The following is a 57,671-nucleotide window of genomic DNA, read 5'->3' as shown; positions in this document are numbered from 1 at the left end:
TACGCCAATCTGGGTGACGACATCGTGGTGATCGGCGTCGGCACTCGCGCCGAAATCTGGGATCGCAAGACTTGGGAGAACTACCTGGCCGACAAGGAACAGGGATATTCGGATATCGCCGACGACGTGTTGCCGGAGGTGGAATTCTGATGGACATCCGCGACCTTTCCTCCATCCATCAGCCGGTGCTGCTCGACGATTGCGTTCGGCTCGTCACCGGCGGGTTGGAAGGCAAAACCGAACCGGTGATCGTCGATTGCACGTTGGGTCTCGCCGGCCATGCCACTGCATTTCTCAAAGCCGCGCCCACTGCACGGCTTATCGGCATCGACCGCGACGCCGAGGCGTTGCAACTGGCGACGCAGCGCATGCGCGACGAAGGGCTTGAAAGCCGTTTCACGCCGGTGCATGCCGCATTCGACGAGTTCGACGCCGCGTTGGACGAGCGGGGAGTGGGTCGTATCGACGCCGCATTCATGGATCTGGGACTGTCCAGCCTGCAAATCGACGAAACCGAACGCGGGTTTTCCTACGCACATGACGCCCCGCTCGACATGCGCATGGACGTCAGTCAATCACTGAGCGCCGAACGGGTGCTTGCCGAATACGACGAACGGGATCTGAGCCGTATATTCGCGAGCTATGGCGAGGAGCGGTTCGCCCGCCCCATAGCTCGTCGCATCGTGGCGTACCGCACTCAGGAAGGGCCGCTGAAAACATCAGCCCAGCTCAACGCCTTGGTGGACGACGTGGTTCCCAAAGCCCACCGCCCGGCCGGCAACCCGGCCAAGCGCGTGTTCCAGGCGTTGCGCATCGAAGTCAACGGCGAACTGGACAAACTTGCCCGCACGCTGCCGCAGATCGCCTTGCGTCTCAGGCAAGGCGGCCGCTTGGTGGTGGAGTCCTATCACTCGTTGGAAGACAAAACAGTCAAGTCTTTCATGGCGCGGGGATTGAAGGCGGATGCGCCGGCGAACATGCCGGTCGTGCCGGACGAGGCGCAGCCGTTCTTCAAGGAGCTGACGCGAGGCGCGATCAAAGCGGACGAGGCGCAGATTGCGAACAACCCGCGATCCGCATCGGTGCGTCTGCGCGCGGTGGAACTCGTCAGGCCCCTGCCCGAGCGCGCGCGGCGTCGCTTTGAAGAACAAGTGGAGAGGGAAGTGAGATGACAGCACGAACGATACGTTCGTCGGCAATGCCGGCCACGAGACGACCCCAACCGGAGGTAAGGCCGGAGGCCCGTCCCCAGTTGCACGTCGTCGCGGGCGGCAAAAGCAGCGTTACGGACGGCTTCGGCCGCGTGCTTGAATGGGCGCGCGCCCGCAGCGCCCGCACCCTGCATATCGTCATCTCCGTCGTCTTCCTCGCAAGCACACTGATCGGCGCGCTGATGCTCAGAACCCAGATGGTGCAGAACTCGTTTGAGTCCTCCCAATTGGAAAGCTCAATCAGCAGCCTCACGCAGGACGTGCAGGACGATCAAGCGAAACTCGACCAACTTCAGGCTTCATTGCCGCAGAAGGCCAGCGATATGGGCATGATACCGCAACACGGTTCGGTGTCCATCGATCTCAACGGATATCAGGAAGGTGGGCAGCAATGATTCCGCGATTGAAGGCTTGGTGGCGCATGTTCGACACCTTTACGCAACGGTGCCTCGCGGTGAGCGTGGTGCTGGCAATCGTGGCTTCGGCATGCCTCGTTCAGCTGGTGAACGTGCAGTTGCTTGACGGGCGCACCACCGCCGAAGCAGCCACCAACTCGCGCACATCGAAGGTCACGCTCAGCGCCAAGCGAGGTCGAATCCTCGACACCAACGGCACCGTGCTCGCCCAAAGCGTGGAACGATACAACATCATCGGCGTGCCGGATGCGGCCACGTCGTTCACCCCAGTCACCTGCGGCAGCAAGCAGGCCAAGTCGCTGGGTTATTGCCACGCCATCGACGATAAGCCGGTGGGGGCCACCGGAGCGGCGGCCGTGGCGCGTCTGTTGGCCCCGCTGCTCGGCATGGACGCCATGGAATTGGGTGCCAAGCTGAACGGCACGAACCAGTACGTTGTCCTCAAGAAAGAGGTCACCCCGCAAGTCAAACGCGAGATCGACAAACTCAATCTGGGCGGCATCGTCTATGGCGAGTTGAGCAGCGAGCGCGTATATGCGGAAAACACATTGATAGGCGCGCTTCTCGGCGGTGTTGACGACGAGGGCAAAGGCGCGTCCGGCCTTGAAAGTTCGCTGGACGACGAGCTTGCCGGCACGGACGGATACACCGTCTACCAGCGCGGCAACGGCGGGGAAGTGATTCCCGGCACCGTCACCAAGACGCAGGAGGCCACGGATGGCAAGGACGTGAGCCTTACCATCGACGCGGACGTGGACTGGTATGTCAAAAAGGTGCTGAGCGAGGGAGTCTCCGCACAGCATGCCCAATGGGGCGTTGCGGTGGTTCAGGACGTGCAGACCGGCGAAATCATCGCCTTGGAGGACAGCGACTCCATCCAGGCGGGTTCCGACGAAGCCAAACTGGGCTCATCGCGGGCCGTCAGCCAAACCTTCGAACCCGGCTCGGTCGGCAAGATTCCCGCGTTGGCCGCAATCATGCAGAGCGGCGTCAAGATAACCGACCAATTCACCATCCCCTACGAGATGGAGAAGGACGGCCAGAAATTCCACGATGCCAGCTCCCATGGGGCTGAACACTGGACGTTGGCCGGCATCCTGCAGAATTCCTCGAACGTCGGCATGATCACCGCCGCCGCGAACGTGACGAATCAGCAGCGTTACGACATGCTCTGCAAATTCGGCATCGGCCAGTCCACCGGGCTGAACCTCCCCGGCGAATCGAACGGCGTGCTCACCAGCCCCGAATCATGGGATACCCGCTCGAAGGAAACCGTCCTGTTCGGCCAAGGGTATACGGTCAATGCCCTGCAGCTGACCCGTGCCGTATCCGTCATCGCGACGGGCGGCATCAATCGGCAGCAGTCGCTGATCAAGTCCGTCAGCACCTCGAACGGCAAGCAGACCAGCAAACTCAATACCTCCGCAACCCGGGTGATCGACGAGAACACCGCCAATGAAATCAAGAATGCCATGGAATCCGTGGCTGACAGGTGGAACAAGGTCATCAACGTCAGCGGCTATCGCATCGCCATGAAGACCGGCACCGCCGAAGTCGCGGGAGACAGCGGCGCCCTGACATCCATCGTCGCCGACACCGTGGGCTTCCTCCCCGCCGACAATCCCCGTTTCGTCGTGACGGTGGTGATGAAGGATCCCGCTGGAGTCCATGGCGGCACCACGGCAGGCAAGGTATTCGCACAAATCGGTGAATTCCTTATGCAGAAGTACGATGTGCCGAACTCCGCGGAGCGCACCGATGCTATTCCGGTGGAATGGTGAGCCCATGGCAAACCGAAAGGTGAGAAGGCGAATATGAGCGCGGTAAGCGAATCCATCACCCGCAGGACAACCCTCGGGGATCTGACTGAGCGGTATGGCTGGGAGCTGGTGCCCTCTTTTGCCACCGGAGTCACTGTCACCTCCTTGGCCGACAACCTCGATTCGATTGTCCCCGGCGCGCTGGTGGCGTTCGGTGATAAGGCGAATGCGCAAACGCTATATCGCGCACGCTGCCGAGGCGCCTATGCGGCCGTCGTGTCGCCCGCGGTGCGCGAAATGTTGCCTGCCGACTTCGATCTGCCGTTGCTCATCGGTGAAATGGGCGCGCGACAGCTTGGGCAACTCGCCTGTTTGATGGCGGGCGAGCCTTCAAGCTCCTTGGCTGTGTTTGCTGTGTGCGGCAACCAGAGCACCCAAGTGGCCGAGCAGCTTGCCCGTTGCCTGCATATGCTCGGCAATCCGGTGGGCTTGCTGAGTGTGGACGGTTCCTATTCGCTGGAACGCACCTTGAATCTTGCCTATCCTCTGAACGCGCTTGACATGCAGCAGTGCCTCGCCGTGTGTTGTGAGGATGGCGCGGCCGCGGCGGTGATTGCGCTTGACGGCCAGACCGTGGCTCTCGAAGGGTTGCAGGCGGTGAGCATCGATGTGCTCGGCTCCCTGCAGCCGGCGCCGCCGCGTGCGGATCAGGCGTACATCGAGCGGTTGCAGAACGAGTACGGTTTTCTGTTCGATGACAAAATGCGCTTGACCATATGCACGGAGGAATCCAACACGCTTGCCCGCGTTGCAGCCAAATCGCTGGATCCTCTCGACGAGAGGCACCTTTCACTCGCCATCTCCATGATGCTCGCGGCGGGCGTTCGGCGATCCAGCATCCGCAATGCGTTGCGGGTGTCGGATGATCTGCATTAGACGCGGGCGTATCGCGGATGTCGCGCACACGGCGAAATATTGGGGACGAAGGAAGATGAGGTGAGCAGTGACGGACACGATGATGCCGATGACCATCGATGAGATCGCCGAGGCGGTTGCGGGACGAGTGGTTCCCGCCGCGGGTGGCGCGCACGATGGCGGGGTCGCCCTGCACGTGGTCAGCGATTCACGTCAGATTCGGCGGGGCAGTGTGTTCGTCGCCATCAAGGGCGAGCGTGTGGATGGGCACGATTACGTGCAGGGTGCCGGTGCCGCCGGCGCACTCGCCGCAATCGTCGATCATGTGATGCCCGATGCCGATGTCGCCCAGATTGTCGTGGGCCATACCGTTGAAGCGCTCGGCAAGCTTGCCCAAGCCAATATCGTTCGGCGTCGCGCCACGGGCAAACCGTTCACCATCGTGGCGATCACCGGTTCGGTAGGCAAAACCACCACCAAGGATCTGCTCAAACAACTGCTCGGCCAATTGGGGCCCACCGTCGCTCCGGTGGGTTCGTTCAACAACGAAATCGGATTGCCGCTGACGGCGCTGAGCGTGGGGGAAGATACCCGCTATTTCGTGGCCGAGATGGGGGCGAGCCATATCGGCGAGATTGCGCATCTGACAGCCATCGCCCCACCTGATATGGCCGTGGTGCTCAAGGTGGGCGTGGCGCATCTGGGAGAATTCGGCTCCGTGGAACGTATTGCCCAGGCCAAATCCGAGATCGTGCGCGGGCTGGTTAGCGATGGGGTGGCTGTGCTGAACGCCGACGATCCGCATGTTGAGGCCATGGCCGACATCGCCCCGGGGTCGGTGCTCCGTTTCGGCGTCGATGGGGCGAATACCGATACACATGCACTGTTCGCGCGCGATGTGAGCGTCGATGAGAACGACAGGCCGTCATTCACCTTGGTAGCCGGTGCCGATGAGAAGGAGCGCGCGCAGGTTCGAATGGCCATCCCCGGCGCGCACAATGTGATGAATGCGCTGGCCGCCGCCACCGTGGCCCATTCGCTCGGCATGCCGCTGGACGAGATAGCCCGCGTGCTTGGCGAGCAGAGGCGCATCAGCCCGCACCGCATGGCCGTGTCCCAAGTCGCGCTGGGCGAAGCGCATTTCACACTGATCGATGACTCTTTCAACGCGAACCCCGATTCCATGCGCGCCGGTCTCGACGGGCTGGCCCGTTGGGCGGGCCGCCCCAAGCCGTATCGAGTGGCGGTGCTCGGCGCGATGCTTGAACTCGGCGGCGATGAGCGGGAACTGCACCGCTCCATCGGCGCATACGCGGCGGGACTCGGTGTTGATTACGTCATCGCCGTGGGCAGCCCCACGGATTCGTCGCTTGACGCATTGGCCGGCGCACTAGCCGAGGGGGCGCTCGGCGCGAGGGAACAGGTTTCTGTAGACTGGGTGCACGACACCGACCAAGCGAATGCGCTCGTCACCGACATTGCCCGTGAGCATGACGGCACCGTGGTGTTGCTCAAAGGCTCGCACGCTTCCGGACTGAGCGCACTTGCCGAACGCTGGTCGGCGGATGAAGGCAAGGCCATAAGAGAAAGAGACGTCAAGTGATCGCGCTCATCATCGGAATTCTGGTGTCGCTGATCGTCACGATCATCGGCACCCCTCTGTTGATTCGTCTGGTGCATCGATTGCATTACGGCCAGTACATCCGCCAGGATGGACCCCAATCACATCAGATCAAGCGCGGCACACCGACGCTGGGAGGCGTCGTCATCAACCTCGCCGTATTGCTCGGCTGGCTCGCTTCGGCGATATACCGCCATCTGCGCAGTGGCACCGCACCCTCTTCGTCGGCTCTTCTCGTGCTGTTCGCCATGCTGTCCATGGGCTTGCTTGGTTTCATCGACGACTTCGCCAAGGTGCGCAAGAAGCAAAGCGAAGGCCTGACGGTGCGCGGCAAGTTCCTCGGCCAGTTCCTGTTCGCCACGGTGTATGCGGTGCTCGCGCTGTTGCTGCCCACAAAATCGGGTTTCCCGAGCGCCCAAGCGGGCATGAGCTTCATCGAGGAGCCGTTCTTCGACTTCGCTTTCGCCGGTCGGCTCGTGTCCATCATCCTGTTCGTGATTTGGGTGAATTTCCTGATGGCCGCATGGACGAACGCGGTGAACCTGACGGACGGACTGGACGGCCTGGCGGCCGGTTCATCGATGATTGCCTTCACCGGGTATGGTCTCGTCGCATTTTGGGAAAGCTATCATCTGGTCGGTGTGCAACGAGTCGGTTTCTCCTACACCGTTTCGGATCCGCTTGACCTGACGATTATAGCGGTGTGCGCAGCCGTCGCCTGCTTCGGCTTCCTGTGGTACAACTCGAATCCCGCGACGATTTTCATGGGTGACACCGGTTCTCTCGCGCTCGGTGGCCTGTTCGCCGCGTTGTCCATCGCCACCCATACCGAGTTTCTGGCCATTATCATCGGCGGCCTGTATGTGGTCGAGGCGGTGAGCGATGTGATTCAGGTCGGCTATTTCAAGATGACACACAAGCGTGTGTTCAAAATGGCACCAATCCATCACCATTTCGAACTGCTCGGCTGGCAGGAATCCAAGGTCGTGGTGCGTTTCTGGATGGTGGAATTCATGTTCGTGCTCATCGGGCTGATGATTTTCTATGGCGACTGGATTGCCCAATCCGGCCCGCTGTTCATCTGAGTGCATTCTGAGTGCATACGGAAGGGAGACATTATGGACTTCGCCAATACGACGGTGCTTGTCGCCGGTCTCGGCGTTTCCGGCTCATCCCTGGCACGGGTGCTCAACCAACGTGGCGCCCATGTCATCACGGTGGACGAACACAAGAGCGAAGCGGATTTGCATTCCTTCGGTGACATCGATTGGCAGGGCATCGATTACGTGATGGCTTCTCCCGTGTTCAACCCGCGCACCCCATTCATTCTTGAGGCGCAACGTCGGGGCATTGCCGTGATGAGCGAGGTCGAGTTCGCCTGGCAGTTGCGGGTGAACAACGCCCGCACCGGCAAGCCGGCCCCTTGGATTGGCATCACCGGCACCAACGGCAAAACCTCCACCACCGAAATGACCTCCGCCATGCTTGGTGCTTGTGGCTTCGACGCGCCGACCGCGGGCAATATCGCCTCCGGCAATATGGACATGAGCTTGTCCGGCTGCGCCACGAACCCTGCGCATGACGCGCTGTGTGTGGAGCTGAGTTCCTTCCAGATGCACTTCACCGATTCGCTGGAACTTGACTGCGCGGCCATCACCAACATCGCCGACGATCATCTCGACTGGCATGGCGGGCGCGACAATTACGCCGCCGACAAAGCCAAGGTGTTCCATGGCGTCAAAAAAGCTCTGGTTTATAACGCCGACGATCCGGTGGTGAGCGACAAGGCCCGTCAGGCGCGGGTTGCGCCGGGTGGGCGCACCATCGGGTTCACGCTCGGTGAGCCGTCAACGGGGCAGATCGGCGTCGCGGACGGCTGGATCGTCGATATGAGCGGCGTGGTCTCGGGCAAGGCGGGGGAGGCGAACCGATTGGCCGCCGTCAGCGAGTTCTCGCACCTGTGCGAGCCGGATGGCACCATCTACCCGCATCTGCTGGCCGATGCCCTGACCGCGCTTGCGCTGGTGCTGGGGTTTGGCGCGAATCTTGAGCAAGCGCTTGAAGCGTTGCGCACCTTTGCCCCGGGAGGCCACCGCATCGCCACCGTAGCGGCCACCGCGCCGGATGCCCTCGGCAACACCATCCGATTCGTGGATGACTCCAAGGCCACTAACGCCCACGCGGTCAAGGCCTCCATCTCGAGTTTCGCACCCGGGTCCGTGGTGTGGATTGCGGGCGGATTGGCCAAGGGAAGCCGGTTCGAGAATCTCGTTGCCTCCCAGCGCGAGGCCATCAAATCCGCCGTCATCATCGGAGTGGATCAAGCCCCCATGCTTGAGGCTTTCGCCGCCGAAGCGCCGGATATTCCGGTTGTGCCCATCGACCCCGAGCCGAACGAAACGGTGATGACCCGTGCCGTCGAAGCCGCGGGCCGAATGAGCCAGCCCGGCGACGTGGTGCTGATGGCGCCCGCCTGTGCCTCGTTCGACCAATTCAAGTCCTATGCCGACCGGGGCGAGGCCTTCGCCAAGGCCGCCGAACAGTGGGTGGCGAATCATGACGCGCGATAAGCGACGCACAAGCGAAAGCCGGGTGCAACGCAAGTCCGAGAGCCAAACGCAACCCGAGCGCAAACAGGATCGCAAACAAAGTTCAGCCCAGCAAACCAGCGGCAAACCCAAAGGCACCCGTTTCGGCGCGGTCAGCCTGTTCAATCCGCTGTGGTGCTACCACGGTTTCCGCATGGCCGTGGTGGGCTTAAGCTGCTTCGGCCTGATCATGGTGTTCTCCAGTTCCGCCGTCAGCGCCGCCTCGGCCGGCAAATCGCCATTCCTTAACTCGATGAGCCAGGTGGTGTTTTGCATTATCGGTTTGGTGCTTGGGGTGATCTGCGCGCTCATGCCGGCGAAACTGTATCGCCGGTTCGGATTTTCCGTCGTGTGCCTGTCTGGGTTTTTGCAGCTGCTCACCTTCACACCGCTGGGTGTGGGTCAATACGGCAACAATGGCTGGATCGCCATCGGCTCTTTGACATTGCAGCCGGCCGAGTTCGTCAAGTTCGCGCTGTGCATCTGGCTGCCTTCGGCGCTCATCATCGCCCGCAAACGATACGCCAAGGAGGGGCTTAAGGCCTATGGCATCACCGGTGCCGTCTATGCCGTATTGCTGCTGCTGGTGTTGGGCGGCAAGGATTTGGGAACCGCAATGATCATTGTGATGATCGGCATCGTTGCCTTTTTGCTCGCCGGCTTTCCGGGCAAATGGATGGCCGTGCTGGTGGGCGTGATGGGCGTGATGGTCACGGTGCTCATCCTCTCCAGCCCGAACCGCCGTTCTCGTGTGCTTGCGGCGTATTCGGCGTGCAGCGCCTCCGACGCGCAGAGCATCTGCTATCAGTCCATGCATGCGCGATATGCCATGGCCTCCGGGGGGTTGCTCGGTGTTGGGCTCGGCAATTCGCGCGAAAAATGGAACTATCTGCCCGCAGCGCATAACGATTTCATCTTCGCCATCATCGGTGAGGAGACAGGTTTCGTCGGTGCCGCCATGGTAATCGCCGTCTTCGTGATTCTGGGCTGGTGCTTGGTATTCACCGCATTGCAGCTCAAGGATCGCTATTCCTCGATGGTGCTGATGTGCATCGCCACGTGGCTTGTCGGTCAGGCCTTGGTCAATATTGGCGTGGTCGTTGGGCTGTTTCCGGTGTTCGGTGTGCCCATGCCGTTCATTTCGGCGGGTGGCTCCTCGATGATCATGTGCTTGGTGGCTTCCGGAGTGGCTGTGGGTCTTATGCGCCAACAGCCTGAAATCAAAGCCGATTCCTCCCGTTTGTAGACTATGCTCGGTCAATATGAAGCATATCGTTCTCGCAGGCGGCGGCACCGCTGGGCATGTCAATCCGTTGCTTTCCGTCGCCGAGGCGATCAGGCGGCTTGACCCCCAAGCCCAAGTGAGCGTCATCGGCACGGCGGTCGGTTTGGAGCGTGACTTGGTGCCGGCCGCGGGGTACGAACTTGACGCGATAGAGAAGGTTCCCTTTCCTCGACGCCCGAATATGGCGGCATTGCGTTTTCCCGCGCAATGGAGGAGGGAGAGCGCGAAGGTGCGCCGCATTCTTGAATCCCGCCATGCGGATGTGGTCGCGGGGTTCGGTGGCTACGCTTCGGCACCGGCTTATGCGGTGGCGCATCGGATGGGATTGCCGCTGGTGATTCACGAACAGAACGCCCGCGCCGGCATGGCCAACAAGCTCGGTGCGCGTTGGGCCGATTTCATCGGCGTCGTCTATGAGGGCACCGGGTTGAAACCGCGCAAGGGCGGCGATCTTGCGCGCGTCGGGTTGCCGTTGAGGCCGGTGATCGCCGATTTGGCGGCTCGTTTTGAACACGATCGTGCGGATGTGCGCCGTCAGGCGGCAGTGCAACTGGGTGTGGATCCCGCCCGCCCGCTGGTGCTCGTCACCGGAGGTTCGCTGGGGGCGGTGAGCTTGAACCGCGCGGTTGCGGGGGCATCCGCCGAGCTGTTGCGCGTCGCCCAAGTGGTGCATTTGACAGGCAAAGGCAAGGCGGACGAGGTGCGCCGGCTCGTCGCGGCGAATGCGAGCGAGGATTGCATCACGGGTTTGGGTGCCGAAAGCGAGGGAACAGGCGACTATCATATCGCCGAATATCTGGAGCGTATCGACTTGGCTTTCGCCTGTGTGGATTTGGTCGTGTGCCGCTCGGGGGCCGGGACGGTCGCCGAACTCACGGCGTTGGGGTTGCCTGCCGTTTATGTGCCGTTGCCCATCGGCAACGGCGAACAGCGGTTCAACGCCCAGCCGGTGGTCGAGGCCGGCGGCGGCCTGATGGTCGCCGATGCCGAGTTCACGCCGTCCTGGGTGAGCGAGCATGTGCCCGCATTGCTGTCCGATGCGCCCGGGTTGCGCAGGATGGGCGGCAAAGCGTGGGAATACGGCATTCGTGACGCCGCCGACACCATGGCGCGTCATATTCTCGACCTTGCGAATCGCGCGGCGTGACGGTGCGGCATAATGGACAAGGTTCGATTCGGCATATCGGCATAAAGGAGCTTTCGTGACTGCAGGCATCAAACTCGACCCGACCCATGCGGCTTTCGGCGTTGACGAGCGGTGCGACGTGCTTGGCCGCACGCATTTCATCGGCATTGGTGGCGCCGGCATGAGCGTGTTGGCCGAAATGCTGGCCGAACGTGGCATCACGGTTGATGGTTCCGATCGGGAGCGCAGCGCCAAAACCGAGCGCCTGGCCGCGCTCGGCATCGACGTGCGGTTCGGCCAGTGCGCCGAGAACGTCTCCGATGCCGACACCGTTGTGTATTCCAGCGCCATCAAGTCCTCCAATCCCGAGATCGTCGCCGCAGCCTCGCAAGGCAAACGCATCGCGCACCGCAGTGACATCCTCGCCCTGCTGATGAACGGCAGTCGCGCGGTCACCGTGGCCGGCGCGCATGGCAAAACCACCACCAGTTCCATGCTCGCGCACATTCTTGAGCATTGCGGGGCGAACCCCAGCTATGCCATCGGGGGCTCCATTCAGGGCGCGAACGGCGCGGTGCTTGACGGCGGGCATATCGGCAATGGCGACATGCTGGTTGCCGAGGCGGACGAGTCCGACGGCAGTTTCGGCAAATACCACCCGTACATCGCCATCATCACCAATTGCGAAGCCGACCATCTTGACCATTACGGCGACGAGGAGCATTATCGCGCCGCATTCGTGAATCACGCGGGTCACGCGAAAGGGCATGTGGTGATTTGTGCCGACGACCCTGATGCCTTGGCTGTGCTGCAGGCACTCGACGGCGAAGCGGCCTCGCGGGCCATCGCATATGGCACCGGCGATCCCGCCTCGATTGCGTTGAAGGGTGCTTCATATGTGCATATCGCTTCCGAACGCGAAAGCGAGGGCAGTGGCAGTGAGCGATTCACGCTCGACATGCCTGCGGGCATCGCGGGCGAGTCGGCGTTCGAGTTGCCCGTCGAGTTGGCCGTTCCCGGTCTGCACAATGCGCGCAACGCCGCGGCAGCGCTCACCGCGGCCATGCTGCTCGGGGTTGAGCCCGGCAAGGCGGCCAAGGCGGCTTCGACATTTATTGGCGCAGCGCGCCGTTTCCAGGTGCGCGGCGTCGTCAAGCAGGTCACTGTGGTTGACGACTATGCGCATCATCCCACGGAAATCGCGGCTCTCTTGGATGCTGCCCGCCGTCGCTACACGCACGGCGCGATTCGCGTGCTGTTCCAACCCCATCTGTTCTCCCGCACCAAGTTCTTCGCGCGCCAGTTCGCCGAAGCGCTCGCCAAGGCCGACGATGTAATCGTCACCGGCGTGTTCCCCGCGCGCGAGCGTCAGGAGGATTTTCCGGGCGTGGGGCCACTAAGCATCGTGCATGAGGCGCAAGGCACCGATTCAGCCAAGTTCCAGGCGGTCGGCGACATGCGCCTCGCCGCGCAGATGATGGCAATGCGCGCCCACCATGGCGACGTGATTTTCACCGTCGGAGCCGGTGACATCACCGATATGGGGCCGGTGATCCTGCATGCGCTTGAAGCGCATCGGGAAGGGTGCGAGTGATGTCCGGTCGGGTGGTTAGTTCAGGCGGTGACAAGGGCGAGGAGCGCAAGTCGCGCACGCTGAGCGGCAAGGCGGGCCAAGGCGTGTCGTCTTCTCGATCGAACGCTTCCCCCGAAGCGGGCAAGACTGGCAAGACCGGCAAAACCGGTCGACTTGGCAAACTGGGTCGGTTCGGTGTCAAGCGCAGGGCGGCCAATAGGTCAGGCAATAAGGCCAATGAGCCGGAAAAGACGGGCATTCCCCGAGCCGTGGCATCTGGTCAATCCTCCGCGCACAGCGAACCGGGGGAGTTCGTCGACGCGCGCCAGCTGGTCAGCGAGGATCTCGTCACCAAAACCCTGCGGGAGAATGCCGGCACATTGGGAGTGTCTTCACGACCCAAGGTGGTGGATTTCACTGCGCGTGCCAAGGAGCGCAAGCGAGTTGGTGTCAGGGTGGCCGCGTTGCGTATGTCCATTGCGCTTCTGGCCGTCGCGGCGCTCGCGGCGCTGATATGGCTGCTGCTGTTTTCTCCCATGCTGCGGCTTGAGCCCTCGCAGATTCAGGTCGAAGGTGCCAACGAGTGGGTCAGCGAGGCCGATGTGCGCGCGATTGCGACCCGTCAGGCCGGCCGTTCGCTGTTGCTGGTCAACACCTCCCGAATGACATCCAGCCTGTCTGACATTCCAGGCGTCACCAGCGCCAAAGCCACGAAACGCTATCCACACGGCATCACCCTGACGATTCAGGCCCAGCGCCCCGCCGCTATGCTTAAGGCCTCGGGGGACAAACTCACCGCCGTCGACGCGAAGGCTCGGGCGCTTAATTCCGTCGATGGGACTTCCGCAAACGGCATTCCCGTCATCGAAGTCTCCAATGTCGAGGAAGGGCTGAAGAATCGGCCGATTCAAGAGGCGCTCAAGATTCTCGACGCTCTGCCCGAATCGTTGCGCACCCAAATCACCAAGGTGAGTGCCGAAACCCAGGATTCCGTCACCACCGAACTCAATGGGGGAGAACACGTGATCGTGTGGGGCGATTCGTCGAATATGAAACTGAAGAAAGCGGACGTCGATAAGATTCTTAGCGATCCGAACGTCATAGGAGACAAGAAACAAGTCGACGTCTCCGCGCCATATCGCCCGGTATTGCGCTGATTGCCCACAAGGTGTATTCTGAAAAGTCCGGCCAAAACGGTCGGGGCTTGATAATTGAACACATGGGGCTGATCGGTTTCGACGATGACCTGTTCGTCGCAGGGAAGCGTGCCGAGAACGCAGGGTCCGCTCGTGGATGTCCCCTGCAAAAGAATAAGTGCTAAATCTAACCGCACTGAGTTCGCTCTCGCTGCCTGATGCTTCGCGCTCGGGACTAAACAGTGAGCAGCCGCTCCGTTCACTCTTCCTCGTCCTTGGGAAGATGCTGAGCGTCGTTTAGAGGACTTGCTTTGCCGTCTGAGCCACAGGGTCGGCAAGGGACTTGTACTGCGGATATGCTCGCCAACAGTCGTCTGCGACAACAGTTGGGGGCAGAAAAACCGCCGCACGGCCAGCAGACTACGCACGTAGAAGACTGAGGGTACGGTCATCGGACCCGGGTTCGATTCCCGGCAGCTCCACCAAAAGCGGAAGCGCTGAACCCCATTTCACGAGAAATGGATTAACGCTTGTTTATAGATGGGGAAATGCCGTTTAGTGAACCGCACCCTGATTGTTGAACTAAATTTCTTCAGTTCAACAATCAGGGTGCGGTTCATTTCCAGGGAAGGATTCAGACCTATGGCCGATGATTTCAATCCGAGCCAGCGCACACAGGTCGTGCTGTACAGGGCCAACGGCGCGAATGTGCCCGTCGAAGTCACCTACTGGGGGCATACGTTCTGGATGCCACAAAAGAACATAGCGCAACTTTTCGGCGTCAATGTACCCGCGATCTCCAAGCATCTCACGAACATCTATGAAGAGGGGGAACTGGCCGAACCGGCAACTATGTCGGAAATGGAAACAGTTCGGAATGAAGGTGGCAGAACGGTTCGACGCACCCAATGTCAGTTACCATCTCAAGAAAATCTATGGCAGTGACGAACTTGCAGAAGCGCGAACTATTAAAGATCTTTTAACAGTTCGTGACGAAGGTGGCAGAACGGTAAAGCGCACCGTGTGCTTTGAAGCGCGCGGCCGCAAAGTATCAAATTTATTGCATTCGTTATATCCACCATTTAGGAGTAAGTTCTCCGAGCGTGGCGACTTCACCATTTTCGTAGTCCAGCAGTACTTCAATTGTTCCGTACTGCTCTGGCATAAGTTGCGTCATGAGTTCTCTGCAGGCGCCGCACGGCGGTAATACTTTGCCATCCCAATTCACCGCGACCACTCGTTTTATCGCATCTTCTCCATTTGTCAGCATGGTAAAAATAGCGTTTCGCTCGGCACATATTCCAAGTGTGCAGGCTCCGTCAACGCAAACTCCAACATAAATTTCCCCGGATATTGCCTCCACTGCAGCCCCGACGCCTGCTGTTTCAAGCATTTCAGATACCTTTCGCGGTTTCAGAATCCTGCTTGCCTCGTGATATAGAGTATTCCATATTTCACCCATTGATTGCCTCCATAAATTCCCATTTAGTAAATTGCTCTTTCCTGATAAAAGAATAGTGCGATTCGGGGTGAACGGTACATAATCTTGCGAAAACGGCTCGGAGACGCGACATGCAGTTCTAGGGGTGGTGGCACAATGGCTGAGGCGATTTTCGGGGGAGTCCCCGGGAACTAACTTCAAGTTCGACAGTATAGGTGAATAAACGTGGCACAGACTACCAATGACATCAAGAACGGTTCCGTTTTGAACCTCGACGGCCAGCTGTGGACCGTCCTGAAGTTCCAGCACGTCAAGCCGGGCAAGGGTCCCGCCTTCGTGCGCACCACCATCAAGAACGTGCTGAGCGGCAAGATCGTCGACAAGACCTTCAACGCGGGCATGAAGATGGAGTTCGAGACCGTCGACAACCGCACCTTGCAATACTCCTACGAGGACGGCGACAACTATGTGTTCATGGACATGACCACCTACGATCAGGTCATGGTGCCCAGGTCCCTCGTGGAGAGCAAGTTCCTGCTCGAAGGCACCGACTGCATCGTGTCCTTCCATGACGGCACCCCGCTGTCCGTCGAACTGCCGGCCTCCGTGGTGCTCACCGTTACCCACACCGAGCCGGGTCTGCAGGGCAACCGCTCCAACGCGGGCACCAAGCCGGCCACCGTCGAGACCGGTGCTGAGATTCAGGTGCCGCTGTTCATCGAAGAGGGCGAGCGCGTCAAGGTGAACACCACCGACGGCTCCTACCTCGGCCGCGAGAACTGATTTCCCAAGGTTTCGGCGACTTCATGGCACGTTCCACCGCCCGCAAAAGGGCTTTGAACACGTTGTATGAGGCGGACGAGAAGGGGCAGGACATCCTGTCCCTGCTCGATGAGCGCATCAAGGTTCCCGGCGCGCAGACGCCATTGCCCGAATACGCCGTTGATATCGTGCGCGGCGTGGCTGAGCATCTGAGCGATATTGACGCCGTGCTGGACGAATGTTCCACCGGCTGGAAGGTCGCGCGCATGGGCGTGGTCGACCGCAACATCCTGCGTATCGCGGCATGGGAGATCATGTACAACGACGAGGTGCCCGACAAGGTCGCCATCGACGAGGCGTTGGGATTGGCGAAGACATTGTGTGACGACGAGTCGCCCGCGTTTATTCACGGGCTGTTGTCCGCCGTGTGTGTGGCTCAAGACAAGTCGTCGGATTGATGTTGAACGCCTCCCGTGGTTTCACGGGGGGCGTTTTTGTAAGATGCCGGTTGCGAATGGCGCGCAAGTGCCGATAAGCACGGTGGAATAAATACAGATTGATAACAGATTGATAATGCCATCGGATGGCGCGCGCGTCTGCGCTGGCGGCTACTCTTGGCTTGAATACCCGAAAGAGAATAAGGGGGTTTGCGGTGAGCGATGCACCGACCTACGATCGCGATGATGCCGTTCTTGTATTGGAGGACGGTCAGGTATATGTAGGTAGCCCCTATGGGGCGCTCGGCGAGACGGTGGGGGAGATTGTCTTCGCCACGGCCATGACCGGCTATCAGGAGACGCTCACCGACCCGAGCTACGACCGCCAGATCGTCGTGCAGACGTTCCCCCACATCGGCGACACCGGCGTCAACAAGGAGGATCCGGAATCCTCACGCATCTGGGTGGCCGGCTATGTCGTGCGCGAACCCAGCCCGAACGTGAGCAACTGGCGCGCCGAAGGCAGCCTTGAAGACGATCTTCAATCGCAGCATATCGTCGGCATCAGTGGCATCGATACCCGCAAGCTGGTGCGCCACTTGCGTTCCGTCGGCGTGATGCGCGCGGGAATCTTCTCCGGCGAGGCGCTGGCCGGCGGTGACGGCAAACCCAAGAGCGTGGATGCGCTGATGGAGACGGTGAAGGCCGCCGCGCCGATGAAGGGCCTGAGCCTGTACGACGAGGTGAGCACCAAGGAGATGTACACCATCGAGCCGTGTGGCGAGTTCGAAGGCAAGGAGCCGCTGTTCACGGTGGTCGCCGTCGATCTGGGCATCAAGGCGATGACCCCGCACCGCATGGCCGAGCGCGGTTGCCGCGTGCATGTGGTGCCCTCATCCGTCACCTTCGAGCAATTGCAAGCGCTTGAACCCAACGGCGTGTTCTTCTCCAACGGCCCGGGCGACCCCGAGCAGGCCGACCCGGAAGTCGACCTGCTGCGCAAGGTACTCGACGCCGGCTATCCGTTCTTCGGCATCTGCTTCGGCAACCAGCTGCTCGGCCGCGCGCTCGGCTTCGGCACCTACAAGCTCAAGTTCGGCCATCGTGGCGTCAACCAGCCCGTCAAGGACATGACCACTGGCAAGATCGAGATCACCGCGCACAACCACGGGTTCGCCGTGGACGCACCCATCGGCGAGCAGGTGTCCGCCCCGTTCGACGGCGGCAAATACGGCAAGGTGTTCGTCTCCCATATCGATTTGAACGATAACGTGGTCGAAGGCTTGCAGTGTGTCGATATTCCGGCGTTCTCCGTGCAATACCACCCGGAGGCGGCAGCTGGCCCGCACGATGCGGCCTATCTGTTCGATCGTTTCGTCGATCTGATGAAGAGCGTCAAGGAAGGTAAGTGATATGCCGAAGCGTACCGACATCAAATCCGTGATGGTCATCGGCTCCGGCCCGATCGTGATCGGTCAGGCTGCGGAGTTCGACTATTCGGGCACCCAGGCATGTCGCGTGTTGCGCGAGGAGGGCATTCGCGTCATCCTCGTCAACTCCAACCCGGCCACCATCATGACCGACCCGGAAATGGCCGACGCCACCTACATCGAGCCGATCGCCACACCGATTCTCGAACGCATCATCGCAAAGGAACGCCCCGACGCCCTGCTGCCCACGCTGGGCGGACAAACGGCGCTGAACGCGGCCATGGCGCTGGGCGAAGCTGGGGTCTTGAAGAAATACAACGTCGAGCTGATCGGCGCCTCCCTTGACGCCATCGACCGTGGCGAGGACCGCGAACTGTTCAAGAAGGTCGTCGAACAGGCGGGGGCCGAATCGGCGCGTTCCAGCATCGCCCACTCCCTCGAGGAAGTCGACCGGATCGCCGACGAGTTCGGCTATCCGCTGGTGGTGCGCCCCAGCTTCACGATGGGCGGCCTTGGCTCCGGCATCGCGCACGACGAGGAGGAACTGCATCGCATCGCCGGCGCGGGCATCCACTATTCGCCCACCGACGAAGTGCTTATCGAAGAGGGTATCGAAGGCTGGAAGGAATTCGAGCTTGAATTGATGCGCGACCGCAACGACAATGTGGTGGTCGTCTGCCCCATCGAGAATGTCGATCCGGTTGGCGTGCACACCGGCGACTCCATCACCGTGGCTCCCTGTTTCACGCTGACCGACCGCGAATACCAGAAGCTGCGCGACATCGGCATCGCCATCATCCGCGGCGTGGGAGTGGACACCGGCGGTTGCAACATCCAGTTCGCCATCCACCCCGACACCGGGCGTATCATCGTCATCGAAATGAACCCGCGTGTGTCGCGTTCCTCCGCGCTTGCCTCCAAGGCCACCGGCTTCCCGATCGCCAAGATTGCCACGAAGCTGGCGTTGGGATATACGCTTGACGAAATCCAGAACGACATCACCCAGTCCACGCCGGCCTCCTTCGAGCCGACCATCGATTATGTGGTCACCAAGGTGCCGCGTTTCGCGTTCGAGAAGTTCCCGGGTGCCGACCCCACGCTGACCACGTCGATGAAATCCGTGGGCGAGGCGATGGCCTTGGCATCCAACTTCCAGGAATCGCTGGGCAAGGCCATGCGTTCCATCGACAAGCGTCACATGGGCTTCAACTGGGATGGCGACAAGCCCGAAGCCGCCGAGGTCGCCCAACTGCTCGAAGCCATCAAGGTGCCCACGGAAAGCCGCTATCTGCAGCTCATGCGCGCCATTTGGGGCGGTGCCACCATCGAGCAGCTGTTCGCCGCCACCAAGATCGACCCGTGGTTCCTAAAGCAGCTCACGCTCATCAACGACATGGCGCTTGAGGTGCGCGGGGCCGAAACGCTGACGGCCAAGTTGTTGAAGAAGGCGAAGCTCGCGGGCTTGTCCGATCTGCAGATCGCCCACTTAAGGAATCTCGGGGATTCCGGCGAGAACACCGTGCGCGAGCTGCGCTGGACATATGGCTTGCGTCCGGTGTACAAGACCGTCGACACCTGCGCCGCCGAGTTCGACGCGGCCACGCCGTATTACTACTCTTGCTATGCCGACGAAACTGAGGTCAAGCCGCGCGAGCGTGAGGCCGTCATCATCCTCGGTTCCGGTCCCAACCGCATCGGCCAGGGCATCGAGTTCGACTACACCTGCGTGCACGCGGTGCAGGAGCTCGGCAAGGATTACGACACCATCATGGTCAACTGCAATCCCGAGACGGTGTCCACCGATTACGACATTTCCGACCGCCTGTATTTCGAGCCGCTTACCTTCGAGGATGTGCTGGAAATCTACGAGGCCGAAAAGAAGATGGGGCCGGTCAAGGGCGTCATCGTGCAGCTCGGCGGCCAGACGCCGCTGTCTCTTGCCGCCCGTCTGAAGGCCGCGGGCGTGCCGATTCTGGGCACCACCCCCGAGTCCATCGACTTGGCGGAGAACCGCGAGTTGTTCGGCGAGGTGCTCAAAGCGGCCAAGATGAACGCGCCGCGTTACGGCACTGCGCTGAGCCTTGAGGAGGCACTTGAAGCCGCGCATTCCATCGGGTACCCGGTGCTGGTGCGCCCCAGCTACGTGCTGGGGGGGCGTGGCATGGAAATCGTCTACGACAATGCGCAGCTCGAAAAGTATGTCGATCGCGCGTTGGCCGAGGCTCAAGCCGATACGGTCGTCTCCGGCAGGCTTCCCAGCCCCCTGCTCATCGACAAGTTCCTGCAGGATGCCATCGAAATCGACGTGGACGCCTTGTTCGACGGCGAGGAGCTGTATATCGGCGGCATCATGGAACACATCGAGGAGGCCGGTGTGCACTCCGGTGACGCCGCTTGCACTCTGCCGCCCTCCACGCTGTCCGACGACCAGATTCGCCGTCTGCGCGAAGGCACCCTCGCCATCGCCAAGGGCTGCCATGTGCAGGGTCTGATCAACGTGCAATATGCCTTCATGGCCAACACGCTGTATGTCATCGAGGCCAACCCGCGCGCCTCGCGCACCGTGCCGTTCGCGTCCAAGGCCACCGGTGTGCCGCTGGCCAAGGCAGCCGCGCGCATCATGGCGGGTCAGACCATCGCCCAGCAGCGCGTTAACGGACTGCTGCTGCCCAAGGGCGACGGCGGCGACATCCATCGTGGCCAGCAGGTCGCCATCAAGGAGTCGGTGCTGCCGTTCAAGCGCTTCCGCACCCCCGTGGGCAAGACCGTCGACATTCTGCTCGGCCCCGAAATGCGTTCCACCGGCGAGGTGATGGGCTTCGACCGCGATTTCCCGCACGCTTTCGCCAAGAGCCAGCTCGCCGCCTACGAGGGTGGCCTGCCCGTCGACGGCAACGTGTTCATCTCCGTCAACGACACCGACAAGCGCCAGCTGCCGCTGATGGCCGTGCGCTTGGAAGAGCTCGGCTTCAAGATCTGGGCCACCGAGGGCACCGCTTCCGTGCTGCGCCGTTATGGCATCGACTCGAAGGTGGTGGACAAGATTTCCTCGCGCATCGATTCCGACCCCGATCAGCCGGTCGAGGTCAAACATGCCCAAGGCTCCGTCGGCAAGAACGTCGTTGAACTCATCGAGGAGGGGCAGATCGACATGATCCTCAACACCCCGAACTCGCGCGGCTCGCGTTCGGACGGCTATTCGATTCGCGCCGCGGCCATTGCGGCCGATCTGCCGCAGTTCACCACCATCACCGAGTTCTCCGCTGTGTTGTTGGCCATTGAAGCCGTCAAGCGCAACGATTACCAGGTGATGAGCATTCAGGAGCATGCCAAGCAGCTGTTCGCGCTGGAGAATGAGGAGCGCTGAGCCATGCCTGAGGTTATCGACACAGCCCAAGAAGACGGGCGGCAGAACGCGCAACGCTCCGATTTCGGATTGCGCCTGCGCAATTCGATGGACAAGTACGGCCCGCTGTGCGTCGGCATCGATCCCCACCGGGCGTTGCTGACCGATTGGGGTTATCAGGTCGACGCCGAAGGCGCGGAGATGTTCGCCATGCGCATGTTGCAGGCGGCGAATGGCCGCGCGGCCGCCGTCAAGTTCCAGATGTCGATGTTTGAACGCTATGGTTCCAAGGGCTTCGCGGCGCTGGAACGTCTGCTGTATGTGGCTCGGCAGATGGGCATCATCACGATTGTGGACTGCTTGCACGGGGGGCTGACCACCACAATTTCCGCGATTGCCGACGCCTATTTCAAGCCCGGTGCCCCGCTTCGTGCGGACGCCATCACCCTGCTACCCTATTACGGCGCGCGTTCGCTGAAGAACCTCATCAATGACGCACTCGACAATGGCCGCGGCGTGTTCGTCGCCTCCCTGACCTCGAACGAGGAGGGCAGGAGCTTGCAAAGCGCGATTCGTCAAGGCGGCGAATATGCAGGCAAAACCGTCGCCTACGGTATTGCCGCCACCGCGCAGAAGCACAATGTCGGCATCGACGGCATGGGCTCGGTCGGGCTGATCGTCGGCGCCACCGTCGGCCAGTGGATCGACCAGACAGGCATCGACCCGGCGCAGTTCACCGGCCCGATTCTCTCGCCCGGCTATGGCTGGCAGGGCGCTGAGGCAGAGGATTTGACCACGCTGTTCAAAGGCACGCATGGTAATGTGCTGGTTACCGTGTCCCGGTCCATCGCCTCGCATGGCCCTGATATCTCGGCTCTGAGCGAAGCCACCGAGGCGATAGCCTTGGATGTCAGGCAGGCCATCATGCAGGCCGAAGAGGAAACCACAAAGGAGCAGCAGTGACGAACGGGCGTCTTATCGTTTTGACAGGCCCCACAGCGGTTGGCAAGGGCACCGTCGAAGCGAAGTTGAGAGCCGACCATCCCGAAGTGTGGGTGTCGGTGTCCGCCACCACGCGCGAGCCGCGCCCCGGCGAGGTCAATGGCGTCAATTATTGGTTCATTTCCGAAGAGGAGTTCCTGGCCGGCGAGAAGGCAGGGGAATTCCTTGAGACCGCCGTCGTGCACGGCATGGCACATTATGGCACGCCGCTGAAGCCGGTTGAGGAGCATTTGGCGGCCAATATCCCGACGATTCTCGAAATCGATTTGCAGGGCGCACGCCGCGTGCGCGAGCGTGCTGCCGAGCTTGGGTTGGATGTGGTATACGTGTTCATCGCGCCGCCCTCGTTCGAGGAGTTGAAGCGCCGCCTGATTGGGCGTGGCACCGAAACCCCCGAACAGCAGGCCAAGCGCTTGGAAACCGCCAAAGTCGAACTCGCCGCCGAAAACGAGTTCGATGTCGTCATCGTCAACAACACCGTCGACAAAGCCGCCGCCGACCTCTGGCAGGTCATCGCCACCGAATACGGCTTATAAGCATCCGGCGAACGGCGGCTTCGTGCTCTTCGTCAGCTTTGCATGAGTTGTTGGGCCAGTGATTTGAACTCGGCGGCCAGGGGAGTGCCGGTCAGGGTGCCGTCTTGATTGAGCACGGCTGGGCGGCCGGATTCGCCCACTTCGCGGATTTCGGGGAGCAAGGGCAACTGTGCCATCAACGGCACGTCATAGCCCAACGCCGAGGTGAGCTGCTGGGCGACCCGCTGGCCGCCGCCCTGGCCGAAGATGCGCAATCGCTCGCCCTTGTGATCGTAATAGCTCATATTCTCCACCACACCGCGCACCCTCATCGGCACTTGCAGCGCCACCAAACCCGAACGCACGGCGATATCGGAAGCGGAGGGTTGCGGCGTGGTGACGACCACCAGCTCGGCATTTGGCAATGTCTGGGCAACGGAAATCGCCATATCCCCGGTGCCAGGAGCCAAGTCAAGCAGCAGCACATCTGGCTCGCCCCACCACACGTCCGACAGGAACTGTTCCAACGAGCGTTGCAGACGCGGCCCACGCCACAGAATCGCCCGATCCGCGCCGGCGAACATGCCGATGGACATGAGCTTGACACCCCACGCTGTCACCGGCATCAGCATACCGTTGAGGTTGGTGGGTTGCGCATGCACTCCAAACAAGCGAGGCAACGAGAAACCATAGATATCTGCGTCGATGGCGGCGGTGTCGTAGCCCATTGCCGCGAACGTGGCAGCAAGGTTGGCCGTCACCGAGGATTTGCCCACCCCGCCTTTGCCGGAGGCGATGGCGAAAATGCGTGTCTTGACGCCGGGGACGGTGAATGGGTTCTGCCGGCGTTCGGCCTTGAGATCGGCGACCAGACCGGCGAGTTTGTCTTGGCTCATCGAACTGACTTCGATATGGGGAACCAGCGTGGCATCGGAATAGGAAGCCACCGCGTCATCGATCTGCCTGATGATGGTTTCGCTTAGCGGGCAATCCTTGACGGTGAGTTCGACGTGAATGGTCACGTCGATGCCGTCGTCGGGTCGGGGCACGGCATCAACGCCGGAAATCATGCCCAAATCGGTGATGGAACGCCCCAGCTCCGGGTCGATCACCCGGCTCAGGCGGTTGAAGATCTCGGCTTCGATGTGTTGCAATGCGTCGCTCATGATCCTCCTTTCGCGTCTCCACCTTAGCCGGTGGCACCCGGACGCGCCAGAGGGCTACTCGCGGCTTTCGCGCCACATGTCCGGCCCGATGTCAATCTCCCGCTCATTGCCTAAGGCAAATGCGGCTCGAATGTTCTTCCTGACGCTTTTCGCAAAGCGGCGAACAAATGCTACACGCGGAAGAAGTCGCTGTGCGACTGGAACACATGCATATAGCCCTCGCGCGAGTGGGAGAGATGCGTGCGGATGGCGTCGATGGCACCTTCCTGATCACCGTTCAATGCGCAATCGATGATGGCGAGATGCTCGTTTGCCGAAGCCGTTACTCGGTCGGGAGACCATGGCAGGAAGATTCGCGTGCGCTGGCTTAAGGCCAACAGGGTGGACATCAGGCTTTCCAAATACTGGTTATTGGCTTTCTTTGCGAAATACATGTGGAAGGAGAAATCGAAATCGTCCTCGATGGAGTCCATGTCCGTGCCGCTGCCGGTGCCCCTCTCCTTGACCTTATTGCGGAATTCCTGCAGGGAATCGGTGTCGAGGCGGACGAACGTCTGTTGCAGAAGATATGGCTCGACCAGCAGACGGCTTTCAATCATGTCCTGAAGGTCGCGCAGGGAAATCTGGCTGACGGTGATGCCCTTGCGCGGGAAAATCGTCAAGAGGTTCTCTTCGGCGAGTTTGTTGATGGCTTCACGCACGGGGGTACGGCTGATGCCGAGCTGTTCCGTAATCTGTTTTTCGTCCAGCAAATCGCCCGGCTTGAGTTTGCAGAACACTATCTGCTTGCGTAAATAGTCGTAAGCGATATCCCGCTTGCTTAACCCCATGTTCTTACATCCTCTCCATGGCGCATGCTCACACTGCTCGATTATGTTTCAGCGAGATGAGCCTTTAGCGTTGTGAAATGGCCACTTCTGTCTCAAGATAGCACGCATTTGTTGCTATACCGGGGAATTTCGCTCCTGTATTCGTCGATGGTTGGTAAAAGGGCAGCATAAAACCGGCGACTCTTCGCATCATTGGGAACAAGGGTGCGACAAGCCGCCGGTTTCAGCCATTGCTTTAGACCTCATTGTTGATTGGACGTGAGAGATCTTGCAAAGGGTTGCGTCGGCCAGTGGAAGGGGCTGACCGGCGCAAGTCATTAAGTGGACGTTGCTCAGTCAGTCAGGCTCAGTACGTAGTCCTTGATTTCGCCTGGTTCGGCGTGTTCGGAGAAGAGTTCCTTGAAGTGTTGGCCGGCGAAGGCGCCTTTGACCAGTTCGGGGTCGAGGTCTTGGTAGATGTCGGTCAGGGGCCGGTAGGCGGCGGCGCGGACCTGGTCGAGGATCTTCTTGTTGCGCTGTTCGGGCACGACGCGTTCCTTGGGGTAGCCCGAGCCGGGCTCTTCGAGCCACATTTGCTCGAAGATGTATTTGAGTTGGAGTTCCTGTCCCCATCCGTTTTTCAGGGCGAAGGGGATGGCCATGGCGTTGCCGTCGTTGATCTGGGCGAAGGTGTACGCGTCGAGGGGGTCCTCGACATGCCCGCAGATCACGCCGGGGAAGCTGTTCAATGCGAGCATGGCGCCCTCGCCGGTGCCGCACCCGGTGACCACGAAGTCCGCGGCCCGGGTGTTGAGCAGGGCTGCGGCCAGGATGCCGGTCTGCACGTAGGTCAGCTGGGCGGTGTCGTCGGCCGCGTACATGCCGTAGTTGTCGACCTGGAAGCCCTTGGCGTCCGCCACCCCCTTCAACGCCCCGTAAATCAGATTGTTCTTGGCGGCCTGGGAGTTCTCGTTGATCAAAGCGATACGCATGATGTTCACTCGTTCCTTTCGATTATGGTTATGGGTTTGCCGTATTGGCTATTGGTTTTTCTAATTGGTGTGTATTTCGGCTGTCAGTTTCCCGTTTGCTCGCGTTTGGCCGCGATGACCGGCTCGAGCAGGGCGCGCGCCTTGCGGCACGCCTCGCTGACCGCATTCCAGTCGCCTTGCTTCTGGGCCTGGGAGGGCACGGGGAAGCTGCCGCCCACGGCGAACACGTTCGCAAGGCTCATGTAGTCGGCGGCGTTGTCCAGGCTCACGCCGCCGGTGGGCAGGAAGCCCATCTCCGCGAACGGGCCGGACAAGGCCTTCAGGGTTTTGACACCGCCGTACGCCTCGGCGGGGAAGAATTTCGCATAACGAAGCCCGCGGTCGTAGGCCTTCTCCACATCCGAGGGCACCGCCGTGCCCGGCAGGATCGCGATGTCGTGTTCCAGGGCCCAGTCGACGACGTCCTCGTCGAACGCGGGCGTGACCAGGCCGGTGCAACCCGCGTCCACCGCCGCGACGGCCTGTTCGGGCGTGTGGACCGTGCCCGCGATCAACGTCACCCCGGGCACCATGTCACGAATCCGTTTCATGCCCTCGATGGCATGGGGGCTGCGGAACGTGACCTCGGCCACCGGCACCCCGCCCGCCTCAAGCGCGCGAGCCAACGGCACCGCCTCCTCCACCGAATTCAGCGTCACCAAGGGCACCACGCCCACCTCGGCCAAACCTGTTATCAGATCGTCTGCCATGATCGTCCTATCTCCTTCACAAAACTTGTCTTGTCGATTGGCATGCCGTTCATGCGGCGCGCTGGTGCGAGGCGAGGAACGCGTCGAGTTCGCTTGGTGTGGGCAGGCCCTCGTTGTCGGACTCGTGCTGCGTCTGAATCGCACCCAACGCGCAACCACGCACCGCCGCCTGATCCAGATCCTGGCCTTCGAGCAGCGCGGAAAGCACGCCGGCGGCGAACCCGTCACCACAACCCACCGTATCCACCACACGCCCGACCACAAACCCCGGCACATACACGCTTCCGGCCCCGGTGGCGGCCAGCGCGCCGCGCGGCCCGTCCTTGACCACCACCGCCCTCGCACCATTGTCCAGGAACGCCTGCGCCACCGCTTCCGGGGTCTCGGCGCCGAACAATTCGCGTCCCTCGGCCAAACCCGGCAACACCAGGTCGGCTTGGGCGGCCAGCTCGCGCAACACCGTGCGCATCCTGTCCACGTCCGGCCACAATGCGGGACGCAGATTCGGGTCGAACGACACAAACACGCCACGCTCACGCGCCGCCCTGACCAGCGCATACGACGCCTCAAGCGCGGTTTCGCTCAACGGCGGCAGAATCCCGGTCAAATGCAACACCGAAACACCCCGCCAATCAAGCGCTTCCACGTCCGCCGGCGAGATCGCCGACGCGGCCGAACCCGCACGCCGATAAAACGTCGTCGGATCACCGTGAGACACCCTGGACTTGAGCATGAACCCCGTCGGACGCGACCCATCACGCACCACCAAAGAGGTATCCAGACCGTTGGCCCGCATGAAACCCAGGATCCGGTCGGCGAACGGGTCACAACCCAAACGGGTCATATACACCGGCTCCTGGCCCAGGCGCTTCAGGCCGACCGCCACGTTCAACTCCGCGCCAGCCGTCGACGCGGTAAACCCGCGCACCTCGCTCAGGTCGCCCTCCTCGCACGCGCCGAACAAGGCCATCGCCTCACCCACCAAGAGCACCCTGCCCGGGCGGATGCCGCTCACGGTCACGTCTGCCATCACAACCTCGCCCTTGTCCGGTCAGGCCGGCTGCTTGCCGATATACGCCAAAATCCCGCCATCGACATACAAAACATGACCGTTCACGAAATCAGACGCACCCGACGCCAAAAACACCGCCGGACCCATCAGATCCTCAGGAGACCCCCAGCGAGCCGCCGGAGTCTTCGCGATAATGAACTGATCAAACGGATGACGAGAACCATCAGCCTGACGCTCACGCAACGGCGCCGTCTGCGGAGTCGCGATATACCCCGGACCAATCGCATTGCACTGGATGTTCGCCTCGCCATACTCCGAACAAATATTGCGAGTCAGCATCTTCAAACCACCCTTGGCCGCCGCATACGCCGACACCGTCTCACGACCCAACTCACTCATCATCGAACAAATATTAATGATCTTGCCATGACCCTTCGCAATCATCCCCGGCAACACCGCCTTCGAGACGATGAACGGGCCGGTCAGGTCGATATCCACCACCTGACGCCATTCCTCCGCACTCATCTCCACCATCGGAATACGCTTGATGATACCCGCGTTATTCACCAGAACGTCAGGCGACGTGCCGAAATCGCGCTCGATATCCGCGACCAGAGCGTTCACCGCCGCCTCGTCCGTGACATCAGCCACATAACCACGCGCATCAATACCCGCCTCCTTGTAGGAAGCCAAACCGCGATCCACCGCCTCTTGGCTGCGGTCGTTGAACGCGATCTTCGCGCCGGCCGCCGCGAACGCCGAAGCGATCGCGAAACCGATGCCATACGAAGCACCAGTCACCAACGCGACCTTGCCCTCAAGCGAAAAACTCTTCATATCGAATGCCATGTTGTTCTCCTTAATTCAGTGTGTTAATTCAGTGTGTTCCTGGCTGTGTTCGATTGTGTAATTGATTTGAGTTGAGCCGTCACTTCATCACGGAAGCCGCTTCAATCGATTCGCCCGCCGCCTCGACGACATGCTCCGCGTTGATGCCGAGCGTCTTGAGATTGTGCAGGCCTTCGCCTTGCAATCCGAACGTTTCGACGGAAACGGCCTTGCCGAACGTGCCGAGGTACTTGTGCCAGGGCTGAGCCAAGCCGGCTTCGACAGAAACGCGAGCGAACACGGTGGGCGGCAGCACGCTGTCGCGATATGCCTGATCCTGCTGCTCGAACCACTCCATCGACGGCATGGAAACCACGCGCGCCTTGACGCCCTTGCCTTCAAGCGTCGTTGCGGCTTCAAGCGCGACCTGCACTTCGGAACCGGTGGCCATGATGATCACATCCGGGGTGCCCTCGCTGTCCTTGAGGATGTAGGCGCCCTTCTTGACGCCGTCCTTGGCAAGAGCGGCAGTTTCGGCCAGCGTCGGTAGCACCTGACGGCTCAGCACCATCGCGGTCGGAAGGGTGTTGTCCTTCTCGAAGAAGTAACGGTATGCCTCGGCGGTTTCGTATTCATCGGCGGGGCGCACCACTTCGAGGTTCGGGATGGCGCGATATGCCGCCAGATGTTCCACCGGCTGGTGGGTGGGGCCGTCCTGGCCAAGGCCGACGGAATCGTGCGTCCAGACATACAGGTTGGGAATCTCCATCAGTGCGGCGAGACGCACGGCTCCGCGCTCGTAGTCGGCGAACTGGAAGAAGGTGCCGCTGAACGGGCGGGTGTCCGAATCCAGCAGAATGCCGTTGGTGATGGCGCCCATCGCGAATTCGCGCACGCCGAAGTGCATCTGGCGGCCATAGGGGCCGGCCTTCGGGTGCTGCGAGGTGGCGTATTCCTCGGGTGCGAACGAGGTTGCACCGTCGATGTCGGTGAGGTTGGCACCGCCCAAATCGGCCGAACCGCCCCACAGTTCCGGCATCACCGGCGCGATGGCGTTGAGCACGGCGCCGGACGCGGCTCGCGTGGCGACTTCCTTGCCGACTTCATAGGTGGCCTCAAGATCGTCGATGGCCTTGTCGAAGCCTTCCGGCAGCTTCCCGGCCTTGATGCGGTCATACAGCGCCGCTTTGTCGGGGTTGTTCGCGCGCCATGCCTCATAGCGCTTGTTCCACTCCTCGTGGGCTTCCTTGCCGCGCTGCGCGACTTCGCGGGCGTGGGTCAGCGCCTCTTCGTCCACTTGGAAGGTTTGCTCCGGGTCGAAGCCGAGCAGGTTCTTCAAATCCGCAATGGCCTTCGCGCCCAGCAGTGCGCCGTGCGTGGAAGGGTCGTTGACCTTGCCGGGGGTGGGCCATGCGATCAGCGTGTCCACCTTGATGAAATGCGGGCGGTCTGTGACCTGCTCCGCCTTGTGCAGGGCGGCGGCCAGCGCTTCGGTGTCCTCTTTATAGGAACCGTCGGGCTGGATGAAGCTCACCTCGTCGGTGTACCAGCCATACGCTTCGTAGCGCTTGAGGATGTCCTCGGCGAACGCGATCTGCGTTTCGCCCTCGATTTGAATATGGTTCGCGTCGAAGATGACGGTGAGATTGCCGAGCTTCTGATTGCCTGCCAACGAGCACGCCTCGGCGGAGACGCCTTCCTCCACGTCGCCTTCGCCGCACACGACCCACACCTTATGGTCGAACGGCGAGGTGCCGGCGGGGGCATCCGGGTCGAGCAGTCCGCGCTGATAGCGCTGCCCGTAGGCGAAGCCGACGGCCGAAGCCAAGCCCTGGCCGAGCGGGCCGGTGGTGATTTCCAGGCCGGGCGTCAGGCCGTATTCGGGGTGCCCGGGGGTGCGGCTTTCGTCGCCGCCGCGGAAGTTCTTGATGTCGTCGATATTCAGATAGCCGGCGTAATACAGCTGAATGTATTGGCTCAGCGAGGCATGGCCGCCCGAAAGCACAAAGCGGTCGCGGCCGGGCCATTTCGGGTCGGCCGGGTCGTGCTTGATGAAGTGCTGATACAGCGTGTAGGTGATCGGCTGCAGGGAGATGGCCGAGCCGGGGTGTCCGTGCCCTGCGTGCTCCACTGCATCGGCGGACAAGACCTTGCCCATGTTGACGGCTCTGGTATCCAGTTCGGACCAGTTGAATTCGGTCATGAACGGTTTCCTTTCACTGTGAGGTTGCACGCGGATTGAAGTTCCGCCTTCGTTGGCAGCTACTTCGGTGGGTGCGCTGTTTTGTTTATATATCAAAGGATTTTGCGGCGACACGTGTGTGTCGTGTTGACAAATTCCTTTGTTGGTATCTAATATATCACACGTATATGAAAAAAATACCACGGTGGTGACGGAGTTCACCAATGGTTCACCAACGTGGAATATGGAATGATGACTCATTGATGAGACGTTGTTCCCGGACACAAAGGAGTGTGCTGATATGGCGAAAGCTAATCTGGCCATCTACGACACGATCGAGCAGGCGAAGGCCATTCTCGATCGTCAGGAGGCGAAGCACGCATCAAAGGCCGGCTGGCTGATGGTGACGGCGTTGCTGATCGAATCGTGGGACATCTATTCGATGTCGTTCATCATGACGCACCTGAAGGATGTGTTCCATCCCTCCGCCGCGTTGCTGGGCTTCACCTCGGCGGGCACCCAGCTGGGCGCCATCGTCGGTGCCATTCTCGGTGGTTGGCTGACTGATAAGTACGGACGCCGCAACATCTTCATGGCCTCCATGACGATGTTCGCCATCTGCGCCGTCGCCCAAGGCCTCGCCCCGAGCATGGCCGCGCTGGCTGTCATCCGTTGCATCGCCGGCATCCCGGTTGGTGCCGATGTGGCCAACGGCTTCACCTACATGATGGAGATCATGCCCAAGGGCAAGCGAGAAGTGATGGCCAACAGGTGGCAGTTCATGTTCTCGCTCGGCATCCTGTGCGCCATCGCGCTGGTCACCGCTTTCGAGCTGGGCAGCCTGAGCCCGAACATCACGTGGCGTATCATCCTCGCCATTCCGGCCATTCCCGCCGTTCTGCTGCTGCTCGCCCGTCACAACCTGCCGGAGACCCCGACTTGGTACGTTGAGCATGGCCGCTTCGTGGAAGCGCGCAAGGTCGCGGCTGACTACTACGGCAAGGATGTGCTCGCCGGTGTTGTGCCCGACGAGAACATGACCCTCCCTCGTCCGACTTGGGGCGAGACCGTCAAGGATCTGTTCTCCGACGAATTCACCCGCCGTTCCACCATCTTCGCTTGGATCTCCAACTTTGTGCAGGCGCTTGAGAACTACTCTTTCTCCTTCTATCTGCCCACCATCCTCGCCGGCCTCGGCATCGCGACTCTGGTGCAGAACAACCTGGCCATGTTCGTGGTCTACATCCTCGCCTCGATCTCCGCATTCGTCGGGCCGATGCTGTTGCCGAAGATCGGCCATAAGGGCCTAAGCCAGTGGGGCTTCGGCTTGGTGGCCGTGGGCATCGTCATCTCCGTCATCGGCATTGCCAACAACCAGATGTTCATCATTATCCTCGGTTCCGGCATCATGCTGTGGGGTCACTACTGGTCTTCCGAGAGCGGCCAGACCGTCGCCTCCCTGGTTGCCAAGCCCGCCTATCGTGGCGCAGCCTCCGGCATCGCCTACACCTTCGTCAAGCTCGCCTCGTTCGTCACGTTGTGGGTGTTTCCGGTGCTGTTCGAGCAGCTCGGTGTGGTCAAGGCCGATCTCATCGTCGTCATCTTCCCGATTATCGCGTTCTTGGCGGCCACCTTCATCCTTCCCGAAGTGTTCAACCACGCGGTTTCCGCGGACACCATCAAGAAGGAGGGAGCCGCGGAATCCAAGTAAGTACCATGCCGGCGCGTCCGTGCGGCGCGTCGGCCACCATCCAATAAACCAACACAAAGCAACAAATAGCAAGTACATAAAGGAAAAGGAACATCATGAAGGAAATCCCAACCATTGAAAGCATCAAGCTCACTCCCACCCGCGTGCCGCTGCCCGAAGGGCCGTGGGGCGACCAGATCCACCACGTGGAGAACATCGAGGTCGTCATCGCCGAAGTGATGGGTTCCAACGGTCTGACTGGCGTGGGCTTCAGCCACACCTCCGGTTGGTGTGGTGCCACCATCGCGCAGCTGGATGAGGAGATTATCCCCGATGTCATTGGTTTGAAGGTTTCGCCGCAGGGTCTGTGGCGTCGCTCCTACAAGTACATCCACGATGTCGGCGGCGCCGGCGTCACCACCCACGCGCTGTCCGCCCTGGACATCGCCTACTGGGACCTGCTCGCCAAGTCGCTGGACGTGTCGCTGTACGACCTGCTCGGCAAGGTGCGCGACCGCGTCCCGCTGTATGGCTCCGGCATCAACCTGAACCTCACCGTCGAAGAGGTGATCGAGCAGGTCAAGCGCTGGAAGGCCGAAGGCTACATCTGCGCCAAGGTCAAGGTCGGCAAGCCGGACATTGAGGAGGACGTCGAGCGTCTGACCAAGATTCAGGAGGCCGTGCCCGGCTTCCCGCTGGCCGTCGACGCCAACCAGGGCTGGAGCCTGCCGGCCGCCCTGCGCGCCTTCAAGAAGTTCGACCATCTGAACCTGCTGTGGATCGAAGAGCCGCTGCCCAGCGACGACATCGTCGGCCACAAGGTGCTGCGCGAGCGCGTGAACACCCCGATCGCCTTGGGTGAGAACACCTACACGCTCAACCAGTTCAACCAGCACTTCGAGCAGGGCTCCTGCGACTACGTGCAGGCGGATCTGGGTCGAGTCGGCGGCATCACCGGCTACCTCGACATCGCGGCCGCGGCGCGTGCGCACAACCTGCCCATGACCCCGCACTTCGTGATGGAACTGAGCGCCTCGCTGCTCTCCTGCGTCCCGAACATCTACGCCTCCGAAATGACCGATGGCGGCACTTGGACTGCCCTGGGCATCTTCAAGCCGTCCGACAACATCGATCACGGATATTGGGTCCCGCCGACCGCTCCGGGCCACGGCCTTGAGCTCAACTGGGACTACATCAACGAGCACAAGTTCTGATCGCTGGGTTGGTGATTGCCATGATTCCGCAGAGCAAGGTCTGTTCCGGGTACGCCGTCGCCATGGCCTACATGGCGTACGTCGAGGCCGCGGGTTTCTCCGCCACTCTCGTGAAATTAGGGCGTGACAAATGGCGGGTAGCCATCCCGTCCCACGAATAATCCAATGCGACAGAACAAGAAGCTCCCGACTATAGTCGGGAGCTTCTTGTGTAATTGGGATTCACATGGAACTGACAACTGGCAAACCAATAATGTCGGCCAATAGATAATCAGAATCCAGAGGAGCATGGCGACAATGGTTCCATTTTCGGGTTTGCACGGTCAGTCGTGGCCGTGTCCGTTGCCGTGTCGCTACGTACAAAAACGGACGCAACGAAACATCCCCAAGGTCGTTTTTGTACCGCCTGACCGACGGTGACGAACAGGGCTGGCTTATCTTTGAGTTTGAGAAGGGAAGGTTAAGTTTTCGGCTGACTGCGCCGTATGGTGAGGAGCAGCGCAGGGCGGCAAGTGAACTGCGCCCTGTTTTTTGTTCGCGGGAAGGGGAATCATGTCGCAGTCGGGCACACGCTCGAAGAGGGGCATTCTCCACGACATGCGCAAGGGTGCTCAGTTCTACCGCGAACTTCTTGGCAGAAGCGTCACCATCATCCACCGCGATGATGGCTCCCGCTATGAGATACATTGGGACAAGAACCGTTTCCGCCATCTTATCGGACTGACATACAAGGATGGGCCGGCGGGCCGCTTCTACGATGATGTTCTTGGAGGCAAGGTGAAATTTCGTCCATTGGCTATCGGGAAGGAATCGATTCCGCGCAGCGCAAGGGGAAAGTCATTGGGCATGCGTTGGCGCTGCGGGACGCGTGTTATGTGGTCGTGTCGGGCAACAATGGCATCGCGGTCTATTGCGGCGGTCTGGAATGGTCGCTTGGTCTGGTCAAGGATGCCGACGGTCTGCAAGATTCATACGGCGAACCCGTTTACCATCCCGCCAGTATTCGAGACGATGTTCATTCGTCCCGGAAGACGGATTCGCTGAGCCGTCTGGCAGGGAGGTTCTGTGATGGGGAAGTGCCATTATGGTGATGCGAACGAGGATTGGAAAGGGCTGGCTGGATCCGAAAGTTGTGCGAGGGATGACTGATGTTGCTGACAGCAATATGCTGTGATGATATTCGATGAGCAAATAGCAGTATTTCTATATAGTGAAGCAACAAACAAAAAGATGGCAGCAAAACAAGCCATAGTCTGGTAGCAACAAACAAAAATACTGTTGCGAAGGAGCAATTATGGCTGCTAATACAGTCACCGTTCAAGACACCACGCTCATCATTCCCACTTATGGTCTCGGCGAGCCGGATAAGAACCCGCAGTTCATCGAAAAGCGTGTCTACCAAGGGTCAACCGGTAAGGTCTACCCATACCCGGTAATTGAATCCATCAAGGACGAGAAAGAAGACAAAACTTATAAGGCGGTAATTCTTGAAAACGAGTATCTCGAGGTCACTGTGCTGCCTGAGCTTGGCGGCCGTATTCAGTACGCCAAGGACAAGACCAACGGTTATGACTTTGTGTACCGTAATGATGTGATCAAGCCAGCTCTCGTGGGCCTGACCGGTCCATGGATCTCTGGCGGTATCGAGTTCAACTGGCCGCAGCATCACCGCCCTACCACATACTTGCCTGTGGATTACAAAATTGTGGATTTGGAAGACGGCGGTAAGTGTGTGCAATGCCATGACGTGGATCAGATGCATGGTACTGAAGTGGTTACCACCGTGGCACTTTATCCGGGCAAGGCCTACATCGCCATTACCGGCGATCTCTACAATGGCACCGCATTCCCGCAAACTTTCCTGTGGTGGGCCAACCCTGCCGTGCCGGTCAACGACCATACTCGTACGGTGATGCCTCCGGATGTGACTGCAGTGATGGATCACGGCAAGCGTGATGTTTCCCGTTATCCGATTGCCACCGGCACCTACTACAAGCACGACTATTCCGAAGGCGTAGACATCGGCCGCTACAAGAACGTGCCGGTGCCGACCTCCTACATGGCCGCTGGATCCAACTACAACTTCGTGGGTGGCTATGATTATGAGCAAGATGCGGGCATTCTGCACATTGCCGACCATCACATCAGCCCCGGTAAGAAGCAGTGGGTGTGGGGCTGCGGTGATTTTGGCAAGGCATGGGATCGTAATCTCACCGACGAAAACGGTCCCTACGCTGAGCTCATGACAGGCGTGTACACCGACAATCAGCCCGACTTCACTTGGCTCAAGCCGTTCGAATCTAAGAAATTTACGCAATACTTCATGCCATACAAGGCTGTGGGATTGGTGAAGAACGCCACGCTTGACGCCGTTGTGAACCTTGAGTTCGGGCCGGTCGACCCAGCCAAAGCCGCAGGTGAAACCGAAGGTGTAGACGGTCATGGGCTGAACGACGGCCAAGGACGTGTTACCATCTATGGCACACACAAAGTCGAAGCTGCTCGCGTGTCTGTGACCACGAGCAATGGCTATGTGCTGTTCGAAACGATTTCAGAGCTTTCTCCGACGAACATTATCACCGCCGAATTCTCCACGAGTGGTGTGACCCCAACGCAGATCACCGTAACTGTAATCGATACCGCCACAGGCAAAACGCTTGTGGACTATACTCAACTGCCGGCAAGAACCAACAAGATTCCTAGCCCCGCCGAAGCCGCACTCGACCCAGCCGACGTGCCCACCAATGAGGAGTTGCTGCTCACGGGCCTGCATCTTGAACAGTATCGCCACGCCACTTATCTGCCCGACCCGTATTATCTCGAAGGGCTGAAGCGCGATCCGGGCGACGCGCGCATCAACAACGCCTATGGTCGTCTGCTCATGCGCCGAGGCGTGTTCGACAAGGCCAGACCGTACTTTGACAAAGCCATCGAACGTTTGACTCGTCGCAACCCGAACCCCTACGATTCCGAGGCCTATTACAACCTCGGCCTTGTGAATCTCTACCTTGCCGATTTTGCACCTGAACATTTGGCAAAGCAGTATGTGGACAAGGCGTTTGATGCCTTCTACAAGGCAACCTGGGACAACGCCCAGCAGGAGATGAGCTACTACTGGATGGCCGCCATCGCCACTCGCCGAGGTGACTTTGCCGATGCGCTTGACTACGTGGAACGCGGATTAATCAAGAATGCTAAGAACCTGCACGCTTGCGGGCTCAAGGCCTATATCCTGCGTAAGCTTGGATGTACTGAAGATGCGGCGGTCACAGTAGACGCCAACCTCGAGGCTGATGCCTTCGATTACGTTTCCGGTTTCGAGCGTTTCCTGACTAATGGCGATGAGACAATCTTCGCCCTCATGCGAGGTTTCACCCAGAATTATCTCAAGGTCGCCCGCGACTACGCCGCCTTCGGAGCCTACGAAGAAGCGTTGCGGTTGCTTGCCCGCGCCGATCAAAGCGACCCGATGGTGAACTATTACGAGTCGTGGTATTCCGCCAAGCTGAATCATGCCGAAGCCGCCAAGGCATTCCTCAAGGCTGCCGAAACCGCGGACAGCGCCTACTGTTTCCCAAACAAGCTGGAAGACATCGCTGTGTTGCGCGCCGCCATTGCTCTTGGAGAATCGGCTGGTGTGAACGTTGCCAAGGCATTGTACTACCTCGGTTGCTTGTATTACGATCGTCTGCAGGCTGACTTCGCTATTGAGCTATGGGAGCAAAGCAAGGTTATCGATCCAAGCTTCCCGACTGTGCACCGCAACCTCTCGCTCGCCTATTACAATAAACGCGGCGACAGCAAGAGAGCTTCGGTGGAAATGGAAGAAGCGTTCCGCTTGAACCCCACCGATAGCCGTGTATTCCTTGAACTCGATCAGCTGCACCGCACGCTGGGTTGGAACTATGAGCAGCGCCTGAAGGAGTTTGAGCAGCATCTTGACGTGGTGCAGGGGCGTGACGACTTGACCATCGAATACCTCACCGTGCTCAACCTCACTGGCCACTACGCCAAGGCATTCGAGCTTATGGGTAAGCGTCGCTTCCATCCATGGGAAGGTGGCGAAGGTAAGATTACCACGCAATATCGCATCGCTTTGACCTTACTGGCCAAAGATGAGATGGCTGCTGGCGACTGGGCTCGTGCTAAGGAGCTGCTGACCCAAGCTCAGACATACCCCGAAAACCTAGGCGAAGGCAAGCTCGAGGGGCAGAAGGACAACGACCTGCACTACTATCTGGGTCTCGTTGAGCGCGAACTGGGCAATAGAGAAGCATCAGAACGTGAGTTCCGCCTGGCCACCGTCGGTCCTGATGAAGTGAGGGGCGCGATGTATTACAACGATCAGCCTGCCGAGATGATTCTCTTCCAGGGTCTTGCCCACAAGGAGCTGGGGGAGAAAGGTGCCGCCAATGCCCGTTTCTACCGCCTGCTCGATTTCGGCGAACAGCACTTGGATGATGAGGTGAAGATTGAATACTTTGCAGTCTCTCTGCCGGACTTCCTTATCTACGACAAGGACTACACCAAGATGAACCGCATCCACTGCGAGTACATCATGGCGTTGGCCTGCATCGGCATGGGTGAGATAAATAGGGCCGAGCGGCTGCTTGCTGATGCCCTTGCTATTGATCCCAGCCATATTCAGTCCAATCTGTTCACCGATGAGCTGGCGAACCGACATGTGATCGACCGATAGGCAGCAGCAGATATATTGTCTAGGTAGGGGTTTGAAGTACATTCATGTTCAAACCCCTACGCTTATGTGTGGATCTCTACATAACTTGATGGCGAACGCTTGCCACGGCGAGTCTTTGTGTTGAAATTTCGCCAAGTCAAACATTTGGGAATAGCCATAATCATGCACCGCAAATAAAAGCCATTAGAAGTGTTATACATTGTTGTATATAGATTTACTGCTTCGCATAAGGGAGGTCGGCGATGAAGCCAGCGGAACGGAACGTTGATGTTGACAAGTCATCGTTTCTTATTCACACGCCTTCCGCGGTTGCTAGGCGCACATTTCTGTATTTGCTGAGAGCTGGTAATTTTTGCTATGAGTCCGGATACTTGCTGGAGCGCAGCTCGTTTGACAGCTTTCTGGTGATTTACGTAAAAAGCGGCTCTCTGGATTTTAACCTGCCTCAAGGGCGTTTCCATGCTTCGGCCGGGCAATTTGCCTTGGTGGATTGTTACGCGAAGCATGTCTATGGTACTGATGAAGCCACAGAGGCGCTATGGGTGCATTTCGATGGCATCATGGCCAGGGCATACTTTGATTTCATCACGGGCAAGCTTGGCAATGTGTTTTCCTTGCACAACCCGGGCTATGCGGCAAACAGATTGAGGCAAATCAATGATATGGCCGTTTCTCCATCAGGGTTTTCCGAACCCCGTATGGCCAAGTGCATTACCGATGTGCTCACCGAGTTCGCTTCGGAATCAGAGCCTGGTGCCCCCGCCCGGCAGTCGCGGGTCATAGAAGATGCCATCGCTTATATTGCTGCGCATCTTGATGAGCCGCTCACAGTGAAGGAACTGGCGGAACATGCGTATTTAAGCGAATATCATTTCATTCGCGTATTTAAAAGGGAAACCGGTCTGACACCGCACGCCTATGTGATCGATGCCCGATTGCATACCGCCAAATATCTGCTGGTAAACAGTGATGCGACGTTGAAACGGATTTGCGAGCGGTGCGGCTTTTCTTCGACCTCGGTGTTTGGCGCTGCGTTCAAGCGTGCCGTCGGATCTTCTCCGCTTGAATATCGTGCGTCAAACCGCGTCACGGAGAATGATTAAACGTGAGTGATTACTTTAGACTCAGCCATCTCTGAACCAGGTCTTCTCCGACCCCAAAGCGTTCGGGAATATTTGACATCTGGATTCGCCGAGCAAAGGCGTAAAGCGTAAATAGACGCGTATACCTTGGCTGGCGAAGCTGCTTGGTGTTGTGAAATTGCGTTGTTATTCGCTAAAGCTGCGTTTTCGTTTTGACGGCGCATACGCATAATCGCGTTGCAAGTACCATGAAATCATGAACATCGTAAGTGCTGTCGATCAGTTGAGATTACCGGCAGCGGTGCTGTGGGACATGGACGGCACGTTAGTTGATTCGGATCGGTTCTGGGCAGACGCGGAGCAGCAATTATATATGCAGTATGCGCCAGATCAATCATCGGCGGCTGGTAACAGTATTCCTCCGGATGTGTCCAGAGCATTGGAAGGGGCGAGCCTGTCCGAATGCGCTCGTGTGCTGCGTGAGTCCGGCGTAAATCTGCCCGCGTGGGAGATTATCGAGCAGCTGGTTTCCGCAGCGGAGGCATCGCTTACTTCTCAGCCGATTCCTTGGGCGGACGGGGCCTTGGATTTGTTGCGCAAATTGGCGGCTCTGCATATCGATTCGGTACTGGTTACAGGCTCGCCTATGCGCATAGTTCGCCATGTACTTGCTGCCGCGCCAGCTGAGACATTCGGTCCAGATAATGTGTTCGCTATCACTGGGAATAGTCCATTGCCCGCCAAGCCTGCTCCCGATCGGTATTTGGCGGCCGCCTGCATGGCTCAGGCCGATATTCGCGACTGTGTGATTTTCGAGGATTCCTCCACGGGGCTAGCCTCTGCGCTTGCGGCAGGTGCAGGTGCAGTGTATGCGCTTACTGCATTAACGCGCAGTCCAGCAAAAGCCGATGCGCGTTATCAGTGCATTCAAGATTTTCGAGGGATCGCAGTGCAGGCATTGTTGCGATGAATAAGAGGAATGCCTTCCCTAAAATTTAGGGTTTTGAGGGCGTTTCCATCGATGACTCCCATAGCAATGTATGTTGACCATGCGTCGGGTAACTTGACCCGAACTGCCGGAAAGGTGGCTCGTCTGTCGATAGCGTCATATCATGCTGCAATGCTTCATCTGAAAGCAATTTTTCTCTATCATAGAGCAATCGCTCGATGAAGATTGAGAAAAAGCGACAATATGATGTTGGTGTCAAAGATTTTCTGAAGGGCTGAAACGTTGATGTTTAAAGCTTTAAGAAATCATTGATTGAGAAAAACTGACTTTGAAAGGGTCGAGACGATGAAGTGCTCAACTGGAAAATATATGGTGAGGACTGTGGCCGTTATTACCTCTATTGGCGTGGCCGCATCGCTTGCTGGATGTAGTGCTACAGAAAGCAATGAGAACGAGATTACCTTCTTTGCCAACAACACGCAAGACAGTTACCAGAAGCTTATTGATGGTTTCGAGGCTGCTAACCCTGGCATCACCATCAAATTCTCTACCACCAATGGTGCGCAGGCTGGCTACCAGCAAACCTTGCAGACCCGCATTTCCGGAGGCCAGCTGACTGACGTGTTTGTGGCTCCGCCTGAACAGCTTAATGATCTTGTGAAAAACAACACGGTGAAAGATCTTACGGATGAACCGTTCATGGCGGATCTCAATGATACAAACAAAGAGCAATCATCGGTGGATAGCAAGATTTATTCCATGTCCGTGACCTCGTGGACGAACGCTTTCGCCTATAACAAGGATCTACTGGCCAAGGCGGGCTACGACAGCATTCCCGAGACGTGGGATGAATTTATCGAGATGCTCAAAGCTTTGAAGGATGCCGGTGTGGAAAAGCCCTATCTGGAGCCTAAGGCCGGTCTCGGTGCCATGGTGGAAAGTTGGATTGGCTTTGATTCTTCCGAGGCAAGCAAATCCATTGACCAACAGATTACCGATGGCGACACCACGTTTAAAGATACATACGGCGAATACTATGCCGAATGGGCAAAGCTGTTTGATACAGGTGTTATGGGGTCTGAGGTTACAGGTCTGGGCGACGATCAGGTGCGTACTGAATTTGCCGCTGGCCGTCTTGCGGTGATGCCCTCTGGCTATTGGGATGTGAATACCTTCAATGATGCTGGCCTGAACTATGCATTTGGCCGTCTGCCAATGCTTCACAAAGAGGACACTCCTTATGCTCCAGGTGCGGCTGACTCCGGATACGCCATCAACTCGAAGATCAGCGGCAAGAAGCTGGAGAACGCTGAGAAGTTCCTTGCCTATATCGCATCTGAGGAAGGTCTGAAGAACGTGCAGGATGGCTTGGGTCTTATTCCTGCCACGAAGAACTATACGCCGGAAATTGACGAGCACTTCTCTGAGCCGTACGAGCTGTACCTTAGCACCGGCAATCTGTACCTTAACACTTTGGGATGGCCTACTTCCGGGCGCTCAACGCTGAGAGCAGAAACCTTCGCTCAGCTTCAGCAAGTGGCTCTTGGTTCCGAAACGCCAGATCAGGCCGCATCGAATCTTGATGCCAAGATCAAGACGCTTTCCTGACAGCATCAGCCTTACGCGATCGATTCATGCGCATGGGTTGAGTGAGCCGCTCGCACCGCTTGTGTTAAGGATCCATCCGACCTGCATGAATCACATCGAATCATCAAATTTTTCGATCATAAGGAATGATTATGTCAGTCACACCATCAGTAGATGCCGGTGCCATGCGGACGCTATCGCACAACACGGTATCTGGTTCGCACGCTTCTTCCGGTCCGGAGCGAATCAGTCTTCGCGAGGCTGAACATCTCAGGGCGCGTAAGCGGCGTAACCTCATGGAAAATTTCACCTCATTCAGGTTTCTTCTGCCCATTCTCGCAGTGTTCATTGTTGTGGTGCTGATACCGTTCGCCCAGAGTATCGTATTCAGCTTCACTGATTATTCGGGATATGATTTCGCCACAGCCAAGTTTGTAGGATTGCAGAACTACGTCACTGTGTTCACCGATCAGACGCTGCTCGCAGGGCTTGGTTTCACCTTGTTCTACACGATTACGACCACGTTGATCATTACTATGCTCGCTTTGCCATTGGCGGTGGTGCTGAACCGCAAGTTCTTCGGCCGTAACTTTGTGCGATCACTGTTCTTCTTCTTTTCCGTGCCATCGATGGCCGTGCTTGGATTGGTCTGGCAATACATCGTCTCTCCGTTGGAGTCAGGCGCAATCAATCAGCTGCTCGCCAAGTTCGGTATTGATGCAGTGCCGTGGCTTTCCGATACGAATCTTGCGCGTTTGTGTGTGATCGTGATTGCCGTTTGGGCACAAGTCGGTTGGCATGCCACGTTATATCTGGCATATTTGCAAGCCATTCCTGCCGATATCTATGAACAGGCTGCGGTGGACGGCGCAAACCGGCGTCAACAGTTCTTCAACATCACGCTGCCGCAAATGGTGCCGGCTATGGGCATCTCAATTTTCATGCTTTTGACTGGTGGCCTTAAAGTTTATGATCTTCCCTTCACCCTTACTTCCGGCGGTCCTGGCCATGCAACCTACACCGTCACCCAATCCATCATCGTTACTGGCATAGGCTCAGGGCGTTACGGCTTAGGTTCGGCACTCGGCGTGATTTTCTTCCTGTGCTGCGCCCTGCTGGTTGCCATCCAGCAAATCGTCACCCGAGCTATTGGAAAGAGGCTGTCATGAATATGAAAACTTGCGAACGCGCTGGGTCTATCGTTCGATCAGTGGTGATGATTGCCATTGCTTTGATTTGCGCTGTACCACTCTATGTGGTGGTGATCAACACCTTCAAAACATCCGGCGATATGATGTCCGACCCGTTCGGGATGCCAAAGAATTTCACCTTTGTCAACTATACCGATGCCTGGACTAACCTGCCGATTGTTTCCGCATTCAAAAACACTCTTATTGTTACGGTAATCGGTGTGGGGCTACAGGCCCTGATCGGATCGCTTGCCGCGTATGGCATGATCCTGAAGAAAAGCAAGTTCACCGTTGCCATTGGTATATTCCTTATGCTGTCTTTTGTGATTCCCGGTCAGACTCTGCTTATTCCTCAGTACAAAATGGAAGCTCAGTTCGGCTTGGTGGACTCACTGCTCGGCCTGATCGTACTTTACACAGCGGGTGCCACCTTCTGTTACTTTCTCATCGTGCAGTACATGTCTGGCTTGCCAAGTGAGCTTTTCGAAGCGGCACGAATCGATGGTGCAGGCCCGTGGCGCATCTACTGGACCATCGTGTTGCCGCTTATTCGCCCGATTATGACCACAGTGGTCGTGTTCCAAACCATGTGGACGTGGAACGACTTCATGACCCCGAACATCTATATTTCTTCGGTGGATAAGCAAACCATCGTATTACAAGTGTTCAATGCCATGGGGCAGTTCTCTACCAACTGGCCACTGTTCATGACCATTACCACTATCGCACTCATTCCCGTATTCGTGTTCTTCCTCTTCTGTCAGAAGTGGATTGTTGCCGGCCTCGTTGCCGGGTCTGTGAAAGGCTGACCATGCACACCCTCAACCTCACCAATTTCACTCCGAAAACCATCAATTCATTCCCCATAACCCGAGGAGACTGGGGAAGTGCCCCGAACGGCGAAACCATTGATTTCACCAACTATTTCATGACCTTTGATGGCAAGCCATTCTATGGCAATTGCGGCGAATACCATTATTCACGCATGGATCCCGCGCGATGGGACGAACAACTCGCCAAAATCGCAGCCGGCGGTATCAATGTGGTGTCCACTTACGTGTTCTGGAACCATCACGAAGAGCATGAAAACGAATGGAATTTCGCAGGTCGTCGCAACATCCGCCGATTCATCAAACTCTGCACCAAGCATGGTCTCAAAGTGATTGTGCGTTTGGGGCCTTTCGACCACGGCGAGGTGCGCAACGGCGGCATTCCCGACTGGATGTACGGCAAGCCCTATGAGGTGCGTTCAACCGATCCCGGTTTTCTGAAGAAGGTGCGTGATTTGTACCGCCATATCGCCGAGCAGCTCGACGGCTTGTATTTCAAAGATGGAGGGCCAATCGTTGCGGCTCAGCTTGACAACGAGTACATGCACTCCTCAGCACCGTGGGAGATGACCACCGGCATTACTAACGAATGGGTTCCCGGCGGCCATGATGGTTTCGATTACGTGCATGCATTGCGGGAGATTGCTGAAGAGGAAGGCATTTCGGTACCGTTCTACACCAACACGGGTTGGGGTGGCTCCCCAGTGCCTGACGACGTGCTGCCACTATGGGGTGGGTATGCATACCGCCCGTGGCTGTTCTACGCCGACCCCGGCGATCATCCGGTCACTGACGAATACGTGTATCGCGATTTCCATAATAATGCCTGCCCGCGCGGCGAGGAATTTGACCCGACATACGAGCCGGAAACCAAGCCTTATGCCTGTTGTGAGATGGGCGGAGGCATGTTCTCCTCGTACAATTACCGTTTTGTGTTGCCTATGAAATCCGTGGATGCCATGGCCAACATCAAAATGGCCTCCGGCTGCAACTTCCTCGGCTACTACATGTATCAAGGTGGCTCCAACCCCATCGGAGACGGTATCTATCTGAATGAAAGCCAAGTGCCGAAAATCTCATACGATTTCCAGGCAGCGCTCGGCGAATTCGGCCAAATGCGCGAATCGTACCGTCGTTTGAAGGCCTTGCACTATTTCGCGCTTGCCTTTGCCAATCGACTCGCGCCTCTGGGTGTGGCGGTGCCGGAAGACCAGCAGGAAATCGATCCGAAAGATATGGAATCGTTGCGCTGGTGCGTGCGCACCGATGGGTATCGCGGATTCGTATTCATCAACAACTTTCAGGATCATGCGGCTATGAGCGACAAGCATGGCGAGTCCATCGCTATTACACTGGCCGATGGTACTGAGATGCGTTTCGATCAGCTCGGATTGGCGCGCGATGAGAACTGCGTGCTACCGTTCAATATGGATTTGGACGGGTTGACTCTCGTATCCGCGAGCGTACAACCGGTTACCTCGGTGCAAGCCCCAAAACAGCAGCATCGCACTTTCGTGTTCCTCAAGCCCGAGGGTATGGATGCAGTGTGGATGCGCTTTGCTGGTGATGTTGCAGTGAATGCTCATGATGCCGATACTGCCGCTGCATATTCGGTGGAGTCTGGGGCTGACGGGGGCACCGCAACCGTTGTGCGTATCGATGCTGGCACCGACGTCGCAACATTCGATGTTGCTGGAGAGCATGCTTCGGTCACGGTTATGGTGATCAGCCGAGCTAAGGCTGATGCCATGACTGTGGTTAATGGCGAGGCATTGGTATTTGCGCAAGATGCTTCAATCTCCTCTGAAACATCCGAGCACAGCATTGTACCGGCAGGGGATGCTGCGGCAGCATATGTAGCTGACGGCAAGGTCAAGGTCGAATCCATTTCGCCTTCCATTACGATTACCGCTTATCCATCCGATTACGTGAACGCTTCTGAAGCGGCGTTCCCCGCCAAGACCATCGAACCGGTGGTAGAGAAACTGTCTGATACCCGCTACGTGATTGAATTGCCTGATGATTTCATGGAAGGCGATGGCGTTAAGGATGTGCGTCTTAAAGTGCGCTATACCGGCGACATCGGCTGGCTGTGGGCAAGCAATGTGCTGGTGGACGACAACTTTGCCAATGGTGATGTGTGGGAAATCGGTCTGCGTGAATATACGGATCTCATTGTCGATAACTGCAACCGCCTGGTGTTCACCATCACCCCGTTGAAGGAAGGCACAAACGTAAACGTGGAATCCGCCATGGCTGCTCGCATGGAGAACGTGGACGCTCAGGTGGCTGGCCTGATTTCAGTTGAAGCGCAGCCCATCTATGAAGCAGCATTTTGTATACAGTAAGGTTGCTCTCAAGCAGTTATCACTTTTGAAAAGTGATTAAGCAAAGAATCGCAGTAGCTTTCTAAACTGAAAAGCTACTGCGGTTTGCTTTGCTTGCTCAGAGAAAAGACTGATACAGTCAAGAAGAATCTGCTTGACTGATTGGTGAGTAGGGGCAGAGTGGGGAGAACAATACGAGCGTGGCTCAGCATTTACTCTGGGATGAGCGTGAATATGAAATACCATCTGTGTACGCTGTTCAAATCCGCGCAATTTGAACGATGACTACCCGGAATGCCCGCAACCGATGAGCATGTAGAGAGTTAAAGGGATATAAGACTTTGGCACGGTTGTTTCATGCCGACAGGAGCGGGGACTTCTACACCAACCACAACAGGCTCGCGGAACAGCGTCTACGGGACGACTCCACATTCACCACCGAAATCGAAACCCCTCTGGGTGAGTTGTTCGTCGTCACCTCGTGCTCACTCGAATACATCCACCCGGTCTACGACGGCAACGGCAGGACAGGACGCTATCTGCTCGCCCTTTAACCTCAGTCACGACCTCACACTACCTACAGTTGGCTTCAGTTCCTTCGGCTCCTCGCCTTCCAGTTGGTAGTAACCACGTTCGCCAACCACAATGAGAAACTACGCGGCATGGTGGTGGATACACCAATGATTACGGCACCCGGGTTCGAAAGTGACATTGTGAATCGAAGCCTCCGGAGCATCAAGAACTGGGGCCAGCCAGCTTTGCCCGTCGAAATGCTGAGCGAAGGCATCATTCGTATCTCCAAGCGGGAATACACTGGGATTGTTCATTCTGCACGTTGCGGATTTGCATGTACTGGCCATGGGCCTTCATGCCGTGCCCGAACAGCCGATGTAAGCGTCTTCCGGTAGACGAAAAAACACCACGACCCCCGCATGACTTCGAACAAGTCGTACGGGGGTCGTAGTGTTTCCGACGTAAGTATACCTAGCGCCTATACTGAACCCTGAAACCTAGTCGGCAGTAGGGCTCAGTGACTCTGGCTATCAGATGTGGAAATAGAGTTCGTACTCGAGCGGGGTGGGGGCCAGGCGGGCCTGATCGATCTCGCCGCGCTTCAGGTCGATCCACGTTTCGAGCAGATCGTCGGTGAACACGTCGCCGGCGGTCAGGAAGTCGTGATCCTCTTCGAGGGCGTCCATGGCTTCGGCCAGCGAGCTCGGCACCTGCTTGATGCCCGCATGCTCTTCCGGCGGCAGCTCATAGAGATCCTTGTCGACGGGCTCCGGCGGCTCGATGTGGTTCAGGATGCCATCCAGACCAGCCATCAGCTGCGCGGAGAACGCGAGGAACGGGTTGCAGGAAGGATCCGGCGCGCGGAACTCGATGCGCTTGGCGGCGGGGGAGGTGCCGGCCAGCGGGATACGAATGGCGGCGGAACGGTTGCGAGCCGAATACACCAAGTTGACGGGAGCCTCGAAGCCCGGCACCAAGCGGTGATAGGAATTCAGCGAGGGGTTGGTGAAGGCCAGCACGGAGGAGGAGTGCTTGATCAGGCCGCCGATGTACCAGCGGGCAAGATCCGACAGGCCGGCGTAGCCCTTCTCGTCGTAGAACAGCGGCTTGCCGTCCTTCCACAGGGACTGATGGCAGTGCATGCCGGTGCCGTTGTCGTCGGCGATCGGCTTGGGCATGAAGGTCGCGGCCTTGCCAGCCAGCGCGGCGGTCTCATGCACCACGTACTTGTACTTCATCAGATCGTCGCCCGCGTGCTGCAGGGTGTTGAAGCGGTAGTTGATTTCCTGCTGGCCGGCACCCGCCACCTCGTGGTGGGAACGCTCGAGGATGAGGCCGACCTTCTGCAGGTTGGCGACCATATCGTCACGCAGGTCCTGGGTGTGGTCAATCGGCGGAACCGGGAAGTAGCCGCGCTTGACGCGGTTCTTGAAGGCGATGTTCGGGGTGCCGTCCTCTTCGGTGTCCACACCGGTGTTCCACGGAGCCTCAACGGAGTCCACCTCATAGAAGGAACGCTGCATGGAGTTCTCGAAACGCACCTTGTCGAAGATGAAGAACTCGGCCTCGGGAGCGAAGGAGGCGGTGTCGGCGATGCCGGTGGACTTCAGGTAGGCCTCGGCCTTGCCGGCCACCTGACGCGGGTCGCGCGAATACGGCTCATCGGTCAGCGGGTCGACGATGGAGAAGGCCACGTCGAGCGTCTTGTGCTTGCGGAACGGGTCGATGAACGCGGTCGCGATGTCGGGAACCAGCTTCATATCGGACTCGTTGATGGCTTGGAAGCCCTGCACCGAGGAACCGTCGAACGGCATGCCCTCGTCGAAGGCGTCCTTGAGGAACTCACTGGCGGGCACGGTGAAGTGCTGCTGCACGCCGATGAGGTCGGTGAAACGGATGGAGACGTATTCCACGCCTTCCTTGTTGATCAGGGCCTCGGCATCAGCCTTAGTTTTCAGTTCGTCGGTCACGGGACCGCTCCTTTCATGAGACTTACGAGAGACAAGCATAGAAACGTGCGTTTCGCGCACTCGTAGTTTCGGTTACGAGCATGTTTCATGGCCGATTGGCCGCGTTATGGCGCGGATGTGGCGGGCTGACACTGTCCGAAGCATGGATGAGAAACCCCGGCAACCATGTGGAACCGGGGTTTGTCGATACGGGTTATCGCGTTACTGCATGCTACTGCATACCATTGCACACTCAGCGTCCGCGCATGGCGCGACGGCTGATCTTCTGCGCGCGGTTCGGATCGACGCCCTTGGGCACGCCGTAGCCGCTCTTCGACTGCAAGGTGCGCAGACGGTCGTTCAGGATGGCCAGCTCACGCTTGGACATCAGGAACCGCGAACGCGGATGAATCTTCGCCACCAGCGCGTTCTTGTGGTTGGAAGGCACATAGCTCTTCTGCTTGGTGATCACCTTGCGCAAGTCCTTGAGCTGGGTCTGGTTCTTGCCGGTGCCCACGCAGATGCGATACACCGGAATGGACGAACCGGCCGTCACGCCCTTGATGGAATGTTCCTGCCTGTCCATCGCGCGGTTGACGCGCTCGTAATCGCCCTCGCCAATCAGATAAATGCCGTTGTATCCAGTGCCGCGCCACACCGCGTCCTTGGTGCGCGGGTCGACCCACACCGGCTCCTGCGGGAAGCTGAAACCGGCCTTGTTCATATTGCTCAGCACGCTGATGGCCGCACCCATACGGCCCTCCAGCTGGCGGTATCCCACGGCGTCGGCGCGGCGGGTGAGCATCATGGTCGCGAACATCAAGCCGAGCATCACGAACATGACCATGCTCAGAATCCAGCCCAGGATCGACCACTTGAAGACAATGCCCAGCACGACACCCAGCACGATCGGGGCGAGCAGTGCGCCGCCGCACAGCCACGGCAGCTGCTTGTCTTCCTTATAGGTGAATTGGAACACCTGGATGATCTGCTTGATCATGCTTTTCTTCTGGGGCTTGTCAGCCATGCTTCCTCACTTGCTTGGGAATCGACATACTGGCCGATAGTCTACCAGCGCCCGTGCCCCCGTGGTGCTTCAGCGTGTGTGCAATGGGCGACCATCCGCCTTGAGGAGCGCCTCGCCCAAGGTTTCGCTGAAGGTGGGATGGGGATGGATGAGCCGCGCCGCCTCGCTCAACGGCACACGGTTGCCCACCAGTTGGGCGGCTTCGGCGATGAGCTCGGTGGCGGTGGGGCAGACCATATGCACGCCCAGCACGACGGGGGAGCCGGGGAAGCTGACTCGCTCGCCGGCCACCACCGTCAGCGTGCCGCCAGTCGCGCTCATCAACATGCGCGCGTTGCCCATCATCGGATAGGTGGTTTCGCTGATGTTGGTGAATGACTGATTTTCTTTGGCCTGAGCTGCTGTTACACCCACACATGCGGCCTGCGGATGGCTGAACACGACTTGCGGAACCGTCGTCTCGTCCACGGGCTTCGGATCCATGCCGGCGATGGCTTCGGCCACGGTGATGCCCTGCTCGAAGGCGCGATGGGCGAGTGCGTGACCGGCGACGATGTCGCCCACCGCCCAGATGTTGGCAGTTGGGGTGCGGCCCAATGCGTCGGTGGTGATATGGCCGGTTTCATCGGGGGAGAGATTTGCGGCGGCCAGCCATGCGGCGTCGGTGTTCGGTGTGCGCCCGATGGCTCCCAACACCACTTCCGGCTGGATGGTCTGTTCGTCGTCGGTGCCGCTCTGGGTGTAATGCACTGTCGCGCCGAGATTGGATCCGGTGTCGATGCGCGTGACATTCGTATTGGCCAGCACGTGAACGCCCTGACGCTTCAGTTCGCGCGTGAGGATGACGCCGACGCGGCGATCCCACGAAGAGAGCACCCTATCCTTACGAATCAGCAACGTAACGTCCACTCCGGCCGCGTTCCACATCGAGGCGAATTCGACGGCCACCGCACCTGCGCCGACAATCGCCGCCGAAGCGGGGAACTCGTCAAGTGCCAGCGCTTGCGTGGAATCGATCAGCGCGCCATGGAAATCGGTTCCCGGCAGCGGCTGGGGGCGCGAACCCAAGGCGAGCACCACATGAGCAGTCCGTAGCTCGACGGATATGCCCTGCGGTTCGGGTTGTTCGCCCCTTTCAAAGCGCAACACCTCGGTTTGGCCGGGGGCGGCGCTCACCTGGACAATGTGGATGGCGTCGTTTTCGGCAGCTGGCGCCAAACGGCTCACCTCGCCACGAAACACTTTCACCCCACGATGCGCAAGCAAGGCCGCCAGCCCTTGCGTCATGGTGCCGACCACGTGCAGCTTCCAGTCGCGCAATGCGCCGTAATCGACCTCGTCCACATGCGCATTGATGCCGATTTCGCTGCCATGGCGCACGGCATCGAATGTGCTCGTCGCTTCGAGAAGCGCCTTGGTGGGAATGCACCCGCGGTTCAGGCATGTGCCGCCCAGCGTCGCGTCGCGCTCGATCAGCGCCACTTTCAACCCGAGCTGCGCCGCGCGCAACGCCGTGGAATATCCCCCCGGCCCTGCGCCGATAATGGCAATATCGAACCGTTCGCTCATAACTGCTTGACTGCTTAACTACTTAACCGAGTGTCACTCAGGCCAGTGGCCGCGCTTGGGGTAGCGGGGCTTGGGAAGCCTCCAGCGGCGAATCTGAATCGCGCGGCTCCAGGCATAGGAGGCGGAGCGCGTGCCCTTCGCCACAGAAGCCTCGCCATACTTGGCGATGAGCTTCTTCTTCAAGGTGTGCCACATCAGCGCGATATCGACGATGATGGCGATCAGATACCCATACATGACGATCAGCGGAATGATTGAAGCGTAAACGTTCTGTATGGTCGCGCTGAGGATGATCGACACGGCGATAATGCCGAACGCGACGGGAATGAAGAACTCGCCGATATTGAAGCGGGCGTCCACATAATCGCGGATATACACGCGCCAAGGCAGGCGCTCCGACTTCGGCATGTTGTTGATGTCGCCGGTGCGCATGGCCTCGTATTCGGCGTTCTCGCGCTCGCGCATGCGCGCCTTCGCGGCCTTCCTGCTCGCCTTGCGGTCGGCGGGCACCAGCGGGTGCAGGTTCTGCGCCTGAGCGTCCTTGCGCTTGGGGGTGGGGCGACCTTTGCCTGCTGCGGCTTTGGATTCGGTCGGTTCTCCGGATGGCTTGTCGGATGCGTCGATCGGCTCTTTGGCGGCTTCTTTGTTCTTCGATGTCATGCTTGCAGGTTACGGTGACGCCTAGACGCGCCCAACCGCATGAATATTGCCATTCTTAGGCGGTCTGTGGTCGTGATATGCAAGATATATAAAAGGTATTTGAAGGTCTTATAGGGGAGACAAAAAGGATGGCACAACTTACGGTGGATATTATCCGCGCTCGCGTTGAAGAGGACTGGACCCGCATCGTCGAGGTGCTCAATCGCAAAATCGCTTTGCAGTCGATTTCCGCCAAAGGCATCACCGCCGAACATATGAAACGTTCGGCTGAGTTCGTGGCCGAACAGCTGCGCGAAGTGGGCGTGGACGCTAACGTGGTGCAGTCGCACAATCCCGATGGCACGCCTGGCGCTTGGGAAGTCACCGGCTCGAAGATTGTGGATCCGGGCGCGCCCACGGTGTTGCTGTATGCGCACCACGACGTGCAGCCGGTGCCCGACGAGAGCGCATGGCGCACCGATCCGTTCGTCGGCACCGAAATCGACGGGCGTCTCTATGGACGCGGTGCGGCGGACGACGGCGGCGGTATCGCCATCCACTGCGGTGCGCTCAAGGCGCTGGGCGACGAACTTGGCGTGAATATCAAGGTGTTCATCGAAGGCGAAGAGGAGATGGGTTCGCCCAGCTTCATCCCATTCATCGAAAGCCATCGTGACGAGTTCGCCGCGGACGTCATCATCGTGGCCGATTCGGGCAACTGGTCCGCCGACATTCCCAGCCTGACCACGTCGCTTCGCGGCAACACCGACATCGATGTGACCATCAAGGCGCTTGAACACCCAGTGCATTCTGGGCAGTTCGGCGGCCCGATTCTCGACGCGAACACGCTTGCCGCCATACTGATCGCCTCCATGTACGACGCCAACGGCGACCTCGCCGTGCCGGGAATCGTCGCCGAAGACCCCATCGGCGGCTTGCAACGCGATCTTGACGAGGCCACCGTACGAGAGGATTCCGGCGCGCTCGCAAGCTATCGTTTCGCCGGCACCGGCTCGCTGGCCGCGCGCATGTGGACCAAGCCGTCCGTCACCGTCATCGGCTTCGACGCGCACCCCGTCGAGGGCTCGTTCAACGTGATCAGCCCGCAAACCACATTCCGCCTGAGCCTGCGCACCTCGCCCAACCAGCGACCCGAAGAGGCGCAGGAGGCGTTGGCTGCGTTCCTGGTTGAGCACGCGCCGTTCGGAGCCGAAGTGAGCGTCAAACGCGGCGAAAACGGCATGGGTTGGGCCATGGATCCGAATGCCGAGGCCACCAAAGACGCTTTGGCCGCGATGCAGGAGGCGTTCGGCGTCACCCCCATCAACAAGGGCGAAGGCGGCTCGATCCCGTTCATCCCCGAATTGCAACGCATTTTCCCCGCCGCGCAAGTGCTGGTCACCGGCCCGGAGGATCCGAAAGCCAACGCCCACAGCCCCAACGAATCCATTTCGCTCCCCGGCCTGAAGAACAACGTCATCACCGAAGCCCTGCTCCTGGCCAAACTCGCTCAATAGCTGTGTTTCTTCCCGCATGGGAATGAATCGCGCACCTTTGGGTGCGTTGCCGCAGGGGGCTGGCGGCTTGCTATTTCCTACCGCTCTGGGCTGAGCCGTGAAGCAGACAGCCCGGTGGGCTGTCTGTAGGCGAAGTGAGCAGCTGTGCTGCGAAGGACGCGCGAAGCGCGTCATGGCCAAGTCTTACGTACGTAAACAGCAAGCCGCCAGCCCCCTGCTCACCTGCGTAATCGCGTTGCGTTTGTCTATTGAATGGTTGAGGTGTTGTCGACCGATTCAATTTCGGCTAATATAAAGTGCAGTAGTCGATTAGCCGAGGTTTGTACAATGGAATATATACAACGAGCAATATCTGCAACCATAAAAAACAGAGCGTCAAATTCTAAAGTGCTCCTTCTGACGGGAGCAAGGCAAGTAGGCAAATCAACGGTTCTCAATCACGAGTTTACCGACTATAATTCCACGACTTTTGACAGCAGAGAAGAAAGAAGAACAGCCAGAGAAGACCCTGCTGTTTTCTTCTTGAACAACAAGCCGCCTCTCATCATAGACGAGGTGCAAAAAGAGCCGAGCATACTTGAGGAAATAAAGATCAGAGTGGACAACTCGGACGAACGGGGGAAATTCATTCTGTCGGGGTCGCAAAAACTCGAGTTAATGAAAGGAGCAAGCGAATCACTTGCGGGACGTGTCTCCATCCTTAACCTTGGCGGCTTGTCCCTTCGTGAAATCCACAACGTCGATTTCAATAGACATTTCGTTCCCAACGACTCCTACATGAACGAGCGTGAACAGCATGGCCAAACATACGGCGACGTCTGGGAGGTGATCTTTAAAGGCTCGTATCCTGAAATGTACAGTTCAAATAGAAGCTGGGAGGATTTTTATTCCTCCTATGTAAACACCTATATTGAGCGCGATATTAACGAACTGATATCGGCAGACAGCGTAACGTTTGCAAAGTTTATGACTGTTGTAGCCGCAAGAACAGGAGAGCTTCTTAATTATGCGAATATCTCTCGCGAGGTGGAAGTTTCGCTACCCACTGTTAAATCCTGGGTTTCGATTCTCGAGAGAACGGGGATAATCCACCTTTTGCCGGTGTACTCGTCAAGTGCGATAAAAAGGGCGATCAAGACGCCGAAAATATATTTTCACGACACGGGGCTTGCGTGCTATCTTGCAGGTTGGACCGAGAAAACGGCAGTTCAGAGAAGCGCCGTTGCCGGGAATATGTTTGAGACATTTGTTGTATCCGAGATATTGAAATCGTTCAATAATGAGGGCAGGGATTACAAAAATCACGTATTTTTTTATCGAGGGAAAGACAAGAGCGCCGTTAAGGAAAATGAGATCGACCTCATCATTGACGAAAATGGTGTGCTGTACCCAGTTGAGATAAAGATGACAGGCAACCCAACTGTAAAAATGGCGGCTGCAAACTCCGTTCTTGAAAAGGTTCATGACAGGCAGGTGGCAACAGGGGTCATTCTTTGTTTGTGTGATAAAAAGAGGTATTTGAGCGAGAACGTATTGGCTTTGCCGGTTGATTATTTGTAAGTCTCAATCAGGCTTTCGAAGAAAAGATTCTTCTTCGGAAAAGAGAAATAGCAAGCCGCCAGCCCTCCTGGTCACCTGCGTAACCATGTTGCGTTTGGTGCCACTCATCTCACGTTCTGCTTGACGTTTCCCAAGTTGAACCCAACGTGACCTGACGCTGGAAGGGAGTGTGGGGCTGGGATGTTCCATTTTCGTAAGTAAGACTTGGCCATGACGCGCTTCGCGCGTCCTTCGCAGCACAGCTGCTCACTTCGCCTACAGACAGCCCGCCGGGCTGTCTGCTTCACGGCTCAGCCCAGAGCGTTAGAAGATGGAACATCCCAGCCCCACACGGCAACGCACTTACTGTGCGGCGATGACCAAAATAAGCGATAGTGGCCTGTCTGCGGTGGCGTTTAGTGTGGGGAGCGACACGGGAGCTGCCTGTTTCGGCGGCTGAGAGGAGATCAGAAACGATCTCGACCGATGGAACGTGAGACCGGGTAATGCCGGCGCACGGATTGTCTCTCTTTCCCGTGCCTTATTTTATCCAGTCGGCGCAACCATGCCGACCCGAGAAGAAAGGCACTCATTATGTCTGCAACAATCACCGCACCCCTCGCCAAACCCATCCTCAAGTGGCGTGTCGTCGATATTGCCGTCGCTTCGGTGATCGGCGTCGTTTCGGCGCTGCTGTACTGGCTGATCGCAACGCTGACCTACGGCCCGTGGGATGTGCTTGAAGCCGTCATCCCCGGTTTCGCCGGCATCCTTAATGGCCTGTGGCTGTTCGCCGCGCCCCTGGGCGCGATCATCGTGCGCAAACCCGGCGCGGCCATCTATGCCGAAGTGGTGGCCGGCGTGCTTGAAGCATTGCTGGGCAACGCTTGGGGCGGTGCGCAAACCTTCCTGATGGCGCTGGTGCAGGGTGCATTTGCCGAACTGGCGTTCCTGATTTTCGTGTACAAGAAGTGGAATCTGCCCACGATGGTGCTCTCCGGCGCGCTGTCCGGCGTGGCTTGCTGGGGATACAGCTTCTTCACGCATCTGCAAGCCATCGACTTCGGTGGCTCCTATGGCGTTGTCTATCTCATCACCACCGTCGTTTCCGGCGCCGTGGTTGCCGGCGTGCTGATGTGGTTCCTGTATATCGGCATTGCGAAGACCGGCGCGCTCGACAAGTTTGTTTCCGGGCGCGAAGTGCGTGGCCTGAACTGACGGCCGAATACCAGACACAAGGATTGCGCCGTGCCTGAGACACCGACTAGCGCCGCCGCGTTGCATTTCGAGAACTGGGGTTATCGTCATGCGTCCCGCAAAGCGTTCAGCGTGCGTGGATTGAATCTCACCATTGAAGCAAGGCAGCGGGTGTTGCTGCTCGGGGCCTCGGGCGTCGGCAAATCCACTATCTTAGAGGGCGCGACCGGCTTGCTGGGCGCCGGTGTGCCCCGAGCGGGCGAAGACGATGATTCCGCCATCATCGATGAGGATGGCGGCACCACCGAGGGTCGCGTGCTGGTCGACGATGTGCCTGCGACCAGCGCACATGGCCGTGTCGGCTTGGTGCTGCAGGATCCGGATGCACAGGCTGTCTTTCAGCGACTGGGCGACAATGTCGCCTTTGGCCCGGAGAACATGAACGTGCCACGCGATCAGATTTGGCCGCGCGTGGAGCAAAGCCTTGCCGCAGTGGGATTGCAGGGCGTGCAACTGCATCGTTCGGTGATGCATTTGAGCGGCGGGCAGATGCAGCGGCTGGCGTTGGCCGGGGCGTTGGCAATGCAGCCCGGCATATTGTTGCTGGACGAGCCGACCGCCAATCTCGATCCTGATGGCGTGACCCAGGTGGTGCGCGCTGTGCGCGAGGTTTTGGACGAGCGTCGTTCGACCATGGTGCTTGTGGAGCACCGCGCGGAGCCGTGGATTGATATGGTCGATCGCGTTGTGGTGCTGGGTTCCGCGCCTGATATGCAAGTCGTTTCAGAAGGCGATACCGACGATGATAATGGCGGTGACGTGCCACGGCACACAGTGGTGCTGGCCGACGGCACACCCGACGAAGTCTTTACGAATCCCGACTTGGATTTCGCCGAGCTGGGCATTTGGGTGCCGGAACGCTATATGCGCGAGGAATATCGCATTCGGCGCATTCATACCGACGGCGAACCGGCATATTCCGCGCGGGACGGCATCGGAGAACCGGTGTTGTCCACGCGGCGTCTGGCGATCGGCAGAGGCGGGCAGGCCATCGCCTCCGACATCGAACTGAGTTTCAAGCAGGGGCAGATCACCGCCTTGGTTGGAGCCAACGGCGCGGGCAAATCCACTTTGTCGTTGACACTGGCCGGATTGCTGGAGCCGGTTGACGGCGAAGTGGTCGCCTCCCAACAACTGGCCGAGGGCGCGCGTGGGAACCACCCACACGAATGGAAATCCACCGAACTTGCCTCGCGCATCTCCTATGTATTCCAGAATCCCGAGCATCAGTTCGCGCGCGGTAGTGTGCTTGAGGAAGTGATGCTGGGGCCATTGCGCACCGGCGTGGGGGAGCAGGAAGCCAAGCGTCGCGCCCGCGCGTTGCTTGAGCGTTTCAATCTGTTGCGTTATGAGAATGCGAATCCCTATACGCTCTCGGGCGGCGAGAAGCGACGGTTGACGGTGGCCGCGGCCTTGGCGGCGGCACCGCGCGTGCTGATCTTGGACGAACCGACTTTCGGCCAGGATCGCTGTACGTGGATGCAGATGGTCAGGCTCATCCACGATCTTCGCGGCGACGGGGTGAGCATCATCGTGGTGACGCACGACCGTGAACTCGTCGCGGCGCTGGGCGCGCGCGTCGTGGAATTGTTGCCGGCACAGGCGGTGGAAACGTGGGGGCAGAGCCGGCTTGGCGAAGATTGTGCCGATGTGTTGGACAGTGTGGTGCCGGTCACCGAAGTCAACACGCGCGCCGAGGAGGCGAAGCCGTCGAGCCATTCCGCGCAGCTCGCCTCGCTGAACCCGGCATACCGCCTGATTGGCGGATTGCTGGTGTCGTTGCCTATGCTC

General features: G+C 58.8%; 45 protein-coding genes, 1 other RNA gene and 2 pseudogenes (2 of these 48 cut by a window edge). 35 read left to right on the top strand and 13 right to left on the bottom strand.

Translation table 11 applies throughout. From position 1 onward, the window contains the following. The 14 genes from mraZ to G1C94_RS01590 all read left to right on the top strand — a co-directional run. Window positions 1-150, top strand: partial view of a division/cell wall cluster transcriptional repressor MraZ gene (mraZ, locus tag G1C94_RS01655; RefSeq protein ID WP_417852142.1) — the final stretch only. The gene continues 303 nt to the left of window position 1, outside the view; only the last 150 of its 453 coding nucleotides appear in the window; the start codon falls outside the window, past its left edge; it ends in the stop codon at window positions 148-150. Continuing rightward, a complete protein-coding gene (rsmH, locus tag G1C94_RS01650; protein ID WP_216656762.1) occupies window positions 150-1,172 on the top strand; it encodes a 16S rRNA (cytosine(1402)-N(4))-methyltransferase RsmH in 1,023 nt (340 codons plus the stop codon). Before mraZ ends, rsmH begins: the two co-directional genes overlap by 1 nt. Further along, window positions 1,169-1,606, top strand: coding sequence for a cell division protein FtsL (gene ftsL, locus G1C94_RS01645; protein WP_253902264.1), 438 nt, complete (start codon window positions 1,169-1,171; stop codon window positions 1,604-1,606). The genes rsmH and ftsL overlap by 4 nt, the downstream gene beginning before the upstream one ends. Further along, entirely contained in the window at window positions 1,603-3,408 is a 1,806-nt protein-coding gene (locus G1C94_RS01640; protein ID WP_172144039.1) for a peptidoglycan D,D-transpeptidase FtsI family protein, read from the top strand. Before ftsL ends, G1C94_RS01640 begins: the two co-directional genes overlap by 4 nt. Before the next feature lie 33 nt (window positions 3,409-3,441). Further along, a complete protein-coding gene (locus G1C94_RS01635) occupies window positions 3,442-4,323 on the top strand; it encodes a UDP-N-acetylmuramyl peptide synthase (RefSeq protein WP_172144038.1) in 882 nt (293 codons plus the stop codon). A 79-nt stretch (window positions 4,324-4,402) separates the two neighbouring features. Next, window positions 4,403-5,905 (top strand): UDP-N-acetylmuramoyl-tripeptide--D-alanyl-D-alanine ligase, encoded by a 1,503-nt coding sequence (locus G1C94_RS01630; RefSeq protein ID WP_172144178.1) that lies wholly within the window; start codon window positions 4,403-4,405, stop codon window positions 5,903-5,905. Beyond that, on the top strand, window positions 5,902-7,008 hold the full coding sequence (gene mraY / locus G1C94_RS01625; protein WP_172144037.1) for a phospho-N-acetylmuramoyl-pentapeptide-transferase: 1,107 nt from the start codon (window positions 5,902-5,904) through the stop codon (window positions 7,006-7,008). The genes G1C94_RS01630 and mraY overlap by 4 nt, the downstream gene beginning before the upstream one ends. Before the next feature lie 33 nt (window positions 7,009-7,041). Further along, window positions 7,042-8,493 (top strand): UDP-N-acetylmuramoyl-L-alanine--D-glutamate ligase, encoded by a 1,452-nt coding sequence (gene murD, locus G1C94_RS01620; protein ID WP_172144035.1) that lies wholly within the window; start codon window positions 7,042-7,044, stop codon window positions 8,491-8,493. After that, entirely contained in the window at window positions 8,480-9,757 is a 1,278-nt protein-coding gene (locus tag G1C94_RS01615) for a peptidoglycan glycosyltransferase FtsW (protein WP_253902263.1), read from the top strand. The genes murD and G1C94_RS01615 overlap by 14 nt, the downstream gene beginning before the upstream one ends. 16 nt (window positions 9,758-9,773) lie before the next feature. Further along, a complete protein-coding gene (locus G1C94_RS01610) occupies window positions 9,774-10,943 on the top strand; it encodes a UDP-N-acetylglucosamine--N-acetylmuramyl-(pentapeptide) pyrophosphoryl-undecaprenol N-acetylglucosamine transferase (RefSeq protein ID WP_172144033.1) in 1,170 nt (389 codons plus the stop codon). 55 nt (window positions 10,944-10,998) lie between these two features. Continuing rightward, window positions 10,999-12,516 (top strand): UDP-N-acetylmuramate--L-alanine ligase, encoded by a 1,518-nt coding sequence (gene murC / locus G1C94_RS01605; RefSeq protein WP_172144031.1) that lies wholly within the window; start codon window positions 10,999-11,001, stop codon window positions 12,514-12,516. Continuing rightward, a complete protein-coding gene (locus tag G1C94_RS01600) occupies window positions 12,516-13,652 on the top strand; it encodes a cell division protein FtsQ/DivIB (protein ID WP_172144029.1) in 1,137 nt (378 codons plus the stop codon). The genes murC and G1C94_RS01600 overlap by 1 nt, the downstream gene beginning before the upstream one ends. Window positions 13,653-13,716: 64 nt before the next feature. Beyond that, window positions 13,717-14,116: a transfer-messenger RNA gene (gene ssrA / locus G1C94_RS01595) on the top strand. 157 nt (window positions 14,117-14,273) lie between these two features. Next, window positions 14,274-14,576, top strand: a complete 303-nt coding sequence (locus G1C94_RS01590; protein ID WP_253902262.1) for a virulence RhuM family protein — start codon at window positions 14,274-14,276, stop codon at window positions 14,574-14,576. Between the two features lie 124 nt (window positions 14,577-14,700). Here the strand turns inward: G1C94_RS01590 and G1C94_RS01585 are convergent, their stop codons facing one another. Continuing rightward, the gene (locus tag G1C94_RS01585) at window positions 14,701-15,093 is read right to left on the bottom strand and encodes a cytidine deaminase family protein (protein ID WP_172144027.1); all 393 of its coding nucleotides are present in this window, start codon (window positions 15,091-15,093) and stop codon (window positions 14,701-14,703) included. A 204-nt stretch (window positions 15,094-15,297) separates the two neighbouring features. Between G1C94_RS01585 and efp the strand changes: the two genes are divergently transcribed. The 6 genes from efp to gmk all read left to right on the top strand — a co-directional run bounded on the left by efp (window position 15,298) and on the right by gmk (window position 22,585). Beyond that, window positions 15,298-15,855 carry an elongation factor P gene (gene efp / locus G1C94_RS01580; RefSeq protein WP_172144025.1) on the top strand — a complete coding sequence of 186 codons (558 nt, stop codon included), beginning with the start codon at window positions 15,298-15,300 and terminating at the stop codon, window positions 15,853-15,855. 23 nt (window positions 15,856-15,878) lie between these two features. Continuing rightward, window positions 15,879-16,292: a transcription antitermination factor NusB gene (gene nusB, locus G1C94_RS01575; protein ID WP_172144023.1), complete on the top strand. Its 414-nt coding sequence runs from the start codon at window positions 15,879-15,881 to the stop codon at window positions 16,290-16,292. Between the two features lie 194 nt (window positions 16,293-16,486). Further along, window positions 16,487-17,683 carry a glutamine-hydrolyzing carbamoyl-phosphate synthase small subunit gene (carA, locus tag G1C94_RS01570; protein ID WP_335341195.1) on the top strand — a complete coding sequence of 399 codons (1,197 nt, stop codon included), beginning with the start codon at window positions 16,487-16,489 and terminating at the stop codon, window positions 17,681-17,683. A 1-nt stretch (window position 17,684) separates the two neighbouring features. Beyond that, the gene (gene carB / locus G1C94_RS01565; RefSeq protein WP_172144019.1) at window positions 17,685-21,068 is read left to right on the top strand and encodes a carbamoyl-phosphate synthase large subunit; all 3,384 of its coding nucleotides are present in this window, start codon (window positions 17,685-17,687) and stop codon (window positions 21,066-21,068) included. Window positions 21,069-21,071: 3 nt separating this feature from the next. Continuing rightward, window positions 21,072-22,010 carry an orotidine-5'-phosphate decarboxylase gene (gene pyrF / locus G1C94_RS01560; RefSeq protein ID WP_172144018.1) on the top strand — a complete coding sequence of 313 codons (939 nt, stop codon included), beginning with the start codon at window positions 21,072-21,074 and terminating at the stop codon, window positions 22,008-22,010. Then, on the top strand, window positions 22,007-22,585 hold the full coding sequence (gene gmk / locus G1C94_RS01555; protein ID WP_172144016.1) for a guanylate kinase: 579 nt from the start codon (window positions 22,007-22,009) through the stop codon (window positions 22,583-22,585). The genes pyrF and gmk overlap by 4 nt, the downstream gene beginning before the upstream one ends. Window positions 22,586-22,617: 32 nt before the next feature. On the opposite strand, the gene G1C94_RS01550 is transcribed toward gmk, so the two are convergent. The 7 genes from G1C94_RS01550 to tkt form a co-directional block, all read right to left on the bottom strand. Continuing rightward, window positions 22,618-23,730, bottom strand: coding sequence for an Mrp/NBP35 family ATP-binding protein (locus G1C94_RS01550; RefSeq protein WP_172144014.1), 1,113 nt, complete (start codon window positions 23,728-23,730; stop codon window positions 22,618-22,620). Between the two features lie 170 nt (window positions 23,731-23,900). Further along, the gene (locus tag G1C94_RS01545) at window positions 23,901-24,560 is read right to left on the bottom strand and encodes a GntR family transcriptional regulator (protein ID WP_172144012.1); all 660 of its coding nucleotides are present in this window, start codon (window positions 24,558-24,560) and stop codon (window positions 23,901-23,903) included. A gap of 332 nt (window positions 24,561-24,892) precedes the next feature. Beyond that, window positions 24,893-25,531, bottom strand: a complete 639-nt coding sequence (locus tag G1C94_RS01540; protein WP_172144010.1) for an RpiB/LacA/LacB family sugar-phosphate isomerase — start codon at window positions 25,529-25,531, stop codon at window positions 24,893-24,895. An 83-nt stretch (window positions 25,532-25,614) separates the two neighbouring features. Continuing rightward, window positions 25,615-26,280, bottom strand: a complete 666-nt coding sequence (gene eda, locus G1C94_RS01535; protein ID WP_172144009.1) for a bifunctional 4-hydroxy-2-oxoglutarate aldolase/2-dehydro-3-deoxy-phosphogluconate aldolase — start codon at window positions 26,278-26,280, stop codon at window positions 25,615-25,617. A 49-nt stretch (window positions 26,281-26,329) separates the two neighbouring features. Further along, a complete protein-coding gene (locus G1C94_RS01530) occupies window positions 26,330-27,310 on the bottom strand; it encodes a sugar kinase (protein ID WP_172144008.1) in 981 nt (326 codons plus the stop codon). Window positions 27,311-27,331: 21 nt separating this feature from the next. Next, entirely contained in the window at window positions 27,332-28,141 is an 810-nt protein-coding gene (locus tag G1C94_RS01525) for a gluconate 5-dehydrogenase (RefSeq protein WP_253902261.1), read from the bottom strand. 79 nt (window positions 28,142-28,220) lie between these two features. Beyond that, window positions 28,221-30,323, bottom strand: coding sequence for a transketolase (tkt, locus tag G1C94_RS01520; protein ID WP_172144007.1), 2,103 nt, complete (start codon window positions 30,321-30,323; stop codon window positions 28,221-28,223). A gap of 280 nt (window positions 30,324-30,603) precedes the next feature. On the opposite strand from tkt, the gene G1C94_RS01515 reads away from it, so the two are divergent. The 11 genes and pseudogenes from G1C94_RS01515 to G1C94_RS07940 form a co-directional block, all read left to right on the top strand. Further along, on the top strand, window positions 30,604-32,013 hold the full coding sequence (locus G1C94_RS01515) for an MFS transporter (RefSeq protein WP_172144006.1): 1,410 nt from the start codon (window positions 30,604-30,606) through the stop codon (window positions 32,011-32,013). Between the two features lie 95 nt (window positions 32,014-32,108). Next, window positions 32,109-33,206 (top strand): mandelate racemase/muconate lactonizing enzyme family protein, encoded by a 1,098-nt coding sequence (locus tag G1C94_RS01510; protein ID WP_172144005.1) that lies wholly within the window; start codon window positions 32,109-32,111, stop codon window positions 33,204-33,206. A 552-nt stretch (window positions 33,207-33,758) separates the two neighbouring features. After that, the gene (locus tag G1C94_RS01505) at window positions 33,759-34,250 is read left to right on the top strand and encodes a PBECR4 domain-containing protein (protein ID WP_172144004.1); all 492 of its coding nucleotides are present in this window, start codon (window positions 33,759-33,761) and stop codon (window positions 34,248-34,250) included. A 250-nt stretch (window positions 34,251-34,500) separates the two neighbouring features. Next, window positions 34,501-37,905, top strand: coding sequence for a DUF5107 domain-containing protein (locus G1C94_RS01500; protein WP_172144003.1), 3,405 nt, complete (start codon window positions 34,501-34,503; stop codon window positions 37,903-37,905). Between the two features lie 242 nt (window positions 37,906-38,147). Continuing rightward, entirely contained in the window at window positions 38,148-39,008 is an 861-nt protein-coding gene (locus G1C94_RS01495) for an AraC family transcriptional regulator (RefSeq protein WP_172144002.1), read from the top strand. A 235-nt stretch (window positions 39,009-39,243) separates the two neighbouring features. Continuing rightward, complete coding sequence (locus tag G1C94_RS01490) at window positions 39,244-39,957, top strand: HAD family hydrolase (RefSeq protein ID WP_172144001.1); 714 nt, start codon at window positions 39,244-39,246, stop codon at window positions 39,955-39,957. Between the two features lie 360 nt (window positions 39,958-40,317). Continuing rightward, a complete protein-coding gene (locus G1C94_RS01485) occupies window positions 40,318-41,544 on the top strand; it encodes an ABC transporter substrate-binding protein (RefSeq protein WP_172143999.1) in 1,227 nt (408 codons plus the stop codon). Window positions 41,545-41,675: 131 nt separating this feature from the next. Then, complete coding sequence (locus tag G1C94_RS01480; protein WP_253902259.1) at window positions 41,676-42,692, top strand: carbohydrate ABC transporter permease; 1,017 nt, start codon at window positions 41,676-41,678, stop codon at window positions 42,690-42,692. Next, on the top strand, window positions 42,689-43,522 hold the full coding sequence (locus G1C94_RS01475) for a carbohydrate ABC transporter permease (protein ID WP_172143997.1): 834 nt from the start codon (window positions 42,689-42,691) through the stop codon (window positions 43,520-43,522). Before G1C94_RS01480 ends, G1C94_RS01475 begins: the two co-directional genes overlap by 4 nt. Window positions 43,523-43,524: 2 nt before the next feature. Further along, window positions 43,525-45,891: a beta-galactosidase gene (locus G1C94_RS01470; RefSeq protein ID WP_172143995.1), complete on the top strand. Its 2,367-nt coding sequence runs from the start codon at window positions 43,525-43,527 to the stop codon at window positions 45,889-45,891. Window positions 45,892-46,361: 470 nt separating this feature from the next. Then, window positions 46,362-46,455 (top strand): annotated as a pseudogene (locus G1C94_RS07940) (Fic family protein); the annotation flags it as partial. 2 nt (window positions 46,456-46,457) lie between these two features. On the opposite strand, the pseudogene G1C94_RS07725 reads toward G1C94_RS07940, so the two are convergent. The 5 genes and pseudogenes from G1C94_RS07725 to G1C94_RS01445 all read right to left on the bottom strand — a co-directional run. After that, window positions 46,458-46,697: pseudogene (locus tag G1C94_RS07725) on the bottom strand (cupin domain-containing protein); the annotation flags it as partial. A gap of 216 nt (window positions 46,698-46,913) precedes the next feature. After that, entirely contained in the window at window positions 46,914-48,392 is a 1,479-nt protein-coding gene (glnA, locus tag G1C94_RS01460) for a type I glutamate--ammonia ligase (RefSeq protein ID WP_172143991.1), read from the bottom strand. Between the two features lie 193 nt (window positions 48,393-48,585). Beyond that, window positions 48,586-49,359 (bottom strand): DUF4191 domain-containing protein, encoded by a 774-nt coding sequence (locus G1C94_RS01455; RefSeq protein WP_172143990.1) that lies wholly within the window; start codon window positions 49,357-49,359, stop codon window positions 48,586-48,588. A 69-nt stretch (window positions 49,360-49,428) separates the two neighbouring features. Further along, entirely contained in the window at window positions 49,429-50,928 is a 1,500-nt protein-coding gene (locus G1C94_RS01450) for an FAD-dependent oxidoreductase (RefSeq protein ID WP_172143989.1), read from the bottom strand. Window positions 50,929-50,961: 33 nt separating this feature from the next. Continuing rightward, a complete protein-coding gene (locus tag G1C94_RS01445) occupies window positions 50,962-51,588 on the bottom strand; it encodes a DUF3043 domain-containing protein (RefSeq protein WP_172143988.1) in 627 nt (208 codons plus the stop codon). 128 nt (window positions 51,589-51,716) lie between these two features. Between G1C94_RS01445 and G1C94_RS01440 the strand changes: the two genes are divergently transcribed. From G1C94_RS01440 to G1C94_RS01425, 4 genes are all read left to right on the top strand, one after another. Next, window positions 51,717-53,084 (top strand): dipeptidase, encoded by a 1,368-nt coding sequence (locus G1C94_RS01440; protein WP_172143987.1) that lies wholly within the window; start codon window positions 51,717-51,719, stop codon window positions 53,082-53,084. Between the two features lie 327 nt (window positions 53,085-53,411). Then, window positions 53,412-54,644 carry an ATP-binding protein gene (locus tag G1C94_RS01435; RefSeq protein WP_172143986.1) on the top strand — a complete coding sequence of 411 codons (1,233 nt, stop codon included), beginning with the start codon at window positions 53,412-53,414 and terminating at the stop codon, window positions 54,642-54,644. Window positions 54,645-55,217: 573 nt separating this feature from the next. Then, a complete protein-coding gene (locus G1C94_RS01430; protein ID WP_172143985.1) occupies window positions 55,218-55,841 on the top strand; it encodes an ECF transporter S component in 624 nt (207 codons plus the stop codon). Window positions 55,842-55,871: 30 nt separating this feature from the next. Further along, a protein-coding gene (locus G1C94_RS01425) for an ATP-binding cassette domain-containing protein (protein WP_172143984.1) crosses the window boundary here: on the top strand, window positions 55,872-57,671 show its 5' portion. Its footprint extends 681 nt past the window's final position; the window shows 1,800 of its 2,481 coding nt (coding positions 1-1,800); the start codon lies at window positions 55,872-55,874; its stop codon lies beyond the right edge, outside the window.

This window comes from Bifidobacterium panos, from assembly GCF_012932445.1.
Taxonomy (GTDB): Bacteria; Actinomycetota; Actinomycetes; order Actinomycetales; family Bifidobacteriaceae; genus Bifidobacterium; species Bifidobacterium panos.
The sequence above is the reverse complement of the archived record's forward strand: the minus strand, read 5'-3'. Positions and strand labels throughout refer to the sequence as shown.

Bases quoted from the DNA above. Each gene is read 5' to 3' on its own strand.
- rsmH (WP_216656762.1), top strand. From the start codon at position 150: ATGGACATCCGCGACCTTTCCTCCATCCATCAGCCGGTGCTGCTCGAC.
- ftsL (WP_253902264.1), top strand. From the start codon at position 1,169: ATGACAGCACGAACGATACGTTCGTCGGCAATGCCGGCCACGAGACGA.
- G1C94_RS01640 (WP_172144039.1), top strand. From the start codon at position 1,603: ATGATTCCGCGATTGAAGGCTTGGTGGCGCATGTTCGACACCTTTACG.
- G1C94_RS01635 (WP_172144038.1), top strand. From the start codon at position 3,442: ATGAGCGCGGTAAGCGAATCCATCACCCGCAGGACAACCCTCGGGGAT.
- G1C94_RS01630 (WP_172144178.1), top strand. From the start codon at position 4,403: ATGATGCCGATGACCATCGATGAGATCGCCGAGGCGGTTGCGGGACGA.
- murD (WP_172144035.1), top strand. From the start codon at position 7,042: ATGGACTTCGCCAATACGACGGTGCTTGTCGCCGGTCTCGGCGTTTCC.
- G1C94_RS01615 (WP_253902263.1), top strand. From the start codon at position 8,480: ATGACGCGCGATAAGCGACGCACAAGCGAAAGCCGGGTGCAACGCAAG.
- G1C94_RS01610 (WP_172144033.1), top strand. From the start codon at position 9,774: ATGAAGCATATCGTTCTCGCAGGCGGCGGCACCGCTGGGCATGTCAAT.
- G1C94_RS01600 (WP_172144029.1), top strand. From the start codon at position 12,516: ATGTCCGGTCGGGTGGTTAGTTCAGGCGGTGACAAGGGCGAGGAGCGC.
- G1C94_RS01590 (WP_253902262.1), top strand. From the start codon at position 14,274: ATGGCCGATGATTTCAATCCGAGCCAGCGCACACAGGTCGTGCTGTAC.
- G1C94_RS01585 (WP_172144027.1), bottom strand. From the start codon at position 15,093: ATGGGTGAAATATGGAATACTCTATATCACGAGGCAAGCAGGATTCTG.
- nusB (WP_172144023.1), top strand. From the start codon at position 15,879: ATGGCACGTTCCACCGCCCGCAAAAGGGCTTTGAACACGTTGTATGAG.
- carB (WP_172144019.1), top strand. From the start codon at position 17,685: ATGCCGAAGCGTACCGACATCAAATCCGTGATGGTCATCGGCTCCGGC.
- pyrF (WP_172144018.1), top strand. From the start codon at position 21,072: ATGCCTGAGGTTATCGACACAGCCCAAGAAGACGGGCGGCAGAACGCG.
- G1C94_RS01550 (WP_172144014.1), bottom strand. From the start codon at position 23,730: ATGAGCGACGCATTGCAACACATCGAAGCCGAGATCTTCAACCGCCTG.
- G1C94_RS01545 (WP_172144012.1), bottom strand. From the start codon at position 24,560: ATGGGGTTAAGCAAGCGGGATATCGCTTACGACTATTTACGCAAGCAG.
- G1C94_RS01540 (WP_172144010.1), bottom strand. From the start codon at position 25,531: ATGCGTATCGCTTTGATCAACGAGAACTCCCAGGCCGCCAAGAACAAT.
- eda (WP_172144009.1), bottom strand. From the start codon at position 26,280: ATGGCAGACGATCTGATAACAGGTTTGGCCGAGGTGGGCGTGGTGCCC.
- G1C94_RS01530 (WP_172144008.1), bottom strand. From the start codon at position 27,310: ATGGCAGACGTGACCGTGAGCGGCATCCGCCCGGGCAGGGTGCTCTTG.
- G1C94_RS01525 (WP_253902261.1), bottom strand. From the start codon at position 28,141: ATGGCATTCGATATGAAGAGTTTTTCGCTTGAGGGCAAGGTCGCGTTG.
- tkt (WP_172144007.1), bottom strand. From the start codon at position 30,323: ATGACCGAATTCAACTGGTCCGAACTGGATACCAGAGCCGTCAACATG.
- G1C94_RS01515 (WP_172144006.1), top strand. From the start codon at position 30,604: ATGGCGAAAGCTAATCTGGCCATCTACGACACGATCGAGCAGGCGAAG.
- G1C94_RS01510 (WP_172144005.1), top strand. From the start codon at position 32,109: ATGAAGGAAATCCCAACCATTGAAAGCATCAAGCTCACTCCCACCCGC.
- G1C94_RS01505 (WP_172144004.1), top strand. From the start codon at position 33,759: ATGTCGCAGTCGGGCACACGCTCGAAGAGGGGCATTCTCCACGACATG.
- G1C94_RS01500 (WP_172144003.1), top strand. From the start codon at position 34,501: ATGGCTGCTAATACAGTCACCGTTCAAGACACCACGCTCATCATTCCC.
- G1C94_RS01495 (WP_172144002.1), top strand. From the start codon at position 38,148: ATGAAGCCAGCGGAACGGAACGTTGATGTTGACAAGTCATCGTTTCTT.
- G1C94_RS01490 (WP_172144001.1), top strand. From the start codon at position 39,244: ATGAACATCGTAAGTGCTGTCGATCAGTTGAGATTACCGGCAGCGGTG.
- G1C94_RS01480 (WP_253902259.1), top strand. From the start codon at position 41,676: ATGTCAGTCACACCATCAGTAGATGCCGGTGCCATGCGGACGCTATCG.
- G1C94_RS01475 (WP_172143997.1), top strand. From the start codon at position 42,689: ATGAATATGAAAACTTGCGAACGCGCTGGGTCTATCGTTCGATCAGTG.
- G1C94_RS01470 (WP_172143995.1), top strand. From the start codon at position 43,525: ATGCACACCCTCAACCTCACCAATTTCACTCCGAAAACCATCAATTCA.
- glnA (WP_172143991.1), bottom strand. From the start codon at position 48,392: ATGCTTGTCTCTCGTAAGTCTCATGAAAGGAGCGGTCCCGTGACCGAC.
- G1C94_RS01455 (WP_172143990.1), bottom strand. From the start codon at position 49,359: ATGGCTGACAAGCCCCAGAAGAAAAGCATGATCAAGCAGATCATCCAG.
- G1C94_RS01450 (WP_172143989.1), bottom strand. From the start codon at position 50,928: ATGAGCGAACGGTTCGATATTGCCATTATCGGCGCAGGGCCGGGGGGA.
- G1C94_RS01445 (WP_172143988.1), bottom strand. From the start codon at position 51,588: ATGACATCGAAGAACAAAGAAGCCGCCAAAGAGCCGATCGACGCATCC.
- G1C94_RS01440 (WP_172143987.1), top strand. From the start codon at position 51,717: ATGGCACAACTTACGGTGGATATTATCCGCGCTCGCGTTGAAGAGGAC.
- G1C94_RS01435 (WP_172143986.1), top strand. From the start codon at position 53,412: ATGGAATATATACAACGAGCAATATCTGCAACCATAAAAAACAGAGCG.
- G1C94_RS01430 (WP_172143985.1), top strand. From the start codon at position 55,218: ATGTCTGCAACAATCACCGCACCCCTCGCCAAACCCATCCTCAAGTGG.